Origin of the sequence: Phytopseudomonas dryadis, assembly GCF_004327355.1 — a bacterium.
Lineage (GTDB): Bacteria > Pseudomonadota > Gammaproteobacteria > Pseudomonadales > Pseudomonadaceae > Aquipseudomonas > Aquipseudomonas dryadis.
In genome coordinates this window covers 1-57,671 of record NZ_QJUM01000027.1, presented here as the reverse complement: position 1 = coordinate 57,671, position 57,671 = coordinate 1, and the positions used below count along the sequence as shown (strand labels likewise).

Below are 57,671 nucleotides of genomic sequence, written 5' to 3'. Positions count from 1 at the left end.
CCTGGCCCAGCTCGAGCGCGGCGGGATCAGCGACTACGTACCCGATCCGCTGAAGCTGCCACCGGGCAACATCGTCGATCTGGCAGCGGACAGCCAGTTGCGCCTGGTCTACGTGCTTGGCCGTGGCGAACTCAGGGGCCCGCGCCCGGAACAGGTGTTCAGCCTGGAGCAGGTAGAGCACTACTATGCGCCGGGCTGGATCAGCCTGGTCAAGTATGACCCGGCGAAACTCGGCGATGCCGCGCCGCGCCATGGCCTGGGCTACTACAACCTGCCCCAGGATCTGCAGCCCAGCGCCATGGCCCTGGCCGAGCAGCAACTGTACGTTACCGCCCGCGGCCACAGCTTTCCCTATATCGACACCGAGTATGAAGGCCGCAGCGTGCTGCTGGTCTACGACCGTGAAGTGCGCGACCCGGATCGCCTCGACGAACAACCGGCGGGCAAGGACAGGGGCGTGCGCTTCAGCCTGCCGCTGCCGTTCGCCGGTATCGCCGAAAAGGTCATCGCCCACCAGGGCCTGCTGCTGATCGCGGCCGGTAGCGAAGGTGTGGCGGTGGTCAGCATCGCCGACCCGCTACGCCCCAGCGTGATCCGCCGGCTGACCCAGGCCACCCTGGGCGGTCGCGCCCAGGCGCTGAACAGCGTGCAGGACATCAGCGTGATCGGTGACACGCTGCACGTGGTCAACGGTAGCAACCGGGTGCTGTTCGACCTGAGCAAGCCGTCCCTGCCGCAGTTGGGCGAGTCGCGCATCGCCGGCCTCAGCGGCCTGACCAGCGATGGCCAGCGCTTCCTCGACAGCAGTGGCCCGACCTTGTACGACGCCAGCCGCCCGGCCTTCCTGCGCGAGCTTGGCCGCTACCAGTCCGGCGGCTTCAGCGTGCCGGGCAGCAGCAAGGGCATCCAAGCCTTCAGCACCACCGGGATCAGCCTGAACCTGGGCGGGTCGACCAGCAGCACCTGCGAGAAAGGCATGCAGGGCTACCTCGGCTTCTACGATTTCAGCCGCATCGACAACATCGGCCTGCTCGACGCCTTGAGCCTGCCTTACCCCTGTCTGGTGGCTCCGGGCAGCGGCGAGCTGGCCAAACCCTGGCGCAGCAACCCGCTGGTGCTCACCGAACAGGGCATCGCCGCCTTCTCGGTGAACGCCAAAAGCGACGGCGACACCATCTCCCACCTGGGCCTGGTGGATCTGCTGACCCTGGAACTGGTGGGCAGTTCGCCCCGCGACCAGGCCGACGGTGTGCCCCTGGATAGCCCGCTGACCCTGAACTTCAGTCGCGGCCTGGCTGCGCTCGACGATGGGCAGTTGCGCCAGCATCTGAGCCTGCAGCTCGATGCCCGCGACGACCAGCCGGCCAGCGCGGTGGCCTTCGACATCAGCCGCAGCGCCGATCAGCGCACTCTGCTGCTGCAGCCGCGTCAGCCACTGATCGCCAACGCCGCCTACCGCATCCTGCTCAAGGGCGATCTGGCCAGCCGCCGCAGCCGTGGCCTGATGGAGCATCAGGTGCAGTTCCGCAGCGGCAGCGGCGGCGGCGCCCAGGTAGCCATTCTTGGCAGCGCACCGGCCATGCTCGATGTCGCCGGTGGCGAACTCGAGGTACTGTTGGCCGGCGTCAGCGGGCAGCCGCAGTTCGCTCTTTCCGGGCAGAGTGCCAGCGGCGAACTGATCGAGACTCTGGCCGACGGGCGGTCGCGCTTCCGCGTGCAGGCGCCGGCCAGCCTGGCCGGCCCGGCCACGTTGACGGTGACCAGTGGCAACGGCAGCAAGGCCTCGCGGGTCGGCGCGGTGCAGTTCGTCGAACCGTTGCTGCTGCGTTCGCTGACTCCGGCCCAGGGCTCGCTCAACGGCGGTTCGCTGGTGCAGATCAAGGGCCAGGGCTTCCGCAGCGAAGCGGGCGCCATGAGCATCCGCTTCGGCGACGTGCAGGCCGAGAGCTACAAGGTGCTGGACGCCGAGACCCTGGAAGTCACGGTACCGGCGGGCCCGATCGGTACCGTGGATGTGCAGGTCAGTCTGGTCAACGGTCAGCAGGGTGTACTGAGCAAGGCCTTTACCTACCAGCAGCCGCCACAGGCGCAGGTACGCGACAAGGGCCGTATCTACGACATGGCCCTGGACCCATCCGGCAGCTACCTGTTCGCCGCCCAGGGCGAGAACGGCGTGCTGGTCTACGATCTGAACGCCGGCAACTACACCGGCGATCCGCAGAAGCCGCTGAATCCCGATGCGCTGCTGCAACTGATCGACCGCAACGGCGACCGCAGTGACGACCGTATCCTCTCGCGTATCGCCCTGCCGACCGGCTTTATCGCGGTCGGCGTGGAACCCTATTTCGAGGGCGGCAGCGACCGCGTCTACATCACCGCCGTGCGCCTCAACGGTGCCGGACAGCCGGAAGCGGCGCGCCTGTTCACCGTTGCCTTCGACGAATTGGATCCGAGCAGAACCACCCTGATCGGCGCCCTGGAACTACCCGGCAACCAGGTACGCGGTCTGCGCGTACGCAATGCCCGGGTGCTGCTGGCGATGGGCGAGCAGGGGGTCGGCCTGGTCGATGCCTTCCTGCCGGCCAAGACCTATCTGGTGCAACGCATGGCCGCCGATCCGACGACGCCGATCCTCGATGTCGCCAGCCAGCCCGCCAGTGCCGGTGAGGCCGGCCTGATCGTCTCCGTGGGCGGCAGCTTCGATTACCGCAACAACCGTCTGACCAGTGTCGAGCAGAATGGCAGCGGCGGCTTCCAGGTATTCGCCCAGAGTGCCAGCCAGGGCCTGCAGCGCCTCGGCGGCCTGGATCTGCCGGGCACCCGGGTGACCCTGCAGGGCCGCTACGCCTACGTGGCCGCCGGCGCCAGCGGCATCGCCGTGGTCGACCTGCAGAACCCGCAGGCGCCGGTGATCGTGGCGCGGCTCAACGACATCGGCCATGTATTCGATCTCGACCTGAACGCCAACACCCTCTACGTGGCGCGGGGTGACAAGGGTGTGCTGATGGTCGACGTAACGGATCCGCTGCGGCCCAAGGCGGGCGACAGCCTGTCCGCCGGCGGCGTGGTGGAGAGCGTGGTGGCCGGCGACTACTCGGCCCATGCCGGCGGCGTGGATGCCCAGGGCAGCCTGTTGCAGGTGGTACCCGACGTGCTGCTCAAGCTGATCGCCGTCGACCCGCAGAACCGCATCCTCGACCGCCAGCCCGATGGCAGCCTGCAACTGGTGGCGCGTTTCAACAAGGCCATCGACCTGTATCCGGCCAACCTGGCCCGCTTCGCCCTGCTCGATGCCCAGGGCGGCAGGCTGGCCGCCAGTGTGCAGATCGTCAACAACGATGCCCGCCTGCTGCTTGACGCCGGTGCGGCCGAGCGCCTGCAGAGCGGCGATTCGCTGACTCTGCTGGTGGAGGCCGGGGTGGCCTCGGTCAAGCCGCTCGGCAACAGTGACCAGGTGATGGTGTTGCAGCGTCTGGCCAGTGCTCAGCGGGTGGCCCTGACTTACCGCGGCGGGCGCGACGATGCGCTGTCGATCCAGGCTGTGGTGCCGCGCCGGATCGCTCGCGACAGTGCCAGTCTGGTCAGTGTCAGCGTCCTGGGACTGCCGGCCAACCTGGCGCATGTGCGTCTGTATGCCGGCGACCGCGCCCTGCAGATCGAAGGTGTCACCCGTGACGGCGACAATACCCCGGCGGTGCTCAAGGTCAGTGTGCCGGCCCTGGCCCATGCCGGGTACTACGACCTGACCCTGGCGGTGCTGCGCGATGGCATCTGGCAGCAGGCGGTGCTCGAAGGTGCGCTGCTGGTCGACGCACCCATCCGTTTCGACGCCCTGGCACCGCTCTGGGGGCCGGTATCCGGCGACAGCTCGGTCACCATTACCGGTGAAGGCTTCGAGCCCGGTAACAGCGTGCAGGATGGCCTCAAGGTGCGTATCGGCGGCTTGCCCGCGAGCCGGATCGAGGTGTTGGCCAGCGACCGCATGCGCGTTCTCACCCCGCGTGGCGCGCCGGGCCGGGCCGAGGTGCTGGGCGAAGACCGCTACGGCAACCAGGCTCGTCTGAGTGGCGAAAAGGGCTTCGGCTACGGCCTGCGCAAGCTCTCCGAACTGCATCCTTCGCTGATCTTCCCCAGTGATGTATGGATCGATCAGGATACCGGCGTGGCGCTCAGCAACGGCGGCTACATGGTCAATGGCTACACCCGCCAGGCCCTGGTGGCCGGCGGCTGGCTGCCGGAAACCTACCGTGCGGCGAGCTTCTCCGTGCAGGATCCGGCCAAGCCGCAGTTGGTCGGTGGCGCGATGTCACTGCCCAGCGATGTCCAGCGGCTGACGCTCAAGTCCCAGGCGATGGCCATCGAAGCACGCCTGGCAGGCGCCGCCCTGTTCGCTGGTTCGGTCGAGCCGAGCGAGGAAGAGCAGCAGATCCTCGACCGCCAGGCCGGCCAGGATTTCCCGGTCGGTATCGATTCGCTGCGCGTCACCCCGACCCTGGAGTGGGAAGAAAACACCTGGCGCAAGCGCCTTTACGTGGCCAGCGGCCTGGGCGGTGTGGCCCGCCTGAACCTGGACGAGCAGAACGGCCTGCAACTGATCCACGAAGAAGACCTGCGGGCGCCCATCAGTCGCCTGATCAAGCACGGCGCCGGGCTTTACGCCGCCTCGGTGTCGGTGGAGGCCGAGCCACCGGACAGCCAGACCTGTGCTTTCGCCACGGGTCCATCGAGTGGTCGCCCGCTGCTGGCGCTGAACTACCAGGACGGCGACGATCCGGTACGCCTGGCCGGCCCCGAGGCCCTCCAGGGCGGCGCCCTGCTGCAGTTCGAGGACGGCTGGCTGTTCAGCGGCGGCAACCTGCGCAGCGCCGCCTGGGCCAACTGCCCGGGCTGGACGGAGTCCCTGGCGGTGCCGATCGACGGCAAGGATGGCGAGATTCGCGCCCTGAACCTGTTCGACCCGAGCCAGACGCGTAGCTTCAGCTTCGCCGGCAACCCACAGGATGCCCTGGCCTACGGCCGCTACCTGCTGGTTGCGGTGGGCAGTCGCGGGTTGGAGATCATCGATCGCGAGCAGCCGCAGCAGCGCGTGCAGGTGGATCTGGGCAGTGCCTTGCAGGCCAGCCCCGGCCGCGGTGTGCGTTTGCGCCTGGCCGGTAACCTGCTGTTCGTCGCCGCCGACAGCGGCGTGGTGGTGCTCGACCTCAGCGAGCCGCTGCAACCGCGGGTGGTGTCGGCCGGCAACCAGGAGCGCATCGAGGCCCTGGATCTGTTCAACAACCGTCTGGTGGCCGGTTCCGGCACCGACGGCCTGACCCTGCTGGAGCTGCCCGGCGCCCTGGTGCTGGACGCCAGCGTGCGGCAGGACGGCGTGGTCCCGGCCAGCGAGCAGGCCATCGAGCTGACCTTCAACGAGCCGGTGACCCTGGCTTCGCTGGACGCCGCCGGCAGCCTGCAACTGCTCGACCTGGGCAACGAGGCGCGGCCGCTGACGCCACCGAGCCTGCAGGCGCTCAACGGTGACGGTCAGTCCGCCACGCGCTTCGCCCTGCGTTTCACCGCTACCCCTGAAGCGCACCTGCGCCTGCGCGTCGAGCAGGCCCGCAACCTGCGTGGTGCCGGGCTATGGGCACCCTATCAGGTGGACTTTCAGGTGGCGCCCGCTGGTGCTATCCAGCCGCGCATCCGCTCCCTGGACAACGCCCGGGTGCACCGCGGCACCCAGGATGAAATCCGTATCCACGGCAGCGGCTTCTCCAGCAGCGTCAAGGGCTTCATCAACCAGTACCCGGTACAATTGCAGTGGCTCGGTGCCGAGCAACTGGCGATCCCCGCCCATGCCCTGGACATGCTGCCGCTGACCCCGGGCCAGTGGCACCTGCGCCTGGATGACGGCGGTCTGCGCGACGATTACCTCGGCGCCATCATGATCGGTGCCGAGCAGGCCCTGGACAAGGTCGTTTACCGTATCAGCCCGGATGCCGCCAGCAAGACCGGTGGTACCCGCGTGCAGATCGACGCCGACCAGGACGTGCTGCTGCCCGGCACCCGGGTGGTGCTGCGCGCACGCCATGGCGACACCGAGCTGTACACCGGGCGCAGCCCGCTGGTGGAAGAGCCGGGGCAGATCAGCATCGACCTGCACGACGACGTCGAGACCCAGCGTCGCTTCAGCTTTATCGTGCCTGGGGTGATAGACCCGGACATCTACGACCTGTACCTGCGCATCCCCAGTGGCGCCCAGACCCGCGAGGTCAAGGTCGGCTCGATCTCCTACACGCTGCCGCAGGGCCTGGGCGTCATCCTGCCCAACTATCCGCCGATGCAGATCGGCGCCGCCCAGGTGGTCGAGGATCGTCTGTTCGTCGGGGTCAAGGCCGGCGCCGCGGCCACCACCGGCAACCGCTTCCTGATGACTGCCGGCCTGGAAATCTACGACATCGGCCTGTGGGAGCGACCGATTCGCTTGTCTCAACTGCGTCTGGCGCAGCCAGTGCTGGGGCTGGAGGTGCTCGACAGCCTGGTCTACCTGGCCAACGACCGCGATGGCGTGCAGGTGGTCGACATCAACGACCTGGCCCGGCCGCTGCTGGTGGCCGGCCTGAGCCTGCCCAACCACCGTGCCCTGGATCTGGCCGTGGAGCGCGAGCGTGGCGCCCTGGCGGTGGCCGCGGCCAACGACCTGGGTACCGGTTACGTGCGCTTCCTGCCGTTGGCGCGCAACGAGCTGGGCATGCAGGCGCCGTTGCCGACCATTCCCTTCGACGGCAGCCTGAAGGCCGATCTGCTCGGTGCCCCGGTGGATGTGCAGTGGCTCAATGGCCAGTTGTACGTGCTCTATCTGCGCGACAAGCAGTTGTATCTGGCGACCTTCCGCGGCTTCGGCGAGCAGCTCGACTACCGCGTGCAGGCCATCGAGCGTGGCCAGGTCGATGCCGAGTCGATCAGTACCGCCCTCAGCCAACTGAGCCTGCAGGTGCAGCAGGGGCTGATCAGTGTCGGCAGTGGCAACACGTATCTACTGCTCGAAGCCGACGCCGACGGCGTCTACCAGACCATCTACTGGCAGCAGTACACGCAGGGCGGTGAGCTGCTCGGCGTTGGCGGCCAGGTCATGCAGGGCAATGGCAAGGGCGTGCAGATCAATACCCAGCCGTATCTCGCAGTTGCCTCCAGCACGCCGGGCAACGGCGGTATCCTGGGCAACGGCGAAAGCATCGGCATTGCCTTCAACAACCTGATCAACAGCGACCCGGCGCATGTGAGCCAGGCCGTACGCATTCTCGGCGAGGGTGGTGCGGCGCTGGCCGCGGACGCCTTCGAGATGAGCGGCAGCAACACCCTGCGTGGCGGGCGCATCGACATCCGCATCAAGGGCGATTACCAGGGCCCGTTGCGCATCGAAGTCGGCACTGCCCTGACCGACCTGCAGGGTCATGCCCTGCGCCAGCCCTTCGTCCTGCTGCTGGAGCGGCGCAGCGGTATCCGGCCGCTGATCAGCAAGGTACAGCGCGAAGTCGATGGCGTCGCCGGCCTGCACTACTTCCACGCCACTGGCGGCGAAACCGCGCTGATCAAGGGCAGCGGCTTCGGCCTGGCCAAGGAGCAACTGGCGGTCTGGCTCGGCGAGACCCGCCTGGGCGCCGAACAACTGCTGACACTGGCTGACGACGAGCTGCGGGTGGCGGTGCCGGATCTGCAACTTGGCGGCGTCAGCGCCAGCCTGGCGGTGAAGGTTGAGCGTCTCGATCAGAACCTCGCCTACCTGCGCCAGGGTGCCATGACCGTATTGCCGCAGATCGAGATCGACGACCTGCAGCCCAAGACCGGACCGCCCCAGGGCGGTAACCTGGTGACTCTGTACGGCCGTGGCTTCAATCACTTCATGCAGGTACGTTTCGCCGGCGCCCTGGCTGGCGACCTGAAGATCCTCAGCAGCAACCACGCCCAGGTACGAGTGCCGGCCGGCAGCTTCGGCAAGGCCCAGGTGCTGGTCGAGAGCGAGCTGTTCCCAGGCGAGCAGAGTGTCGCCCCGACTGACTACTTCTACACCGGTGTGCCCACTGGCTCAGTCGAGCTGCCGGCGGAAATGGCCAGCCCGATTTCCGCCATCGTCCGCCTCGACGACGGCGCCAGCCAGTTGCTCTACGCGGTGACCGGTGGCAGCTTCGACAAACTCGACAGCCAGGGTCGTCTGGCGCGTCTGACCAGTACCGCGGCGCGCCTGTTGGTGGCCGATATCAGCGATCCGGTCAACCCGCAGATTCTCTCCAAGGCGTTCGCTGGCGGCGCCAAGCTCTACCACTATGAAGCGCCCAATGGTCTGGCGCCGAACGGCTTCGTCGACCTGGCCATCAACGACCGACAATTGTTCGTTGCGGGTGGTCGCAAACTGCTGCACTTCGACCTGACCCTGCCGGCGGAACCGGCGCTGATCGCCGAGCTCGACCTGGCTGGCGAGATCAGCGCTCTGGCCAGCCGTGACGACCTGCTCTACGTCGCCTCTCGCGAAGGGGTACGCCAGTACCGCATCGGCAGCGACCTCGAGCTGGTCGACCTGGGCCTGATCGGCACCGCTCAGCTTGGCGGCGTGCCGGGCCGCCTACGTCTGTTCGGTTCCAGCCTGTGGCTGACCCTGCCGCAGCAGCAACAGTTGCTGGAGCTGGAACTGGCCAGCGGCGAGTTCCGCTCAGTGCGCCGTGTAGCCACCCGCGACCAGGCCGGCAACCCCTTCACCCCGCAGGACCTGCTGGTATCCGCCGAGCGTCTGCTGGTATCCAGCGGCAGCAGCGCCACGGTGCAACTGTTCGCCCTCGACAGCGAGCAGGGGGCGACTCCGGTCGCCGACCTCAAGCTGGCCTATCTGGTCAGCCTCGGCGACCTCTTCGCCGGCCAACTGCAGCTGGCCGGGCAGACCCTCTACGTGGCCGGCGGCCAGGGCGATGTACAACTGTTCGACATTTCCGCCTGGCTCAACGGCAACACCCAGACCAGCATCGGCCTGCTCGACTACTTCAGCGTGCTCGGCAACGCCAACAGCCTGTCCCTGGGCAGCCAGGCGCTGTACGCCGGCAGCGCCTTCGTCTACCTCGACGGGGTGGCGGCGGAAAACCCGCTGCCGAGCCTCGAGGCAGCCACCCATTTGGGTGGCAGTCTGAATACCCTGGCCTACCAGAATCTGACCGTTCTCTCGCAGCAGCCGCAGCCCGGGGATCGCCTGTCGCGCGACGGCGCCATCGAGGTGCAGTTCAACCGCCTGCTCGACAACAGTCAGTTGCGCGACCAGGGCAGCGAGCTGGTACAACTGCTGCTCGACGGCGCGCCGGTGGCCAGCCAGGTCGCCCAGGTGGGTGTCGGCCGCCTGGTGCTGCGCCCCAGCAGCGCTCTGCAGGATGGCAAGCAGTACCAAGTGCTGCTCGGTGCCGCCCTGCGTGACCAGCAGGGCCGCAGTCTGAACGGCGACTACCGCTTTGCCTTCGTCGCCGACAGTGCCGGCCAGCCACTGCTGGACGCCATCTCGCCACGCCAGGCCAGTTGGCGGGGCGGCGCCGAGATCAGCGTGCAGGGCTACAATTTCGGCACAGACATGCGCCTGGAAGTCGGCGGCCAGCCGGTGGCGGCCAACGATATCCTCTACCGCGACGAGAACAGCATCCGCTTCCGCATGCCGGGGCTGGCCAACTCGCCGGCGCGCAACCTGCCGGTGGGGCTGAAGCTGGTGCAGGGCGGCTTCAGCGACTTCCGCGCGGCGGCCATCACCTACGTGGCCGATCCGCAGATCGATCAGGCCGGCCTCTACGACCGCCTCAGCGGCACCCTGGCGGCGCAGAGCAAGCGCTTCATCTACAACGCCGGCGAGACCATCGGCCTGCAAGGCCGTGGCTTCGGCGAAGGCAGCCTGGTACGCATCAATGGCCGCCAACTGAGCGACGTGCGCCTGGAGCGTGCCGACCTGCTGAGCTTCGGCGTGCCGACCGACACCTTGGGCGGTCTGCTGATCGAGGTCAGCAATCAGGGCTTCAGCGGCGACACCGCCCGTGACAGCAGCCTGCGTATCGAGTTGCCGGCGCGCCGCCAGCTCGATGGCGTCAGCCACTACCGCCGCCATGGCGACCTGCTGCTGACCGCCAATGGCCGTGACCTGCAGTTGTCCAGCCTGCTCGACGGCAGTACCCCGCAACTGCTGGCTCGCTGGCAGGCCGCTGCGGTGGTGCGCGACATCGCCCTGAGCGATGGCCATGCCGCAGTGCTCGACCAGAACGCCCAGGTGCAGGTCTTCGACCTGAGCAACCTGTACGCGCCCAAGGCCTTGGCGCCCCTGGCCAACAGCCGTCGGGTCGACTACCAGCAGTTGCGCCTGGCCGGTGACCTGTTGCTGCTGCGCGCCGGCGAGCGGCTGTTCCGCGGCCAGGTGCAGGGGCCCGAGCTCGAGGAGCTACCGGTCGACGGCGGCAGTGCGCTGATCGACCTGGCCCAGGACGCCCGCGCCCTCTACCTGTTGTTCGCCGACCGCCTGGAAGTGCGAAGCGTCCGCGATGCCAGCCAACTGCTGGCCAGCCATGCCCACGGTCTGCAGGATGCTCGTCGCCTGTGGGTCGACGGTTCCCGCCTGTACCTGCAGGGCGCCAGCAGCCTGCAACTGCTGCATCGCGCAGCGCTGCTGCGTGGTCGTGGCGAGCCGCTGCTGGGTGAACTGAGCCTGCCGGCGCGTGTCGAGCAACTGACCAGCCAGGGCGAACTGCTGGCCTGGCTGGACGCTGGCCGGCTGCAGCTCTTCGACCTGGAGCTGGACGCGCAGCGTGCGCTGAGTGCCCGTGAAGTCGCGGCCATCGCCGTGGGCAGCAGCGAGGTCGGCTCGCTGGCTCAACTGGAGCTGCATGGCGAACTGCTGGCCTGGCGCAATGGCAACCAGTATTTCAACGCGCAGATTCCGCTGAACAACAGCTGGGCGTTGACCCCGGACAGCCTGGCAGCGCCTGCCGATCCGCTCGGCTTGCGTTTCAGCGGCGCCGACTATGCCTGGCGGGACGCCCAACTGAAGCTGTCCGACATCGCCGGCGAGCCCATCGATGGCCGTACCCAGGTGCAGGGCCGGGAAATACGTACGGCCGTCGCCGACGGCAGCTTCCAGCCAGCCTCGCTGTACCGCCTGGAACTCGAGCGGGCGCCGCTGAGCTGGCTGGACGGCGCCGAGGTGCGCTTCGACCTGCCATGGCTGGTGGACAGCGTGGACTTCTTCGGTGCCGTTCAAGTGCGTCTGGATGCCCTGGCCCCCAACCGTAGTATCACCGGTGTAGCGCGCAGCTACGCCTTGCACGGCCAGCAGTTGCAGTACGTCGACGAAGTGCAGATTGGCGAGCGGGTGCTGGGCCGCGAGCAGTTCCAGGTGAATGCCGAGGGCGACCGCCTGAGCTTCAACCTGAGCCTGGAGCAGCCCGGCCTGTACAGCCTGCAGGTGCGCAGCGGCCAGCAGCGGCAGATCCTGCCCACCGCCCTGGCGGTGGTCGAACCCCTGAGCATCATTGCCGTGACGTCTGGCCATGGCGGCGGTCAGGTGGTCAGCGACAGCGGCGGCACGCCGGTGCGGGTCAGCGCCCAGGGCCTGTCCGAAGGCCTCAGTCTGCACTGGTTCCCGGCCGGCCAGGGCATAGTGCCGAGCGCCAGCAATCGGGTCGCCTTCAGCCTCGACGACGGCGGCCTGAGCTTCGTCGCACCGCGCAGCCAGGCGGGCTGGCAGTACCAGGTCAGCCTGCTGCGCGAGACCAGCGGTGAGCGCGTCGACAGCACCGCCGAGCAGTGGCTGCGAACGATTGACGACAGCCCGCCGGACGTGCGCCTGGTCAGCGCCCTGGGCGCCCGCGAAACCCTGCTGCTGGAGGCCGACGAACCGCTGATGGCCCAGGGCTTCCAGGTGATCAAGCAGTTCCGTGACTACCAGGAGCGCGTCGAGCCGAGCGAAGACGTCAGCCAACGCTTCATCACGCCGCTGAGCCAGGGCAACCGCCTGGAACTGCGTCTGCGCAGCGATGCACAGTTGGAAGCCAATGCCCTCTATCAGGTGACCCTGAGCGGCCTGGGTGACGTGGCCGGCAACCTGGCGCGCGACAACCAACTGATCCGCGGCGGCGTCTACAGCGGCGTCTACCAGGCCGAAGACCGGCTCGCGCCACGTCAGGATTCGCTGCAGGTGCTGCTGGGCAACGGCCAACCGTTGAACGCCGCCACCCAGCTCAAGCTGGGTAGCCGTTATCAGTTCCAGGTCAGCGCCCAGGACAACATGCAGCCGGCCGACAAGCTGAGCTTCGCCTACCGTCTGTCCAGCGACGGCGGCCAGACCTACAGAACCGACTGGGTCACTATCGACAAGGGTGTGTTCAGCCTCGACCTGCAGGGTGAGTACCAGGGTTTCAGCCTGCTGCTGCGGGCCAGCGACGGTCGCAACAGCGTGGAGCGCCGCTTCGACGCCCAGGTCAGCGCCCCCGACCTCAGCCTCGGTCATTTCGAGACCCTGCCGACCCCGGTGGAAGAAAGCACTCCGGCCGAACTGCGCTTCCGCATCGATGGCGACCTGGAACTGGTGCGTTCCACGGAAATTCGCCTGCTCGATGGCCGCTATGCGCCGGCCATCTTCGACCGCGCCAGCGGCGTGGCCAGTCTCAGCGTGCAGCACCCGCGCCTGCGCGACCTGCCGGGCAGCCCTCTGGCGTCGGCGCCGCTGACCGCCGAGCTGCGTGTGGGCTTCGGCCTGGACGCAGTACCAGGCTACCGATATTTCCAGGTCGGCTACGACCTGCTGGCCGACCAGACGCCGCCGCAGTTGGCGATCATCGCGCCGCTGGACGGCGAGTTCGTGGCCCGGGGCGAGACCACCGAGGTGATCCTGCGCAGCTACGACCGCTACGGTGTCGAGCGGGTCGAGGCCTGCGTCGACAGCACCAGCAGCGATCCCTTCGCCGACGCGGCTGCCTGCCAGCGTCTGAGCGATCCGAACCGCCTGTCGCTGGCGGTACCGGCCGATGCCAGCCAGCCGATCCGCATCGCCGCCCGGGCCATCGACCTCAATGGCCTGGTCAGCGATACCGCGAGCATCGCCCTGCAGCCTTACGATGGCCTGAAAGGCGCGCCCGAACTGGACTTCATCGCACCGGCCGATGGCCACACCGTGCAGGCCGGCGAGCCGCTGAATGTGCGTGTGCGCCTGCGTCAGCTGGAGCAGGCCAGCCTGTACCTGGACGTGGCCGGCGATCCGCAGCACCCGGCCAATCCGGCGCCGCGCCTGCTGAGCCGCAGCGCCGACGGCGAAGAAATCCTCGAACTCGACCTGAACATGCCGGCCGTGGAGGCCGACGGCGTGCTGGTGCTGCGCCTGGAGGCGCCATGGAACCAGCGTATCTTGCGCAGCCAGCGGATCCTCAATATCCGCGTCGACCAGGGCATCGACGAGGCCATCGAACTCGATCTGCAACCGGCGAGCACCCTGCTGGCCGGTTCCCAGCTGTGGCTGCAGGCGCCGCCGCCGGCGAGCATGAGCGATTTCGCCAGCAGTTCGCAGCTGCAACTGTTCGACCCCAGCGATGCCGACAGCCCGGTCACGCTGCCGTTCAGCGCCCAGCGCCAGGTGTGGAACAGTGCCACCCAGGGCAGCGCCCTGCGTATCGAGGCGTTGCTGCGCGACCGCTCCGGCCACGAGAAGCGGGCCAGCCGGCAACTGGACAAACTGGCCTACCTGCAGGCCGAGAGCCGCCGCGAGGGTATCGATACAGGTTTCAGCGCCAGCCAGCTGATCGCCCTGCCGGGGCATCAGGCGGGTGCCGCCTGGGTCGAGAACCGCCAGCGCGACGGTTACCGCATCCGCACCCTCGACGGTGAACTGGAGAGCCGCGACGCCGGCCGTGTGCAGCAACTGGCCTTCACCGGCAGCGGCCTGGTCGCCCAGGTACGCCGTGACGGCCAGGATTACCTGCGCTTCTGGCGCTGGCAGGACGGCGCCTGGAGCAGCGCCCAGGAGCAGGCCATCGGCGGCACCCTGGTCGGCGGTAACGGCGATCTGCTGTTCGTCCGTCACGGCCAGCAGTTCGGCGGCTACGCCGTACACGCCAGTGGTTTCAGCGAGCTGGTCGGGATCAGTATTGACGAGCCGATACGTCAGGTGCAGGTGGATGCCCAGCGCCTGGCGGTGCTGACCGACGCCGGCCTGCAACTGCTGCAACTGGACGATACCCGCCTGCCGCAACTGGCGCGCGTCGCCAACCTGGCGTTGGCGGATCGTCAGGGCTTCGCCCTGGATGGCGACCAGTTGCTCAGTTGGAGCGCTACCACGGCGCAGCGCCAGCGCCTGGTGCATGACACCCAGGGCTGGAGCCTGGGCGAAAGTGTCGAGTTGACGGTGCAAGGGCGGATCGCCGAGGCTGTCTTCGATGGCGAACTGAGCTGGCTGCGGGTCGCCGACGACCTGTACGGCGACAGCTGGCAGGCCTGGCGCGGCGGCGAACGGCTCGGCGCCCTGGGCGGCGAGCGCGAGGCCCTGGTCTTCAGCGCTGGCCGGCTGGTGTCGCTGCAGCGCCAGGAGTCCATGCAGCAACTGGTGGTCGAGCCCCTGGCGGTAAGCGCGCCGGCCCGCGAAGCGCTGGACGCCGAAGTTACCCGCCTGCCGTTCGGCGTGCTGGTCAGTGGCCTGCCGCTTGCCGCCGAGGCCGCCCTGGGCCGTGCCGACGTCAGCCTGCGCGACGAGCAGGGCCGTGTGCTGGCGGCGCAGCCGCTGTGGTATCAGGGCGAGCTGGACGGCTACCTCGGCCGGCCGCTGAGCCAGGGGCGGGCCTGGCTGATCGCCAATTCGCCGGCCAGTCCGAGCCTGCTGTTGCAGGATCACGCCGGCGAACAATCCGTACAACTGACGGTGCCCGCAGGCAATGTCCAGGCCGCCAGCTTGAGCCTAAGCGATGGCGTGGTGCTCAGTGCCGGCGCGCGCCTGCCGCTGGCTGCGGGCTTCGCCGCTGGCAGCCAGGGGCAGGGCGCCGGCCTGAGCCGTGACGGCCAGCCCCAGGCGCTGATCAGCGGCCTGCGCCAGGGCTTCGCCTGGTTGGCCATGCCGGCCAGCGGCGGCGCCAGCTATCAATGGCAGGATCCCGCCGGCGTGCAGCCGCTGACCCTCAACGGCAAGCCGAACCAGCCGAGCAGCAGCCTGACCCTGAGCGGCGCAGGCAACAACCAGGTATTTGCCGAGGGCAGCATCCTCGAACTGAGCTATCAGGTTGGCGAGCAGCCGGCCTGGGTCGAGATCGAGCTGCTGAGCTTCAATGGCCAGTTGCTGCAGCGCCTGCTGGTAGCCGACCAGCAGGGCCGCTTCAGCCTGCGCCTGCCCCAGGTCAGCGTACAAGAGAGCTTCGGCCTGCGCGCCCGGGCCTTCTTCGGCGAGGATTTCCACTACAGCGAGCAGCAGCTCAACCTGCGCGTGGCGCCGGCCCAGCAACTGCCGCAGCCGCAACTGGTCGGACTACCGAGCATCCTCTATGCCGGCAGCCAGGTCGAGCTGCAACTGACCGGCGTGGACGCCGTGGCCTACCGTTTGAGCCTGGAAGTCCTGGACGGCAACGACCGCCTGCTGGCCAGCGGCAGCGATCGGCTGAGCCTGCTATTGCCGGCCGGCATCGACGCCCTGCGGGTACGCGCACAGATCGACGACGAGCTGGGCAATCGCCAGGAACGCAGCTGGAGCGCCCGAGTGGTGGATGCCTGGACGCTGCAGGTCGAGGATACTCGGGTGCCGTTCGAGCAGATGCTGCCAGGCGTCGGAGGCCACTGGCTGGCCCGAGGCGCCGAGCTGCATGATGCCCAGGGGCTGCGTCAGCGGCTGGCCGGCGAGATCGGCGCCATGGATTACCTGCATCACTACCTGCTGGTCAGCGTCAAGGGCTTCGGACTGAGCCTGCTCGATCCGCAGCGGGGGCTGGAGGTCGCCGGCCAGTTGAGCCTGAGCGCGCCCCTCAGCCACCTGGCGGTACAGGGTGAGCGTATCCTCGCCGCCAGCGGCCGTGAGCTATACTGGATCGACGCCCTCGGCGCGCAATTGAGCAGTAGTGGCAGCCAGACCCTGAGCGCCGGGGTGCGCCAACTGATGCCGTATGCCGATGGCTTCCTGGTCATGACCGCCAGCCAGGTGCTGCGTCTTTCGGCCAGTGGCGAGCGTCTGGCATCGTTCGACGGCGAGGGCCTGTTGAGCCTGGTGCGCAGCGGCGACCACCTGCAGTTGCTGGACCGTGCCGGACGCCTGTGGCGCCTGGATGCCCAGCTCAAGGGCAGCGTCAGCCACGACGGCCTGCGCGCCGAGCGTCTGTTCTCTCTGCCGGGCCAGCTGCTGGCCGTGGGCCGCGAGCGGCTGCAACTGATCGACGCCGCCACCGCGCAGCGGGTCGGCGACTGGCCGCTGCGCGCCGCCTCGGTGAGCGCCGCCCAGTGGGCCGGCGGCAAGCTGTGGCTGGGCGGCAGCGAGGGGCAGGTGCTGGCGCCGGTGCGCGGCAGCGCCGGCCCTGTATCGCTGTACGACAGCCGCGAGGCGCAGGTCGCCACCCGCGGCAGCGTCACCGGCCTGGCGCTGCGCGATGGCCAATTGCTGGTGGCTGCCGACAACTACGGTGCGCAACTGCTGAGCCAGGATGCCGACGGTGCCTGGCAATCGACCCTGTATCCCGAACAGGCCTTCACCCAGGCGGCCAGCGACGTGCTGGGCAGTGCCACGCACTGGTTCGTGCTGCAGCCCCAGGCGCAGCGTGTGCAGGCCCTGTCGCGGCAGGCAGGTTTGTCTGCCCGAACCCTGTTCAACGGCCTGGAAACCAAGGCCCTGGCACTGTCCAGACAGTACCTGCTGGTAGCCAGCGGTGGCAGCCTGCAGCTCGCCGCCCTGGACGACCTGAGCCAGACCCGCAGCCTGACGGTGACCGCCCAGGAGAACCTGCGCCAGTTGTCGGCCTGGGGTTCCCTGGTGGTGGCGCTGAGCGAAAGCGGGCGGGTGTTCCTGGTCGACCTGGGTGCCGAAGTCGCACAGCCGGTCAGCGAACTCAGTGCGCAGCTGGGCGGCGACGTTCAGCAACTGGCCTTCGACGGCGACCAACTGTTCTACCGCTCCGGCGAGCGCGCCTGGCGCTACGACCTGCATGATCGTCAGCGTAGCGAGCTACTCGGCGGCGCCGCTGTCAGCCAGTTGTACCTGGCCGGCAATCTGCTCTGGGTCGAGCGCGCCGAGGCCCAGGGCTACAGTCTGGTCGCTTTGGATCTGGCCAGCGCTCAGCCGATCGCCGGCAGCCGGCTGGCTTTGACCCAGCGCAGCAGTGCCCTGGCCATGGAGCACAACCGCCTCGCCCTGGGTTTCGCCAGCCAGGGTGTGCAGCTGTTCGAACTGCCTTATGGTCTGGGCGCGGCTTCCACCGCGCTGTTCGAACCCCTGGCCGGGGCCCGGGTTCAGGCGGCGCAGCCACTGCCCCTCGGCCTGCCCGACGGGGCCACGCGCAGCCTTGCCCTGAGCGTCAACGGCCAGCCGGCCAGCCTGCTCGGGCAGGCCCTGAGCGACACCCGCCTGCGCCTGCCGGCCGGGCTGCCCGGCGGGCAGAACTTCAGGCTCGACCTGCAGGTGGAAGACATCTACGGCGTGGTGCGCCAGTCCAGGGCACGGGAGCTGTTCCTGGAGCCGGGTGAGGGCGTCGCCAACCCATTCACGGTGACTTTGGAACTGTCCGAGCATTCCTGGCTGCCGTTGCCCATGGCCGTCGGCGCCCGCATCGAGGGCAGCCAGCAGCCCCTGGCGCAGGTGGAGTTCCTCCTCGCGGCCGAGCCGCAAGGGCCGTGGCAGCGTGTCGCGTTGCGCAAGGCCGAGCCCTTCGCCGTCAACCTGGCACTGGACGGTGCCGCCAGCGGCCAGTACCTCAAGGTGCGCGCGGTGGACGTGTTTGGCAACAGCGCCGAATCGTCGGCCCGACGTTTCTACCGGCATCAGGACAACCAGGCGCCGAGCGTCACCCTCGACTACCAGGGCGAAGCGGTGATCCGCGAGGGAAACAAGGCCGTGCGCGGTTATCCGCTGCGTATCACCGCGCAGATGAGCGACGCCGACGGCGCGCTGGACAAGGCTACGCTGACGCGCAACGGCCAGGTGGTCGCCGTGTCCTTCGGCAAGAACCAGTTGATCTACCAGGATGCCGCCAGCAGCCTGGGCGAGCAGGTCTATCACCTGAGCGTCAGCGACCTGGCCGGCAACCTGGCCAGCAGCGAACTGCGGGTCACGGTGATCGACGATGCCTTCCCGGAAGTCGCCGACCTGAGCCTGCCTGGCGAAATCATCGAGCGCAGTACCTTCAACGTGCGCTTGAGCGCTCGCGACGATGTGGCGATCAAGGCCGTCGAACTGCTGTGGAACGGCTTCACCGACCGCCACGAGGTCGATCTGCCCGCCTTCAGCGAGCGCAGCTTCGAGGTGCTGGATCGCCGTACCGAGCGTGTCGACGGCAGCCTGACGCAGCCATTCAAGGTGCGCCTGACCGACAGTCGCGGCCAGGTCAGCGAGTCGTCCGCGCAGAACCTGCGGGTGGTGCGCGACCGCGTCCCGGATGCGCAGTCGCTGCAAGTCGGCGTGCCGGCGCGTGGCGTCTATGGCGGCCTGGTCAATCTGCAACTCGGCAACCTGCGCGCCCTGGACGATACCGCCGGCCTCGGCCTGCGCGTGTTCCAACTGCTCGGCAGCACACGCCAGGAGCTGTTCAGCTGCCTGCACGGGAGCAACGATTACTTCCGCTGTGCCAACGGCAACTACTGGAACAGCTACAGCCGTGACCTGCGCATGCCGGACAGCGCACTGGCCGGCGATGTCTTCCGCATCCAGGTGGAACTGACCGACCGCATCGGCCAGACGTCCCTGAGCCGCGAATACGGCATCGCCCTGACCCAGTCGCCGAACCTGCTGCGTTTCCAGGCCGTACAGGGCAATGACAACCCGGCCCGGACGCGCGTGCAGGATCGTCCCCTGTACCGTGTGCAGGTGCTCGACGCAGCGGCTCGCCCGGTACCCGAACAGCCCGTGCAGTGGCGCCTGCGCCGGCTTGCCGATGGCTATGTGGAGGCGGTCGGCAGCAGCACCAGTGACAGCAATGGCTACGCCAGCCTGACCTTCAACGCCGACCGGGTAGCGGGCGACTACCAGCTCTGGGCCGACTTGCCGCAGTTCAGCCAGATCGCCCGTGCCGAACTGAACCTGAACATTGCGCCGGGGCCGACCCGCAACCTGCAGCTCAGCCATCTGCCGGCCATGGTCGCCGGTGACAGCGTGGTGCTCCAGGTGCAGGCCCAGGATCTGCTGCACAACGACGTGACCGGCGACGACAGCGCCGTGCTGACCCTGACCCTGCCGGCCGGTTTCCATGTGGCGCCGGGAGCCGGCGTGCAGATCGGCAGCACGACCCTCAACGGCCAGACCGTCGAACAGGTACGCGTCACCCTGAATGACGGCCAGGCTGCCCTGACCCTGCAGGCCGGCCAGTCCGCCGGCCAGTTCAGCCTGCCGGTCGCCGCCAGCGGCCTCAACATCCGCTACGTTTACGACAGCCGCGGCTATGTCAATTGCTGCTACAGCGAATTGCCGCTGAGCGTGCTGGCAGCGCCGGCCAGTCACCTGCGCCTGCTCAACGAACAGGGGCGGGTGCAGGCCGATGGCGACGTATTGGCCCGTGGCGTCAAGCAGGACGTACGCCTGCAGATCATGCTGCAGGACCGCTTCGGCAACGCCATCAGCCGGCTCGACGGCAAACCCGCCAACCTCGCCGTCGAGGTCAGCGTCAGCGGCTCGGCTGCGGTCAACGGCGAAGCCGGCGGTGCACTGGTCGAACTGACCGATGGCCAGGCCTGGCTGTCGGTGACCGACGAGATCTACGAAGAGGTCAGCCTCAGTCTCAGCCGTCCGGCCGACGCACAGCCGGCGCTGAACCTGGACAGTCGCTTCCGTATCAGTTTCACCGTGCAGCCGCCGGAGATCGTGCGCAGCCTGATCGAAGCCGCCGATGGCAGCGACCAGTTGCGCGCCTGGTTCGAGTTCGACGAGCCGGTGCAGTTGGTCGACGGCAGCGCCCTGCAGTTCTTCGAGGGCAACAGCCCGCGCAGCGCCAGCATGAGTCTGAGCGCCGACGGTCGGCGCCTGACCCTGGACGCCCAGCCGCCGCTGGCCCTGGGCCGTTGCTATCGCTATGACAGCAGCGATTCCGGGCTGCGCGGCATTGCCCGTGGCGACGAAGTGCGCGAACAGGCCGGCGAGCTTTGTGCGCCCCATGCCCTGTTCGCCGTCAGCGGCCCGGTGAAGCTGCTCGCCGGCCAGCAGTACCAGGTGCCCCTGACCCTGGCCAGCAGTCTCGCCTGGTACAGCGTCAGCAATGGCAGCGCCAGCCTCGGCGGCCACAGCCAGCCGTTCAACTGGTATTACAGCCCGACCCGTACCCTCACGGTGCCGCAATTGTTCGCTGAAGACGTTCTGGACGACGGCGCCATCCTGCCGCTGAGCCTGAGCGGCACCCTGCCGGGCAGCCCGGCCAAGGCCGTGGCCATGGGCAACACGCTGCAGGTGCAGGTGTTCGACCCGCTGGGCGACTTCGACGGCGACGGCCTGAGCAATCGCCTGGAGCTGGAAACAGCAGGTCTCGATCCGACTCTGCGTGACAGCGACGGCAACGGTATCGAAGACGCTGCCGAAGACATGGACGGTGACGGTCTGAGCAACCTGCAGGAGCAGGCGGCCGGCACCAGGCTGCTGGTGGCCGATAGCGATGGCGATGGCCTCTCCGATGGCAGCGAAGTGCTGACCCACAAGACCGATCCGCTCAACCGCGATACCGACGGCGACGGCCTCAGCGATGGCCAGGAAGTGAGCAACATTCCCGCCTCCTCGCCGCTCAAGGCCGACACCGACGATGACGGTATCCCGGACGCCCTGGAACTGCAGATGGGCCTGAACCCCAGCGATGCCGCCGACGGCAGCCAGGACAAGGACAACGACGGCCTGAGCAATGCTCGCGAGGCGTTGCTGGGTACCCGCATCGACAATCCCGATACCGACAGCGATGGTCTCTCCGACGGCGTCGAGGTCGATCAGCTCGGTACCGACCCGCTGAATCCCGATACCGATGGTGACGGTCTACGCGATGATGAAGACAGCGAACCGCTGATCAAGGATACCCAGGCGCCGAGCGTGACCCTGGTCAACCCGGAACCGGGCAAGGCGCTGATCAAGGGCCTGCGCCTGACCATCACCCCGGCGCTGCAGGACAACGGCCGCGTGACCCGTGTGGCGGTGCGCCTCAACGGCACCCAGGTGGCGCTGCTGAATGCGGCCCCCTTCACCTACGACATGACCTTGCCGAGCGAGGCCGACAGCCTGCGTCTGGAACTGATCGCCACCGACACCAACAACAACCAGGGCAGTAGCGGTGAACATGGTTTCAGCCTGATCGAAGACCCGCTGACCACCGTGATCGGACGCGTGCTGGACAGCAGCGGTGCGCCGGTGACCGACGCACAGCTGGAGGTCGACGGCCTGACCGCGCGCAGCCAGGACGACGGCAGCTTTGTCATCACCGAAGTGCCGGTGGCGCCGGGCCGCGTCATGGTCATCGCCAACGGCCTGCTCGGCAGTGAGGCGGTCACCAGCGCCTCGGCGGAAGTCGAGCCGGTATGGGGCGGCACCACCGACGTGGGGGTGATCACCCTGCAGCAGCCGAAGGTGCGCGTGGGTTACTTCAATGCGCGCTTCAACACCGGCCAGCTCTCGCAGCGGCTGATCATCGAGCGTGCTGGCTACGAACCGGTGCAGGTAAACAACCTGGCCACCTTCGACCTGTCGCAAGTCGACATGCTGATGGTGGATAGCTCGCGGAACTTCTATGGCAACAGCAACTATTCGAACAACCGTACCAAGGTCTTCGCCTTCGTGGAGAACGGTGGCACGCTGCTGTTCAGCGAGGACTACAACACCAGTTCCAATACCGTGCTCGCTGATGTACCCGGCCAGCCCGCCGAGTTGGTGTGGACGGGCAACAGTACTCGCCTGACGCCGGTGCTGCGCTGGTCGGAGGCGAGCGAAAGCCGTGTTGGCTCCTGGTGGCCGTACCGCAACACCTACTACTCCGGCCGTGCATATATGCCGATGGACAAACTGGCGCCCGGTAGCGTGCCGCTGATGTTCACCGATGTTCGTGCGGACAAACGCGTAACCGCCATCCGCTACGCTTACGGTGCCGGGCAGGTCTATTTCGGCTTCACGCCGACCGAGTTGGGCCGTCCGGCTGACACTGACCCGCTGTTCACCATCTACCACCCGGGCATCCTGGTGATGATGCGCGAGCTGACCCTCAAGGACAGCGACCAGGATGGCCTCAAGGATGTCTACGAGTACGCCCACGGCACCAGCGCCTTCAACGCCGACCGTGACGGCGATGGCCTGCTCGATGGTTTCGAGGTCAAGTACGGTTTTGACCCACTGGTACCTGGCGAACAGCATCTGGACAGCGATGGCGATGGCCTGAGCAACCTGCGCGAGCAGGAACTGGGCACCAACCCGCGGCAAGTCGACAGCGATGAGGACGGCTTGTCCGACGGTGCCGAAGTGAACCAGCATAATAGCGATCCACTGAGCGAGGATGGCGACTACGATCGCGTGCTGGACGCCCAGGAAGTCCAGTACAAGGCCAACCCGCTCAAGGTCGACAGCGACGACGACGGTATCTCCGACTACGAGGAAATCTACAACTATTCCACTCGACCGGATCTGCTGGATACCGATGGCGACGGCCTGTCCGACTTCATCGAAACCAAAGGCCCCTACGCCGATATCCTCGACCCGAACAACTCCGCCGATGCCGAGCGGGACTACGACGGCGACGGCCTGAGCAACAAGCAGGAACTGCTCGAGACGCTGACCAATCCGAAAGTCGCTGATACCGACGGCGATGGTCTCAGCGATGGTGTCGAAGTGGCCCTTGGCCTGGATCCGCTGGACGCCGACATGGACAAGGACGGCCTGCTCGACGGCGAGGATTCGGAGCCGACCGAGAAAGACCTGGTGTTGCCATCGGTCAGCCTGGTCGAGCCCGCGGCCGGCAGCAGTCTCGTGCATGGCCAGCAACTGCGCCTGCGCGCCGATGCCAGCGACAATGGCCGTGTCGCCTCAGTGACCTTCCATGCCAACGGCGCCGTACTGGCGACCTATACCGAATCACCTTATACCCACGTGATGCTGGTGCCGGCACAAGGCAGCGAGCTCGCCCTGGAGGTCAGTGCCCGTGATACCAACGGCAATGAGCGCCGCACGCCCGTGCAGCGCTTCGGCATCGTCGAGGATGCCGGTACGCAGGTTGTCGGGCGCGTGCTCAACAGTTCCGGGCAGCCGGTGGAAGGGGCTGTGGTTTCATTGGTCAACGCCTACGCACCAACCGCTGTGATGCCGGCAAGCTACAGCTTCGATCAGTCGACTAGCTGCGGCTCTTATTGCTACTCCGACGACACTGCACACCAACTGATCGATGGGCAGATAGGTGTTGCCGGTATCACTGCCAACTTCGGCCAGGGTATTGCCTACGAGTGGCTGGGTTGGACCGCCAGGACGGTCAACATTGACTTTGATTTTGGTCGCGTTGAAACCATCACCGGGATTTCGGTCGGCTCTACCCAGGACAGGTTGACCAACATCGTTCTGCCATCTTTCGAGGTTGCGCAGAAAGTAGGCGATCAGTGGGTCGCGGTGGGGGCGCTGAACATTGCGGCGAATGCCGAGAATAATCTCGACTCTGCCTCTCACGCACCTCATCCGATGCTGGAACTCAATGGCTTGAACATTTCCAGTCGCTATGTGCGTCTTACACTCCAAGCCAATGGGCCTTGGACATTCGTTGATGAGGTCAAATTTGTTCGAGGCGATTTTCCCTCAGGTGATGATGAGTCTGCTGTGACCGTCCCTACTGGGAGCGACGGCCGGTTTGCCTTGAATTCTGCGACAGTGCTGTTGCAGCCACAGGTCAAGGCTGTCACCCACTTTGGTGCCCAGCAAGTCAGCGCACTCAGTGAGGTCTTCGTACCGATCCGCGCCGGTATTTCCGATGTCGGCGACCTTGTCCTTGCCGCCCAGGGCCGTCGTGCCGTGAATCCGATCCAGGCCCGGCATCTGGCCTACGAGGCCAGGGAGCAGAACGCCTATAGGGTATTGAGCAATCAGGTTACCTGGTACTTCTACAACTATTATGGGGCTGTCCAGAGCAACTACAGTTCGGGATTCAATGGGGGCCAGTACCTCTCGGTCAATGGCTCGACCTACACCAATGCTTCTCCTTACTCGCTGCTGGTACGCCTGAATGGGCGCGAGCTGACACTGCCCGAGAAACGCATGGGCTCGCTGTTGGTGAGTCGCAAGATTCATGTGCCGGCCAATAGCAGTCATGCCCGTTATCTGGATCTGTTCGAAAACACCACCGACCAGGCGGTGACCGTGCCGGTGCGCCTGTATGGCAATTTCTACAATGACGGCACCCGTGTCGTGGTGGCGACCTCATCGGGCGATACGCTATTCAGTGCGGCAGACCGCTATCTGCTGACCGATGACGCGACCGACAGGGGGGGGCGTCTCGCCTCGGGGATTCTGTTCGGCGGCCCTGACGCCTCGCTCAGACCCAGCGCTGTCAGTGGCAATCAGAACAGCTATTCCGTCACCTATTCGCTGACCGTCCCGGCGCGCAGCCGCAAGGCCCTGCTGCATTTCGCGGTGCAGAACAGCAGCCGTGCTGAAGTCGAGCGCGTGCTCCAGGCCCTGGCCGCGCCGAACTATGCGGAGCCCGAACTGACCGTCGAAGAGCACCGCGATATCGCCAACTGGGTCACTCAGGTCGATTCCGATCTGGACGGTATTGCCGACGGCGACGAAGTACCCCTTACCCTCGATCCGGACAATGTCGACAGCGATGGCGATGGCCTGAACGACGGTTTCGAGCGCCGCTATGGCTTCGATCCGCTGGTCGACGAGAACCAGGCCCAAGCCGATCCGGACAGGGATGGTCTGAACAACCTGCAAGAGCAGGAAGCCGGTACTCACCCGCGCATGGCGGATACCGATGGCGATGGCTTGAGCGATGGCGACGAGGTGCTGTTGCACCTGTCCAGTCCGTTGACCCGCGATACCGACCTGGATCGCCTCTTCGATTTCGATGAAGTCTCCCGTGGTACTCGACCTGACCGTGCCGACAGCGACGACGATGGCCTCGACGATTATGCCGAGATCCATAGCCATGGCACCGATCCGCTGAAAGCGGACAGTGACGATGACGGCATGCCGGACAAGTTCGAGGTCGACCACAACCTGCTCAACGTGGCGGCCCAGGACGATACCGACAACGACGGCCTGAGCAACCTGGAAGAGTTCCTTGCTGGCACTTTGCCGCGCAATGCCGACACCGATGGCGACGAATTGCTGGATGGTTGGGAGGTTAAAGGTGTGCCGGCCAGCGATCCGCTCAAGGCGGACAGCGATACGGGTGGCCGTCGCGATATCAACGAACGATTCGTCGATGGCAGCGATCCGAAGGATGCCAGCGATGACCGGCCCAATGTCGGCGGCTACGTCACGCTCAGTGACGAGAACAATCGCGCCTGGAACTTCTACTACGGCGCTGACCTGCATTCCACTGCGGGCACGGCCGTGGATCCGAACTACTGGGCTTTCCGCCTCTCCATTGGCGGTAGCACCTACGGTTACAACTACAACCACGCCACCACCAGCGCCAACGGTCGCGAGTACCACTACGAAGCCCGGCGCTATAACAACCTGGTGGTCAGCCGTCGTGTGCTGGTGCCGAGCGTAGGCGGCGCCTATGTGCGCTACCTGGAAATCCTCGATAACCCGACCAACCAGGAACAGGTGGTCGACCTGCGCCTGCAGTCCTACTACGGCGCCAGTGACAGCCAGACGGCGATCATCACCAGCAGCGGCGATGCCAGCTTGGCGCTGGACGATGACTATATCGCCCTGCGCGATACGGCGGTCGCCACGCGGCCGGTGCTGCTGCACGTGTTTGCCGGCAACCATCAGCGTCGTCAGGGCGTGAGCGCCGTCAGCCAGAACGGTCGCGCGTGGCGTACCGACTACCAGATGCGTATCCCGGCGGGCGAGCGTCGTGTGCTGATGCACTTCGCCACCCTGGAGGGCTCCGTCGACTCGGCGCTGGCCACGGCCGACAATCTGCGCCGCCTCAGGGACATGGGCCTGGACAATCTCGATAACGACCTGGCCGGCAAGGTGGTGAACTTCTTCGCCTTCTACGATCGCGACGAGGACGGCCTCAGCGATGCGGATGAAGTCCGCCTGGGCACGGATATCGACAATCCGGATAGCGATGGCGATGGGGTTCTCGATGGGCAGGATGCCGAGCCGCTCGTGCCTGATACCAGCGCGCCGACCGTCAGTCTTGCCCCGATCGAGGTCAAGCGCCGTTATCCCGGACAGAGCTTCGACCTCACGGCGAATATCTCGGACAACGGCCTGATCAGCCGCGTCGAATTGTTCCAGGACGGTGAGCTGCTTGAAACACGCGGGCAGGGCGGCCAACAGACATTCACCGTCCTGCTGCCGGATGCCGAGCGCAGCCAACTGGTACTGCGGGTCGTCGATAGCAATGGCAACGTCGCGGAGGCCGAGGCCACGGTGGCCATCCACGAGGTGCCGGAATTACGCCTGCACGGTCGGGTGGTGGACGCGCTGGATCAGCCTGTGGCCAATGTGCAGGTCGAGCTACTGGGCGTGAAGGTCGACAGCGATGCCCAGGGCCGCTTCAGTGCGTCGCTGTTCAGCATCGAGCGCGAGTTCGATGTCACGGCCAGTACGCTGTTCGGCGCGCAGGCGATGAAGGCCAGCAAACGCATTGTCCTGACCTCGATGGACGACCTGGTCGATCTGGGCGACATCGGCGACTTGCAACTGATCGCTGAGGGCCGTCGTGCGGTGAGCCCGATTCCAGAGAGCGAACTGACCTATGAGAGTGAGGAGTGGGGCTACTACAAGACGCTCGACAACCTCTACAAGTGGGATTTCTATAACTATTACGGGAACGTAGAGACTGGAACCGATAATGCGTTCAGTGACGCTCAACGCCTCAGGGTGGCAGGTACCTACTTTACCAACAACGAGTCGGCGCGTTACTGGTTGCGTCTTGGCGGGCGTGAGATGACCTACCCGGTACGGCAGATGAGCGGGATGCGCGTGCAGCGCAAGGTCTACGTGCCGGCTGAGCGTAGCTATGCGCGGTTCATGGAGGTATTCGAGAACCCGGGCAGCCAGCCCTTGACGGTACAGGTCAGGATCAGCGGGAATTTCTACAACACGGGTAATCGCAGCATCATCGCCACTTCGTCGGGCGACCAACAGTTCGACACGAATGACCGCTACCTGCTGACCGATGACGCCAACGACCATGAGGGCCGGCCGGCGGCCGGCATCCTGTTCGGTGGTTTCGGTGCACCGAGCCGGCCAAGCGCGGTTTCGGGCAATCAGAATAACTATGACGTGACCTATGACCTGACCGTGCCAGCGGGTGGACGTCAGATCCTGATGCACTTCGCTGTGCAGAACCATAGCCGCACCGAGGCCAAGCGCGTCCTCGACGAGTTGAGTGATCCGAATTTCGCGGAAGTCGGCCTGACCGTCGAGGAACTGCGTGACCTCGTCAACTGGCAGACCCTGGTCGACTCCGACAGTGACGGCCTACCGGATGCCGACGAGATTCCGCTGGGCCTCGACCCGCAGAACCCGGACTACGACAACGACGGCATCCCCGATGGCCAGGACGCCGAGCCGAGCGTGGCCGATACCCAGGCGCCGCTTATCGAGTCGAACCTGCCGGCAGGGCCGTTCTATGTCGGCGACGACCTGATGCTGGAGGTCCGGGTCAGCGACAATGGCCTGCTCGACGTCACCGAACTGTGGCGCGGCGAAACGCTGCTCGACAGTGTACGGTCGCTGGGGGCGTTAAGCTTTGCCGTGCCGATGAGCGAGGCCGGCGGCCTGCAGCTGCGTCTGGTGGCTGTCGACGTCAGCGGCAACCGTAGCGAGGTGCCCGTCGAGGTCATTGTCGAGGAACCGCCACCCACCATTCTCAGCGGGCGCGTGGTCAATGTCCTCGGCCGTCCGTTGCCAGGGGTCGCCGTGTCGCTGCTGACTGGCGAAGGCGAGAGTGAGCAAGAGCCCGTCCCTGCGTTCGATGCCATGTCGGCCAATGGCGCTCCTGCGCTCGAGCAGATCACCGATGCCGACGGCCGCTTCCGTTTCGACGGGCTGGCGCGTCGTGAGCGGGCCAAGTGGCTGATCGACCTGCGCCACCGCGTGCTGGACGTGGATCTGCACGAGCAGGCGTACGTCGAACTCGCACGCGATGGCGAGAACGACGCCGGCGACCTGACCCTGGAAATGGACGACAGCTATATCCTGCCGCCCAGGGACAGCGAACTGGGCCATCGGATTGACGACTACTCGACGCACGAGCTGATGCTGCCGGACGGTTTCGCTTTCCCCGGTGTCCGGATGGTGGTGTATCCCTACGAGCAGCGGCTGCACATCGGTTCTCTGGATATCGTGCCGCTGGGCCGTTACTTCAACAGCGGCGAGTTGTACCTGAACGAGCAACTGGATTTTGTTGCGCTCACCTGGCGCGGATGGACGACGCCCTACGGGGAAACGAACGCAGGCAGCATGACCGTCCAGGTGATCCTGCATCGGGACGGGCGTATAGAACAGCGCTTCTATGACGTGCTGGAGGGTGACTGGTATTCGCGTGAGACTCGCTTCAGCACGAGCGACAGCGGAGCGACCTTCGATATGGACATTTCCCGTCTGCACGGTTACCGGGTGCACAAAGGCAGCGGCCTGCAGGAGTGGTTCTACAGTGGCAACGATCTGCAGGGCCTTGTGGTCACCTATGCGCCTGACGACAACGATGCCTATCGGGTCGAAGTGGGCTACCTGCCGGGCCGCTCCGACCGCGATCAGGACGGACTTTCCGATGCCCATGAGCTATTGCTCGGTACCGACCCGGATAATCGCGATACCGATGGCGATCAGTTGTGGGACGCGTTCGAGCTGTACAGCGGCTTCGATCCGCTGACCGCCGAGCCGGGCATCGCCGCGGCCGATCCGGATGGGGACGGCCTGAGCAACTTCGAGGAACAGCAGGCCGGTTCCGATCCACATAGCGCCGACAGCGATGGCGATGGTTTGAGCGACTATGACGAAGTGCGCGTTCACCACACCGACCCTATGTCTGCCTACAGCGACGGTGATCGCATACCCGATGCCGGCGAGATCGCTCTCGGCACCGACCCGAACAAAGCCGATACCGATGAGGATGGCCTGCCTGACCACACGGAGCTCAGCGGCGGCAGTGATCCGTTGCAGGCAGACTCTGACGGCGACCAGTTGCCGGATCTGTTCGAGTACCAGTACGGCAACCTCACCCCTGAGAGTGATGACGACGGCGATGGCCTGAGCAATCTGGAAGAGTTCCGCGCCGGCAGTAACCCCCATAGCCGGGACACCGACGGCGATACCCTGCCCGATGCCTACGAAGTCAGGATCTCCAGGACGTCGCCCTACAAGGCCGACAGCGATGGTTCCGGGCGCAACGACGGCGATGAGCTGTTCGTCGATGGCAGCGATCCGCTGAGTCCGGGGGACGATCTGCGTGACGTGGTGACGGGCGAGCAGTTCCTCTTCAGCGAGTCCGGGGTCGGCTACCGGTTGAACAACTATGGCGGCGTGTCGGTGGTCGACAAGGATGGTCTGTCACTGCTGAACGAGCGGTTGCTAGAACTGCAGAGCCATAATCCCGGTTACTCCGACTTTGCCAGAACCGCGGATGGCGCCTTGCGCACGTCGCTGTACGAAACCTCGTCCGGCCTGCTGCTCAGCCGTGAGTTCCAGGTGCCGGAGGATGGACGTGGCTATCTGCGGATTCTGGATCGCTTCATCAATATCAGCGACCAGCCGATGGTGGTCGAGCCCGGTTACTACACCTACCACAACTACGCTTACAGCAACGCGTTAGAGGTGCGAACCTCCTCGGGCGATGAGCACCTGACCAGCGACGACAGTTCCCTGACCTGGACAATAAAGCAGGATGGCCTGGACGCGCGCTTGGTCAGCGTGTTCGCCGACGCTGCAGGGCGTGCCACGTTGAAGGCGGCTGAAATAAGCGAAGGGAACGCCCGGATCGGCTACCGCCTGGTGATTCCGCCAGGCGAGAAGCGCAACGTCCTGAACTTCGCCGGCCTGGAGCATGGCGAAAGCCGATTCCAGGATACCGAAGCGGTGCTCAGCGGTCTTGCCGAGGGTGCCCTCACGGGTCTCTCCAGGGCGGATCGTGCAGCCCTGGCCAACTTCACCGCCTGTGATGACAGCGACCTGGATCTGCTGTGTGACAGCCTGGAGGTGGCGCTGGGAACCTCCACCAGCGGCGCCGACAGCGATGGCGATGGCTTCGGCGACGAGCTGGAAGTACGCCTGGGCAGCAACCCGTTGTCGAGCGATGACTTGCCGGATTTCGAGCTGTACAGCCTGCGCAACGTCGATGGACGAAGCACGCTGTACAAGCAGCAGGGGTTGACCGGTGCAGCGGAGCGTCTCTCGACCCTGGCGATCGAAGCGACTGACCTGGACTTCGATGGCCATGGCCGCATCTGGCTCGGCACCCAGGCCTACGATGAGGATTACGGCACCACCCGCGCGCAGGTGAGGCGCATCGATTCGACCAGCGGAGAGGTTCTGGAAACCCTAGGCAACGAATACTCTGGCGAGACCGTACAGGGCCTCGCCATTCAGGGCGACAAGCACTGGATGCTGGTGAGCACTACTGACAATGGCTACTACGAGACCCCCTATGACCTGGTCATTGTCGGGGGCGATTACAGCTATTACTCGCCGAATGTGGGCTTCCAGTCCAGTCGCGCCTGCGGCTCCGGCATCGGTGTGCGCAATAGCCTGCCGGTATTCGTTCACGACTGTCGTCTGATGCGGATGAACAGCGATTCCGGGATTCAGACGCTTGCCGTTCTGCGTTTCGCCGATGGGTTTGGCGAAGCACCCCGTATCCTGTCATTGGAAAACCAGCCCTGGGGCCTGGGCTTGCTGGCGGTGGTCGAGGATCTGCACGACGGCGCGAAACGCTCCAGCCTGGCCTATGTGGATAGCGCCACCGGTCTGGTCAGCCGCTTGTATGACTTGCCTGAGGGCACCACCGCCATTGCCAGCAAATGGCCGGGACAACAGGAACACCCGCTGATCGTCAATCCGCGCGGCGGCCCACAGAGTTGAGAAACTGTGAGCCATTACCCGCGCGCGATGGCTAAATGCTATATATACGCGCCAGAGTCGCTCTACCCTACGAAAAGGACAGGATTAATCAGGATGAAAATGCCGTACAGACTGGGTGTGATTGCACTGCTGATAGCCGCCATCGCTGGCTGCGATTCGGCTACCGATTCCATTGCCGAAGTGAACGGCGAGGCTGTCAGCCAGGCCCAGTTCGAGGCCTACCTCAAGTTCAAGCGGGTGCCCACGCAGAATGCCGAGTGGGTCAACCGCGAACTGGATGAATACCTGGAGCGCGCAGGGCTCGCAGGGCAGATCGAAGAACAGGGCCTGCTGCCCGCCGAGCAGATCGAGACCGAAGTCGCCGAGTTTCGCAAGCAGATGCTCATCAGCCGCTACTTCGAGGCGTTTCTTCGCGAGCGCGTGACGGACGAAGCCGTGCGCAATTTCTACGCCACCCACCCGGATCAGTTCCAGGCGAAGAAGGTACATGTGGCGCATATCCTTCTGCGCACCAACCCCGGCATGAGCGAGAACGAACGGCAGGCGCTGCTGAGCCGATCCCAGGAAATCCATGCTCGCGCCAATGCCGGCGAGGATTTCGTCGCGCTGGCCGCCACCTTCTCGGAAGATCAGTTGTCGGCCAAGCAGGGCGGCGATCTCGGCTGGCTTCAGGAGGGTGCCATCGACCCCGCGTTCAGCGGCAGGATCTTTTCGCTGAAAGCGGGTGACCTGTCCGAGCCGCTGGCGACCCCCTTCGGCTTTCACGTGATCAAGGTCATCGAAGGGCCGCAGGTGGTCAAGCAACCCTTCGAAGCGGTCAGTGGCGATATCCGCTATCGCCTGCGTCAGGAAGCCAAGCAGGCGGAACTGGAGCGGCTCAAGCAGGCGGCCAGGATCGAGCGTAAGGCTCAGCCTGACGTGGCCGAGGATGCTGACCGTGCGGCGAGCTAACAAGTTCGGCTACCTGCTTGCGGCCTCGCTGCTGGTGGGCTGTGACAATGACCGCCCGAGTGCGCAGGTCGAAGTGGAACCCTCTGCGACCTTGGCCACAGTGGATGGCGGCTCGGTGACGCGCGCCCAGTTGGAGCTGGCGATTGAACGTACGCTTGGCGAGTCGGCCCCGCTGTTCGCCAGTGAAGAAGTCGAGCGCAAGATACTCGACAGCCTGGTGGCCAGCCGGGCCATGGCGCTGCTCGCCGAGCGCGAACTGTCCGCCAGTGAGAAGGTTCAGCTGGAACTCAAGGTTCAGGCTTACCGGGAGGAAATGCTGGTTCGGCATTACCTGGAGCGCAATGCCACGCCGGAACCCGTCAGTAACGAGAGGGTGGCCGATTACTACGCGCGTCATGCCGAGGAGTTCGGTGGCGGGGTAGAGAAAAGTTTCGAGATCATCGCCAGCGACCGTCCGTTGGATGATGCGCGGCGCGTGGAGCTGATCGGCTTGCTCAGCGCAGAGGTTCAGGCAAGCAGTGACTGGCAGGCTCGGGTCACCCGCTGGAGGGCAGAGGGCAAGCCACTGGAGTATCGCAGCAACCGGCTGAAACCCGAGTTGCTCGAACAGCCGCTGCGCGGCCTGGTCGAGAGTACGGCGGCGGGAAGCGTGGCGCCCCTCTATGTCAAGGAACGACTGCTGCTGGTGCGGGTGCTGGAAGAGCGGCGCCTGCCCGCTCAGCCGCTGTCCCAGGTCAGTGGACAGATACGCGAAAAGCTTGCGCCACAGGCACTCAAGCAAGCAGTGAAGAGCCTCAGTGGTAAAGCGATCGAAGCGGTAGAGGTGCAATACAGCTCGCGCTAGACGAGCGTGTTGGAGCAAGCCGGCATGTGCCGGTATGAAAGGGAAACGGCAGGGCAGCCTGTACAACGCTAAAGGATCGATCATGGGGATGTGGGGAGGGCGGGGCAAGTGTTGCCAACTGCTGACGGGGCTGGTGTGCCTCTTCGTGGCAGTTTGCAGCGGTGCGCAGGCTGCTGAAACCTGCCGCGCCATATTCGGTAGCGGCCTGCAGACTCATGGCGGTGGCAGCGTCACCTTCCAATGGGGAGGGAAGCTGCTGGGCAACCCCACTCCCGAGATCGACACGGCCAGGGTATGGAGTGTCCAGGGTTCACCCGCTTGCGACGGCCTCGACTGCACGGCCAGTGGCCAGGAGGGCCGAGGGCTTGCCGGGCTGGTGCTGCCTGGTGTCAGCGCCGAACACGACCTGCGTGTAGGTTACCTGTCCACGGCAGAGGCCGGCGGTAGCGAACTCAACCGCTATCGCGATATCGATGTCGATGCCGGTGCTGCACTGTCGTTCAACGCCCGCCACCAGGCATACCATATCCAGCGTCTTAGCATTGGCCACGGCGCCCGGGTGACCTTGGCCCCGGGACGTTATTGGATCGGCCAACTGGAGATGGCCTCTGACAGCCAGTTGCTCGTGTCCGATGGCACGGCGCGGGTCATGCTGGGAAGCTCTCTTGTGCTGCCATTCCAGGCGAGCCTGAATGCTGCGCCTGATCGCGTGAGCCGCCCCGAAGCCCTGCAGTTGTTCGTTCGCGGCGATCTGTCCCAGGACACCAATACCTCGGTGGAGGCCCTGGTTTATGTGGAGGGCGATTACCGTGCCGCGTTCTCGGCCCGCCTGAGCGGTGGACTGAATGCACGCAATGCTGTCATCGACAATGCAGCCATCATCCGCACCCGGATGGACGCCATCGGTACCCTTGGCTGGAATTACCAGTGCCTGGAGGCGATGGATCTCGACGGCGACGGTATCCTTGATCCGTTCGACGACGACACCGACGGCGATGGTTACGACGATGAACGCGAGCGTGTCGCCGGCAGTGACTGGCTCGATCCGCAGAGCGTGCCCCAGGCACCGCCACCTGCCGCCCAGGTCAACCTGTGCACGGCCAGTTTCGCCAAGGGCCTGCAGAGCCACTCGCCTTCGGGGCTGATCAGCTTCGGCTTCGACGCCGGGCTGCACGACGGGATATCCCCGTACCTTCCGGCCAGCCGAGTGGATAACAGTTTCGCCTCATCTACCCTGAGCTGTGGCAGTCAGCACTGCCAGCCGAGTCATTCGCCGGCACCGGTTGCAGCGCTGCCGCCGTTCCTCGAAAGCAGCAGCGACTTCAATCAGGATTTGCCTTACGCGGGGAGTGTGGTGCTCGACGGCAGCCGCAGCCAATGGCACCGCTTGAACGTCTCGAGCATGGCTACTGTCCGCTTCAGCGAGCCTGGCGAGTATCGCTTGCGCGAGCTGGCCGTCGGCTATGGGGGTGTGGTCGAGCTGGCGCCCGGTGACTACTGGATCGAGAAATTGAGTCTCGCCAGCGAAGCACGCCTGCAACCCTTGGGTGGTGGCACCGTGCGGCTGCACGTGCGGAACGATCTGGAGTTGCCCTGGCAGTCCCGGATCAATGCCAGCGCGGCGGGGCAGATGCAGGACGCCGCGCAGCTCCTCCTGCTTGCCGAAGGCAATGTGGTAATCGGCTCGAACGCCAGCCTCTCCGGCTTCGTCCATGCGCGTGGCGACCTGACCCAGCAGTATGCCGCGCAGCTTTCTGGTGGCGCGGTCGCCCGCAACATCAGTTTGGAGACCCAGGCCTGGGCGCGGCAGGATCAGGCCGCCTTGTACAAGGTGGACTTCGGCCTGCTCTGCGACCTGGATGGCGACGGTATCGGCGACAACCAGGATAGCGACCGCGATGGCGACGGCATCTCCAACGACTACGAGATCGAGCTGGGCTACGATCCGGATGATCCCAAGAGCACACCGCCCGACCTCGACAGGGACGGCATCCCCGACGCCCTGGACGATGATCGTGACGGCGATGGCGTACGCAACGAAGACGACGCCTTTCCGGATGATGCCAACGAAAGCCGCGACCTGGATGGCGATGGCATTGGTGACAATGCCGACCCGGATCGAGATGGCGACGGCATCTCCAATGACTACGAGCTCCAGCTCGGTACCGACCCGGACGATGCGTCCAGTGTGCCGGCCGATCAGGATGGTGATGGCATTCCCGACGCCCTGGACGACGACCGTGATGGCGATGGCGTGCCTAACGATCAGGACGCTTTTCCGGATGATCCAGCGGAAAGCCGCGACCTGGACGGTGACGGCATCGGCGACAACGCCGACCCGGATCGTGATGGCGACGGTATCAGCAACGACTACGAGATCCAACTCGGCACCGATCCGGACGATGCCGCCAGCGTGCCGGCCGACCTGGATCGGGATGGTATCCCCGATGTGCTGGATGACGATCGCGACGGCGATGGCGTGCCCAACGATCAGGATGCCTTCCCGGATGACCCGACGGAAAGCCGCGATCTGGATGGCGACGGCATCGGCGATAACGCCGACCCGGATCGCGATGGCGACGGTATCGCCAATGACGACGAGATCCAGCTCGGCACCGACCCGGATGATGCGTCCAGCGTGCCGGCCGATCAGGACGGTGATGGCATTCCCGATGCACTGGATGACGACCGCGACGGCGATGGCGTGGCCAACGACCAGGACGCCTTCCCGGATGATCCGAGCGAAAGCCACGACCTGGATGGCGACGGTATCGGTGATAACGCCGACCCGGATCGCGATGGCGACGGCATCGCCAATGACTACGAAACCCAGCTCGGCACCGACCCGGACGATGCGTCCAGTGTGCCGGCCGATCAGGATGGTGATGGCATTCCCGACGCCCTGGATGACGACCGCGACGGCGATGGCGTGCCCAACGATCAGGATGCCTTCCCGGATGATCCGAGCGAAAGCCGCGACCTGGACGGCGACGGCATCGGCGATAACGCCGACCCGGATCGTGATGGCGATGGTATCGCCAATGACTACGAGCTCCAGCTCGGTACCGACCCGGACGATGCGTCCAGCGTGCCGGCCGATCAGGATGGTGATGGCATTCCCGACGCCCTGGATGACGATCGCGACGGCGATGGCGTGCTCAATGAGCAGGACGCCTTCCCCGATGACCCGGCGGAAAGTCGTGACCTGGATGGCGACGGTATCGGCGATAACGCCGACCCGGATCGCGATGGCGACGGCATCGCCAATGACGACGAGATCCAGCTCGGCACCGACCCGGATGATGCGTCCAGCGTGCCGGCCGATCAGGACGGTGATGGCATTCCCGACGCGTTGGACGACGACCGCGACGGCGATGGCGTGGCCAACGACCAGGACGCCTTCCCCGATGATCCGGCGGAAAGCCACGACCTGGATGGCGACGGCATCGGCGACAACGCCGACCCGGATCGCGATGGCGACGGCATCGCCAACGACTACGAAACCCAGCTTGGTACCGACCCGGACGACGCGGCCAGCGTGCCGGCCGATCAGGATGGAGATGGCATTCCCGATGCGTTGGACGATGATCGCGATGGCGATGGCGTGCACAACGAGGACGACGCCTTCCCGGATGATCCAACGGAAAGTCGCGACCTGGACGGTGACGGAATAGGCGATAACGCCGACCCGGATCGCGATGGCGATGGTGTGCCCAACGCTCAGGATGCCTTCCCCGATGATCCGATGGAAAGTCGCGACCTGGACGGCGATGGCATCGGCGATAACGCCGATCCGGATCGCGATGGCGATGGCATCAGCAACGACTACGAGATCCAACTCGGCACCGACCCGGACGATGCGTCCAGCGTGCCGGCCGATCAGGATGGAGATGGCATTCCCGATGCGTTGGACGATGATCGCGATGGCGATGGCGTGCACAACGAGGACGACGCCTTCCCGGATGACCCAACGGAAATCCGCGACCTGGACGGCGACGGCATCGGCGATAACGCCGACCCGGATCGCGATGGCGACGGTATCGCCAATGACTACGAAACCCAGCTCGGCACCGACCCGGACGATGCGTCCAGTGTGCCGGCCGACCTGGATCGGGATGGTATCCCCGATGCGCTGGACGACGACCGTGATGGCGATGGCGTGGCCAACGATCAGGACGCCTTCCCCGACGATCCGAGCGAAAGCCGCGACCTGGATGGCGATGGTGTCGGCGACAACGCCGACCCGGATCGCGATGGCGACGGCATCGCCAATGACTACGAGATCCAGCTCGGCACCGACCCGGACGATGCGTCCAGCGTACCGGCCGATCAGGATGGCGATGGTATTCCCGACGCACTGGATGATGACCGCGACGGTGATGGCGTGGCCAACGAGCAGGACGCCTTCCCCGATGATCCGAGCGAAAGCCGAGACCTGGATGGCGATGGCATCGGCGACAACGCCGACCCGGATCGCGATGGCGATGGCATTTCCAACGAGCTGGAAATCCAGCTCGGCACCGATCCGGACGATGCCGCCAGCGTGCCCGCCGACCAGGACAAGGACGGCATCCCCGACGCGCTGGACGACGACCGCGACGGCGATGGCGTACTCAACGACGAAGATGCCTTCCCGGATGACCCGACGGAAAGCCGCGACCTGGATGGCGACGGCATCGGTGACAACACCGACCCGGATCGCGACGGCGATGGGGTGAGCAATGACGATGAGCTCGCCGCCGGTACCGACCCCGATGACGCCAGCGACTTCCCCGATCGTCAGCCGCCGCAGTTGCAGGTCGAGGGCCCGGAAGTCATCAGCGTCGCCGAGGACAGCGTGACCCTGCGCGGCACGGCTCGTGACGATGAGTCGGGCATGGCGCGTTTGGAAATCACCTCGGATCGATTCCCTGGCACCCGCTTCGCCGTGACCCTGGAGGGCGACCTCTGGATCGCCAGTGTGCCGGTGCTGGAAGGCAGCAATCGGCTGACCATCAGTGCCATCGACAAGGCCGGTAACCAGAGCCAGGTCAACCGCAGCGTGGAGCGCCAGGCACTGGCCAGCGATATCGAACTGCTCATCGACTATCCCCTGGCCGGTGCCACCCTAACCGACGCCGGTCTGGTGGTGCGTGGCAAGCTACGCAGCGACAGCCCGGCGCAGCGCCTGGAAGTGCTGGTCAATGGCCAGGCGGCACCTGTTTCGGCCACCGAGCAGGTCACTTTGTTCGCTTTCCAGGCGCCAGCCCTGACCCTGCAGCCGGGCAGTAACAGCCTGGTGATCCAGGCCTGGGTCGACCAGCGCAGCATCCAGCGCAGCCTGGTGGTGACCTACCAGCCGCCGCAGACCCGCTTCGAGCCGCCGCGCTTCGACAACCTGTCGCCGGCCGATGGCAGCCAGTTGCCCGGCAGCGGTTTCGTGCTCACCGGCCAGGTCTATGCCGAAGCCGGTCTGGAACAGCTCAGCCTCGATGGTCGTACTTTGGTGCTACGTGAAACCGGGGTGCAGTTGCATGACCTGCGCGAGGCGCTCAGTGTGGTAGCCGACCAGCAGCAGCTCAGCGTCGAGTTGCTGGCCCGCGACCGCAGCGGCCAGCAGAGCCGGCAAACCCTGAGCTGGAGCCTCGACCGGGAAGCGCCGCAGATCTTGCTGGATCGGCCACTGGTCGAGCTGCCGGCGGTCAACCGGGTCAGCGAGCAACCCTATCCGCTCAGCGGCACCCTGCGTGAGGCAAACCCCGCCAGCTTCCAGATCGACGGCCAGGACGTGGCCCTGCAACCGGGCGCCCAGCCTGGCGAATTCCGCTTCTCCAGCCGCCTGGCCATGCCCGTCGGGCAGACGGTCAATGTCAGCCTGCAAGCGCGGGATCAGGCCGGCAACCAGACGCGAGGGGAATACAGCCTGGCGCTCAGCGCCCAGGCGGCAGTCAGTTGGGTTATCCCCACCGAGGGCACCGAACTGCTCAACCTGGGCGAGCCCATCGCCCTGCAGGTGGCGGCACGGATCGATGACCTCAGCGGGCAACTGCTGCCGCGCGCCATGCTCCTGTCGAGCAACGGCGAACTGCTTGCCGATGCCGTCCTCGGCGGCGACACCAGCCTCAAGAGCGCGACCCTGCAGATTCCGCCGCAGAGCGGCCAGTACAACCTGCTGGCGGTGCTGCAGGATGCCACCGGCAAGGTGGTGGTACAGAGTTCGCGAGGGATCAGCCTGGTCACGCCGGAGCAGGTGCCGGTGGCACTGGAGCGCATCGACCCGGCCGCTGGCGAGCGCGCCGCCGAGCCCAACCAGTTCATCAGCCTGTACTTCAATCAGGCTATCGACCTGAGCAAGCTGGAGCTGAAGGTCTTCGAGACGGCACACGGCAAGTCCTATGTCGACCTTGACGCTCTGGGGGCCAGTGAACTCACCGCCCAGGGTTATCAGCTGGTTCAAGTCAACCGCGACTATCAACCGGTGCAGGGCAACCTGTCGGAGCTGCCGGGCGGGCAGGTGGTGGCCTTCTACCCGCAGGCCGACCTGGCCTACGACGCGGAAATATCCGTCGAGGTGCGCTACGACGGCCAGGAACTGGAACGCATCCGCTACCGCACCCGCAGCCTGCCGACCTTCGTCTCCGGGGTGGTACTCGATCAGTTGCAGCAGCCTGTGGCCAACCTCGAAGTGCGCCTCGATGGACTCAACCGCAGCGTACGCACCAACCAGGATGGCGCCTTCAACTTCGGTTTCGGCGACAGTGCCGAGCAGAACATCCCTGGCGGCAATTACCAACTGCAGCTCAATCCCGGACAGGGCAACCGCAGCTATGGCAGCGACAGCCGCAGCATCACCGTGCAAGGCGGCGAGCGTAACGATCTGGGGCAACTGCAACTGGCCCAGCTCAACGGTTCGCTGCCCTTCGTGCCGCTCGCCGGCGGCAGCCGCGCAAACCTGCTGCAGGGCGAGCTGCTGCTCGACCTGAGCAGTGCCAGGCTGCTGTTCCCGGATGGCCGGGATGCCGGTGACGCCCATGTGCAGATGCTGCAGTTCAACGAACTGCCCTATCCGGTCGAGCCGTTGGCGATGCCTTACTGGATGTACGCGCTGCAGCCTTCCGGTATCGGGGTGCAAGGCAATTTCTCGGTCGACCTGGCCGCGCTGAGGATTGGCGACAGCCTCGATTACCTGCCGCCCGAGGGCACCTATGTGGTCATGGTCGGCCTGGATCGCCAGGCGGCGCGCATCGTGCCGGTCGGTGTCGGGCGTATCGAAAATTTCCGTATTCGCAGCCAGGGCGTGCTGGCCCAGGACAGCCTGGATCTGCTCGGCTTCGCCCTCAGCGGCCCGGAAACCCAGGCTGCGCTACAGGCCTACGCCAACGGCGAAACCAACTTGCGCCAACTGCAGGCAGAACTCCATCGCTTGAACAAGAGCCGCTAAGGCAACTCAGGAATCCCAGACAAATGGACATGTGTGTGAAACCTCTCTCCTCGATCCCCCAACACCACCCAGGCGGCGTCCCGGGGCGGGCTGTGGGAGGGGCTTCAGCCGCGACGCCTGCGGCTCGCCGCCGTCATCTCGCGTGCCGCGCATGGCCGTGGGCGCTGCTGCTCATGGTGTTGCTCGGTGGCTGGAGCATGGCAGCCCAGGCGTTCTACGGGTTGATTCCGGGCTATTACGTGCCACAGAGCTACTACAAGCATGGCGCAGCCTATACGCGCGCCATCGTGCCCGGGCCCAATGGCCGCCCGGTGTACGTGGAGTACGACGGCAGCGGCAAGGAAAGCCGCGAGATCGGCGAGGCCGTCGGCCCGTACGAACGGGCGCAACTGATGTCGGCCGGTGTCTACCGGGCCTGGCTGCAGCGTCTCGCGGATGCGCGCGAGCGCTACCCGGACAGCGCCGTGATGACGGCGGCGGCCTATCGCGGCAAGACCTTCAAGACCGTCGACGGTCAGCCGATCAGCAAGCCGGCCGTGGGGCCGGGCATCCTCGGCGTACTGGTGCGCGGCGACGCGCAACTGTTCAGCACCGATGGCAAGGAATTGCTGCTGCTCGAACTGCCCATCGACCCGCAGGTGACGCCGGCCGCGCAGAGCCAGGCGCTGCTGCTGTCCGAGAGCGGGCAGATCCTGCACCAGAGCGCCAACGCCATCGGCTTCCGGGTGGGCTTTTTCGGCCAGGACGGGCAGGTCGCCGAGGGCTATTCGAACCGCGACCGCGAGGCGCAGATCTATGGCCCGCTGCCGGGCGTGGGCGTGACCCTGGGCGGTTTCATCACCGGTGGCTATGCGTTGACCGACGAGCAGGGCCGCTACAGCATGAACTATTTCCTGCCGGCATGCCCTGGATTCACCTTCGAGTACAGCACGCCGGCCTACCTGGAACTGAGCTACAAGCGCTTCAACCCACGCGGCAGCTCCTTCATGCCCTACTACCTGGTGCGCCAGGACTACGACTTCTGCAACGGCCTGGGGGTCTACAGCATGGCGGCGGCCGCAGTGATCGCGAGCTCGGCCACGCCGATCAAGCGGCCGATGGATTTTCCGGTGGACCTGATGGTCATCGACGGCGCCGCCAGCTTCGGCTCGGCCCGGCTCGGCCAGAGCACCGCCTACAGCGACGCGGTGGGCGAGCGTGGCCAGCATCTGCAGCAGCACTACGACTTCGACGGCGACGAACAGCCGGACTACGTGGTCCCCGGCAAGAAGGTCACCCGGGAAGTCGAAGGCGAGCAGCGCGAAGTCTTCGTCAGCACCAGCCTGGAAGAAGCCGAGCTGCAGGGCATCTACCTGTCCAGCCGGCATGACGGCGTGCCCGGGAACACGGAGGAGACGGCCCCGGACTTCACTCGCCTGATCGACACCGCCCCGGACTTCCAGCACCGCGGCCTGCTCGACACCATCAGCGCCGAGGATCTGCGCGACACCGACATCTACGTGTTCCGCGAGTCCAACGGGCAACTGGTGGCCGAACGCCGCGGGCTGCACGAAGACGAGCTGTACCAGAGCTATTCGGGTGTGGACGAGCAGTCCGGCAGCTTCCGCTTCACCATCCAGCTGCGCGGCTCGGCGGAAAACACCTTCGCCACGGCCGGGCGCAGCGGCGAGGCCAACTTCGGTAAATGGCAAAGCGCGGGAGGTTTCCAGGAGGCCTTCCAGAAGCGCACGGCCAACCACCTGAAGGCGGGCGAGACGGTACGCCTGATCGCCATCAACCGGGCGACGGGCTACATGGGCAGCACCCGCATCCAGCTGCAGGCGGCGGTGGCCACGGGCAACCTGCTGAACTTCGCCGAACAGCGCATCGAGCTGGCGCCGCCGAACCTGAAAGTCTGGGCCGAGCGGCGCAACCAGGTGGAATACGGCAGCACCCGCGGCGAACAGAAACGCCAGACCATCGGCAACGAAGGCGCGGGGCTGAGCAGCGACATCAGCATCGCCATCTACAGCGACTGGCGCGACGCCGACGGCAGCCCGCTGCCCGAGGAACTGGCCGACTACGGCTACACCGGGCGCCTGGCCAAGGTGGTGGCGGCCAACCAGCTGGCCCCGGCGGGGGCCAACCAGCTGTCGCAGTTCGCGATCAAGCCGGGGCAGCAGGTGCAAGTGATCCACCTGCCGGAAAAGGTACTGGCCAGGCAGCACCTGTACCTGCAAGTGGCCGGTCAGCCACAGAACCGCAACCCGGACTTCGCCACCGGCCAGGGCACGGGCATTCTCAAATACCGGCCAAGCCGCTACGTGCCGGTACAAGTGCCGCTGCACGACGAAGAAGCCAGCGAAATCGCCCGCCAGGCCTACCGCAAGGCCGACCGCGAAAACCCCGGCCTGAACCTCAAGGCCCCCGAACCGCAGTACGCCTGGCAGTACCGGCCGGAGCTGCAGTTCAGTCTGTATGAGTTGAATGTGGAGGCGATTCGCAAGACCGATGCCGAGGAGCGGATCAGCGACATCCTCAACGACACGCGGCCGGTACTGACCAGTTCGGACAACCTGCTGGCCTTCTACTACGACCTGCTCAAGTCCGAATTCACGGGGCTGGAGGCCTACAGCCACAACGGCGAGAAAGAGCTGGTGCTGGCCATTGGCGAGCAGGAGATCAAGGCCACCCTGGGAGCGGATCAGACCATTCGCTTCGATAACTTCGAGCACCTCGGTGCGCTGGATGTCGATGATTTTCTCACCATGCGTCTGTATGCCAACAACGATGTGGGCAATACGTTGATGGAGTGGGCGTTCGAATACCTCAGTGTTTTCGCCAACGAAGATGTGGAAATGAACGACATTGGTACTTACCACTACCTGAGCGCTGACGATCCACGTATAGAAATGAAGGCTGTGCTTGCCGGTTACTACACGCGTCGTGAAGCTATCAAGAAACCGGAAACGGTACGTTGGCAGCTGGAGGGCAACGGTAATGTGTCCCCGGTTATCGACACTAACGCCGAGAGCGGTATTTTCACTACCCAGGTCAATTTACCTGCCACCACCGGTAGCCGGGCACGTGTATATGCCACATTGCAAGGCGGTGACGCACGGGCCTACTACAAGGATTTCATTGTCGTGCCCGGTGAGCCGGCGAATATCACGGCGAACTTCAGTGGCCAGCTTTATGCCGGCGGCATGGGAGAGTTGAAGGTCAATTTGATTGTCACTGATCGCCAGGGCAACCGAGTCATTTCCGGTACCGGAGCCGATTTCTCTATTGAAGGGCAGGGGCGTTTGCTCAACGACAGTGAAACTCTGGTGGACGGTGGGGCCACTCTTACTATTCGCGATGCCCTCCAGGCCGGAGGGGCTAATGCACTGGTGGTACAGGTGGATGGGGTGGAAAAAAGATTTCCTTTCAGCGTCCAGACCCTGGGAGTGACGCCACCGCAAATTCGTAGTGTTCAGGAAAATCAGGTCGTTGACCTGGTCTTCGGCTTGGGCGGGGCCGATGCTGCGCAGATCCGTCCCGAAACGCTTGGGGTTCAGGTAGATAAAGGAATCCTCCTGGATCGCGAAGGGCGGATAGACGCCAGTGGCCAATTGGTCTACCGCTGGCACACCGGCTTTGTTCCTGGGGCCGCCAAAGTCGTTTTCAATGCGGGTAATGGAGCCCTGAGTACGCAAGCATGGGAAGTTTTGCCCGATCCGCAGAGTCGAATCGAGCAGAAGAAGCCCATCACGCTGGTAATGGGGGCTAGTGACAATCAGCTGAGTTATCGACGCCGCTCCGCTGAGCAGGTGTCGATACCGGTTCTGGCGCAAGACAGCATTTCTCTCAAGGGTACTCCCGGTGAGGTGCTTGATATTCGCCTGGGCGATAGCCGTAACCCCAATCGGGCGCTACTGACAATGCTTCGCCCGGGCGATCTGGAGCGAAGCCGGTTTCTGGTCGCTGGAGTGACGGCTGCCAAGGCACCTGGTTTTCGCTATCAGCAGAGCGCCCAGGATGGTTTACCGGTTGCATACAACTACAAGGGCTATGGCCTTGTCCTTTCCGACGGTGCTTTGCTGGAGCAAACCGCTACGGGCGTAGGGATCGAGTTGTTTCTTGAATACGACGGCAACGGCAATGGACAACTGCTTGCCTGGAAGGATCTTTTGCTCATCGAGCAACGCGAGGACAAGCTGCTGGTTACCCGCAAGTTGCCAGGGGAGCAGAGCGACACCCAGGAGTTCGATTTGTCGACATCCGTCGGGCCCAACCAACTGCGGGTGAGCATCAAGGGGCGGCACATCGCCTATCGTCTTGCAGAAGTGAGCGGTGAGTTCGATCTGGATGAGGCAGTGCAACCTGCTCTTGGCACTGGCATACGGCTGCTGGCGGGCCAGGATATGGCCTTACGTCAGTTCTATGCGCACGCTAGCGACGCGCCAGCGCTACTCAGTGTCAATGGCCAGTATCAGGATTTCAGTCTTGACCTGGGCACACAGGGCAGGGCCAGCTTGCAGATCAAGCCCGTGGCTGAGAGCCTGCCGCAAGCCTACCGCAGCGTCCCTCTAAGCATTGCTGGCGAACGTGTCGATATTGCTCTGCACAGTCCAGAGCATGCACTTGCAGTGCTGTCTGGACTGCTTGAACTGCAAACGCCGGACGCTGATACGTTGAGCCAGGTTTTGGCGCTTGATGATCGTGATACCAGCAGCTACTTGGCTCAGGCCAATCTCGCAACCCGTATTGGCAGTACTGACGCTCAAGATGGCGATAAAGTTGCCGCGTTGCTCAAGGTGTTTGCCAGCCTGCCTGAAGGAAGCCATCTGAGCGGTCATCTGGATAGCTTGACCTCCTTCATCTCTGCTCAGGCCAATCCGGCCTTTCAGCGCTTGCTCAAGGACGAGCTGTCCGAGTTGGTACTACGTCGCCGCTATGCGGATGTTGGCCTTGGCTACAAAAGGATGCTTGGGCTGCTGGTCATGGCGGAAATGACGGTCAGTCATCCCGATACCGCGGCCTATATTCAAGGGAGCGTACTCAATCGTCAGGATCTCTCGCTCTGGCTGGACTGGATGGCCATGCCGGCTAATGGCTGGGCATTCCTTGAGGCGTCGGTGCCTTATGTCGAGCAGAAATGCACGGTCGATGTGGCCTACGCCTTGGAAGGCACTGCCGATCAGGTGCCCTATAACCCCTGCCGCTTGAATGGCGCAGCATTTGCGAATTGGGTGGAGTCTATCAAGGCCGTTGCTCCGGAGTACGACAATGATCCCCAGTATTTGCTGACACTGTTGGACGGGATGTATCAGGGGCTGGGGGAAAGTACCTATAGCTTCCGACGCGATCTGTTCAGCCTCCAGCAAGGTTACGACCCTCTGGCGGGCTATGACCCTCTCGGTTGGTTGGTGCCCAGGGCTCACGCGGCGGCACCACTGGCTCTGGTACCGGTATTGGTGATCATGGCCCGGGTCGCGGTGCAGGTGGCCAAGCGAGCGGGGCGTAACTTTGCCAAGAACCTGACCAAATTCATGACGGGCAACAGCAATACACGTCTCCATCCATTGCTATTCGCTGTCGCTACCTCGTATGTCTACACCAGCGTTACCTGTGACGAAGAGTCGGTTATTCCTTGCAAGAGACTGCAGACATCCGGGCCAGGAAGTGAGGGTGAAGCTGAGAAGAAGTTCTGGTCATTGATGAAGCATTTTGCTGCTGGCTTGGCACTTTCATCGGGCAAGAACCTGAAGATCAAGGACTCGATCAGTGCCGACGGCCAGTATGTCTGTCGGCTGGTCAACTTTACTCATGGACATATGTACGAGATGTTCATGATCGCTTTCTATCATGCGACCAGTGACCAAGGTGTTGCGGCCTTGGATCGTGCTCGGAAAATTCCCTTGTATGGTGATCCTAATGATCTGTCACAAATGTTCGTGCGCCGTCCCGATATCGAACTGAAAGGAACTGGAGTTGATATCAACACTTGGATCGAATTGAAATCACTGCAAGCAGCTGCACATGATAGCAATGGCAGTGATAGCAAGCTGCCCAGCAAGGCGGAGTTCCTTAAACGCAAGTTGCCACAGTTGGGGCGCGAGCAAGGGCGCAGCACATATCACCGTCAGTTCACCCTGGATCGCGTGGCTGCCTATGGAATGCAAGGTGAGGTCATGAGTGAGGGCTTTCACTGGCAGCTCCAACAGTGGAAGGCTGATGCAGGCCCGCGTAATCGTCTCAGTAACGGTTACCCTACCAAGACCCGTATCAAAGGTTCGGATGCGGGGACTTACTTGGAGGCAGCCAAGGAACGCCTCGTTAAACCACCTTTATTCTTCAAGTCATCTGACTCGAAGTATCCGTTCCATATGGACTTGGATCCAGCCAAGGCCAGGGAGGTGTTTAGTCACCCTCTTTACGATGGCCTTGGTGAGAACATCGATGAGCAATTGGCGGAGAAATTCCTGGGCGACCTGGGCTATTCGGCAGTGGATGTGGCCGATATCAAGCAGCGTATGGCTGACTCTGCCAACGTCCTGAAAATGATGGAAGAGGTGATCAGGTATGTGCCAGGACTTGAGCCTGGATTTGGTTTCGACATCATCGATCTGTTGCCGGACGAGATGCTTGAGCGTGTTCAGGATTATATAGATGAGAATCTAGGAAATATGGTGGGTTGCGAAGATGACTAAAGATTGGATATCCGTTTATCCGGATGGCTGCGATCTGAAGAGCCCGGAACGCAAAGAGCTATATAAGCGTGTGTTAATGGACTTGAAAGGTTATTTTGGGGATACGCCTAAGAAGTTTGGTCAGGCTTTGAAAGTTTTATTCTTTGAGGGGAGGATTGATACTTACAGCCCAAGTGTTCCTGATAAGAAAGAGCTGATGGGGCGTCGGCCAAATAATTTGGGAGGGAGTCCTTATGTATTCATATGCCTTGCATCTCCTGTTGTGTCGTTACGTTTTTATAAAGAAGTGTTGAAGCAATATGAAGAGAAATGCTTTGAGGGGGGGGTGTTCGGTGTATTCGGTGTGAGAGGGGGGAAATATACGTGGGATGATGATTTCATCATGCGTTTTTCGCTTTTGCTTCAAGCACTGGATGAGGCGGAGTCTAAAGAGGGAGGTGTGCCCGTCGATGGACGTATTCCTTTAAGTATGTTGTATTTTTTCTTCAAGGAGATATTTTATCAGTTGAATAAGAATGGAAGCTCTCGACTGGCCTTTGGAAAGGTGCTTGTCGAACGTTTTTCTCAGAGGCTGCCTTCTATTCGGTCGGATGAGCTATGGGTTGGTAAATACCGTGACCTTACCGCAAAGGAAATATCTAACTTGCTAAGCGGGAGTTCAGGCAGGCCGGAGGCATATGAAGATGCTTGGTTTGTGGGCTTTGTAAGTCGCTATTTTTCACGAGGTTTCAACCCCGACTTACTTCAGTTTGTGGATGAGATCTACGAGAGTATCCCCGAGGCGCAACGCATCGGCTGGGATGGTCAGAAAATTACTAACTACCTAGGCAGCGCATAGGAGAGGCCTTTCTGTGGAAACGATCTTTTATGCTTTATTGACTGGACTCAATGCCGAGCAGAGGAAGCAGGTAAAACTCTTTCTGACGATTGATAAACCCGTATTCGTTGAAGAGGTCGCCGAACCTTGGCGGGACTTGTACGTAGCGCTGGAGTACATAGCATTGCCCGACTGTCTGTCGAGCCCTAGCCCGGAGACCTTGTTGGTGGGGTGGGAGACCGACTTGGATCGTGAGGAATTGCATGAGCTGGTCGCCCCCTTCCATAAAGCGAATCTGATTATCGATGCCATGCTTCTTGTGCCTGAAGGAGGGGATGCTATCTGGGTCAAGTCCTTGGACGAGCAGAGCTGGTTGAACGAGCACGCATTGGTGGCCGTGCGGGGTGATTTTTCCAGCGACAAACGTGTTGCTAGATGGATGATGCACAAGCGTCGCTGATGACCAGCGTTAAGATCAATATCAGCCAGCAAGACATGCGCGACACCGACATCTACGTGTTCTGCGAGTCCAATGGGCAACTGGTGGCCGAACGCCGTGGGCTGCACGAGGACGAGCTGTACCAGAGCTATTCGGGAGTGGACGAGCAGTCCGGCAGCTTCCGCTTCACCATCCAGCTGCGCGGCTCGGCGGAAAACACCTTCGCCACGGCCGGGCGCAGCGGCGAGGCCAACTTCGGTAAATGGCAAAGCGCGGGAGGTTTCCAGGAGGCCTTCCAGAAGCGCACGGCCAACCACCTGAAGGCGGGCGAGACGGTACGCCTGATCGCCATCAACCGGGCGACGGGCTACATGGGCAGCACCCGCATCCAGCTGCAGGCGGCGGTGGCCACGGGCAACCTGCTGAACTTCGCCGAACAGCGCATCGAGCTGGCGCCGCCGAACCTGAAAGTCTGGGCCGAGCGGCGCAACCAGGTGGAATACGGCAGCACCCGCGGCGAACAGAAACGCCAGACCATCGGCAACGAAGGCGCGGGGCTGAGCAGCGACATCAGCATCGCCATCTACAGCGACTGGCGCGACGCCGACGGCAGCCCGCTGCCCGAGGAACTGGCCGACTACGGCTACACCGGGAGCCTGGCCAAGGTGGTGGCGGCCAACCAGCTGGCCCCGGCGGGGGCCAACCAGCTGTCGCAATTCGCGATCAAGCCGGGGCAGCAGGTGCAGGTGATCCACCTGCCGGAAAAGGTGCTGGCCAGGCAGCACCTGTACCTGCAAGTGGCCGGTCAGCCACAGAACCGCAACCCGGACTTCGCCACCGGCCAGGGCACGGGCATTCTCAAATACCGGCCAAGCCGCTACGTGCCGGTACAGGTGCCGCTGCACGACGAAGAAGCCAGCGAAATCGCCCGCCAGGCCTACCGCAAGGCCGACCGCGAGAACCCCGGCCTGAACCTCAAGGCCCCCGAACCGCAGTACGCCTGGCAGTACCGGCCGGAGCTGCAGTTCAGTCTGTACGAGTTGAATGTGGAGGCGATTCGCAAGTATGACGCTGAGCTGAACCAGGCCGCCCCCATTGATATGAATGCTCCCGTTCTATCGTCTGGTACGCATTTTCTAGAGTTTTTATACGGCTTGCTCCAGTCGAATTTCGACCTGCTCGCCCCCGTCGACCTGCGAGGGGAAAGAGAAATGGTACTGGCGCTGGGGGCTGATGAAGTTCAGGTGCGGATCGGGGAGGATCAGAGCATTCGCTTCGACAACCTCGAGCATCTCGCCAGTCTGCAATCGGAAGATTTCCTCAGCATGCGTCTCTACGCCAACAACGATGTGGCCAATATCCTGTGGGAATGGGCGTTCGATCAGATGCTCGTGATTCCCGCCGCTACAACGGATGGCGAAACCGTCAAGATCAGTGCAGATGATGCTTTTTCCGGAACTGAGTTGATCGAAGGGCTGATGCTCACACATCGCGATGGGGCCACCAAGCCAGCGGTGGTCGATTGGTCAGTGTCCGGCAGCGCGACCTTGGGGCGATACACGGAAACCAATACCTCAGGTTATTTCCAGACGTTGCTCAAGCTTCCGACGACGGCAGGGGCGATGGCCACCGTGCAGGCCAAGTTCCGGGAACCCTCCGTTCTGGAGGTTGACTCGGTCACCTACGAAGTCGTACCAGGAAGGCCGCATCACATCAGCTACGAAACAGCGGGCAAGACGACTGTCTCGGAGTTAGGTGGCGTCACGCTGGATGTCTGGGTGTTCGACCGTTTCGACAACAAAGTGGCGGATGGCACTTTGGTCGATATCAATGCCGAAGACATGACCCTGGTGGGGAGTCGGGAAACCAGGGACGGGAAAGTTCAGGTCACCTTGAAAGGCAGGGACGTTCCTGGCGACAAGCAGGTGACGATCAGCGTTGGTGACGCTACGGAAAACACCCTTGTCCGGGTGCATGACGTCACGTTGCGGGTTGAGCTGGTCGACTCCCTTCCGGTGGGTGCTAGTACAACGGTCACGGTCACGGCAGCGTCCGACTTCGGTGACCTCACTGGGTTACCGATTCAGCTTTCAGCGCTTCGAGGTGTTCTGGATAAAAGCGATTTGGTGCTCACAGGTAACCATGCAACCACCACCTTGCATGCTGGTGAATTTGCTGGCGGCGGCACCATAGTCGCGCGGCTGAATGACCAACTCATCAGCCAGCCTTTCCATGTACAACTTCCGGCTGGTGCAGTACGCGTCAGTAACCCGTTGCTGGTCAGTAGCCGTGTCGGCGATCCCGATCCCTCGGTGCTGGGGGCCAGCGCGCAAACACAAATTCAGGTGCCGGGTCGTGTGGGAGAAACCGTTACCCTCGACTTGCTCAACTACCTCAAGCCCAACCTGTTACCGCTGGCCTCCTGGGGGCTGCAGAGCGATTTTCTGGATGAGGAAGCCGGTGCGCTATTGGAATCCACTGGCGCTCGAATCGAGGGCGCCGGTGTATCCCGACAGTCCAAATACGCCGAGTTCAGCCAAGGTGACCAACTCCGGCTGGCACATGAAGCCCGCTACGAAAAAAAGGGAGATATCGGTGCCACCCTGGCGTTCAATGCGGATACGAACCAAGACGCGACGCTCCTCGACCTGTCCAGCAGTGGCTTGAAGGTCGTGCTGACCGGCGATGGCAGAGTCAAGGCCCTCGCGCAATTGTCGGATGATTCGCACGTTGAGGTTTCGACGGAGTCCGTTGCGAGCGGGCAATGGCATCGTCTCGGTGTGCACACGATCAATGGCGAGTTGATCCTCCAACTGGATCAGCAAATCGTCCGTGTAGCGCTGGATGCGCCTCTAAAAACGCAGACCAGTGCTTATTCACTGATCATCGGCGGTGATTATCAGGGGCGAGTCAACGAACTGGCCGTGTTCGACTGGTCACGATCACCGGTCTTGCGTTTATCCGATGGCTCACAGAAGTCGACTGTCCAGGTCGCCAGTGATGGCTATGCAACCTTCACCGTGGCTTCTCACTTCAGCGACCTGATGGCGTTGAGGGGGGATCCGAACAAAGATCTATTGAGCAGTGTCAGCCGTATCCTGGTCGCCCATGCCGTGGCTGCGGAGGGTGATGACCCAAGCTGCATGCCTGTCACCACGGACGATCTTATCGGCACTGCCGAAGCCTTCCTGAAATTCATCGTCGACTGCAAGCTGCAGCAGAAAGTCCGCCAGGCGGAGCTGAAGATCGAGACGGCCTCGGGGTTCAAGGAAATCACGCTTGCCTATGTCGAGTACGGTGCCTACAAGGCCTTGCAAACCCAGATAAGCCGCTCCGGCCAGGGCATGATTTATCTGGCGCAGTGTCTCGAGGGTGTTGTCACCGGTAGTACCGATAGCGGTGCCGGCATGCTGTGCGATTTCGTGGCCAGCTTGCTGTTGGTCGGCGACGTCAGAGATTTCGCCATACACGGCTTCTACCTGTTTACCGGCGACATGGAGAATTTCGATCAGGCCACCTATGTATTCGCCACGCTGGGTATCGTCTCGACCCTGGCCGAGTTCACCGGGATTGGCGTCACCGTAGATGCGGCCATTGCTGGCGGTAAAACGGCTGCCAAGGTCATGAAGGGCAGCAAGATAATCAACAATATGGTCGGTTACCTGGATAAGCGCGTTATCCACGGCGAACCAGGGAAGCGTGTTGAAGCCCTGACCACGGTTCTGCCCTTGCTGGAGGTCGTTGCCCTGGTCGCCTACGAAGGCGGAAATATCAAGGACTTCCTGGTTGCGGCAGTTGATAGCGCTGATGATTTTGACGACTGGGTCAAATACAGCTATCGAGTCATAAAAGATAAGCTCGCCTACCTTGACGAGGACGTAACGAGTAGCGCGGACGCTCGCCTCAATCGATTCGTGGGATTGTGGGTCGGTATCGCCCATGCTGCCGGAATCGATTTGATCAGCAAGTCGGTTCGTGAGTTTGCGGAAATACTGGAGAGGGTTCAGGAAAGCGCCAAGCGAGGGGGCGTTAAACAAGGCGATATTGCCAAGTTCTATACGCGAGTCATTGCGCAATTGAACAAGGCTGCTGATGAAGCAGGAGATGCCGCCTATCCGCTCTCCAAATACCTGAGCGAAATCGAGCATAAGAATGTTCCCATCGCCGGCCTGATAAGGATTGCCGAGCACCTGGGGCCTGACGGGCTGCAGACCTTGAGGGATGGTCTGAAGTAGCCCTGTATTTCCGGTCGACTTCAGCCACCGCCGATTTTGAAAGCAGCAAACCGATCAAAAACGATCAGATCGCCCGCTCATTTCAGTGTTTCTGGCCGCCGCGATAACCTCGCCGCAGCCATTTCCCACATTACAGGCGCACCTCTCCTGCATTCGTCAGTAAATGTCTGCGCCCCATCCACAGGTTCGACAGGGCGAACAGCGTCACCAGTTGTGCGGTGTTCTTCACTAGTCCACGGAAGCGCACCTGGGTATAGCCAAACTGCCGCTTGATCACACGGAACGGGTGCTCGACCTTGGCGCGCACCTGAGCCTTGGCCTTCTCGATCTTGCGCTTGGCTTTGTACAGCGCGCTGCGCTTACTCAACTTTTTGTACGTACTGCGGCGGGCTGCGATCTGCCAGATCACCTCCCGACCTTCATGTTCCGGGCGTTTCTCGACGCCGGTGTAACCCGCGTCGGCACCCACCATGTTTTCTTCGCCGTGCAGCAACTTGTCGACCTGGGTAACGTCTGCAACATTGGCTGCCGTGCCGACCACGCTGTGTACTAAGCCCGATTCGTCATCGATGCCGATGTGGGCCTTCATGCCGAAGTAATACTGGTTTCCCTTCTTGGTCTGATGCATTTCCGGGTCGCGCTGGCCGTCCCTGTTCTTGGTCGAACTCGGCGCATTGATCAGCGTCGCATCGACGATGGTGCCTTGCCGCAAGGACAGGCCGCGGTCGCCCAGGTAGCCATTGATGACGGCCAGGATGCCGGTAGCCAGTTCGTGTTTCTCCAGCAGCCGACGGAAGTTGAGGATGGTGGTTTCGTCCGGAATACGCTCCAGGCTCAACCCGGCAAACTGGCGCAGGATGGTCGTCTCGTACAGCGCTTCTTCCATCGCCGGGTCGCTGTAGCCGAACCAGTTTTGCATCAGGTGAACTCGCAGCATCGCCATCAGTGGATAGGCTGGCCGGCCTCCTTCACCCTTGGGGTAATGCGGATCGATCAAGGCAATCAAACCCTTCCACGGCACAACCTGATCCATCTCGATCAGGAACAACTCCTTGCGGGTCTGCTTGCGCTTACCAGCGTACTCGGCGTCGGCGAAGGTCATTTGCTTCATCGGAAAACTCGTCGGGTGGAATCCGGGTATTTTGCCAAATCAGGAAGTCTTTTTCAGACCTTCCTGAGGAGAAGCCCCTGCGTACCTTCGACCTGCCGCGCTATGGGAGCCAACATCGAAGAGTTCATGGGAAAAGTCCATGCGATGGGGAAATACTTTCCTGAGAACAAGGATCAGTTGAGGAATTTCGATAAGTTGATCGAACAATTCAGCGCTTATACCAAAAAAGATCCCGCGAAGCCGAACATGCGTTTGGCGCGCTCCTCGGCGGCGACCGTCGACATCGCTGCCAAGAAGGCGGATGAATTAACCGCTGCAGGCAAGAAGGTGGAAATTACCGGGTTCGAGGTAGATCATGGTTTGGGCGACAGGGCCTATGATGTGGTCATAAGGGTAGATGGTATTGATAACTTCGTTGAAACGAAGTCATGGGAACTGTTCGATGAGGCGAAAGGGTACTTGTCCAGGCAGGTTACTACGGCCAGGGAGAGCAGTCGGAAGCTGGAGGGCTTTACCGAACCGGGACAGATTGTGGATGACATTATTAATGTAATTAGGGAACCGGACTCCAAAGTGTATTGGGCGTTTTCTGATCCGGCGATGCATGCTCGGCGGATGGAGTTTGTTGATCACGTTATGGATGAGATTGGAAAAAACAAAGTGGCGCAGGAAATTATCATGAGTCGTACAATGCCTGGTCAGAACTATAATGATAACCTAGGTATAGTTGGCGACGCCCTGCGTAGTGTTTTGGGAGGTATTTAAGGTGATTTATCCAGTTAATTGTGGTGGCGGGGTCTTTTTTTTGAATGAACATGCACTTGCGTCTCGCGGTAATATGCTTGTCAGTCTTAGGGGGGGGCTTTCAATCTCTCCTTTAGACGCTTTTGAACAAGCAGTAATAACTCTCTTGGATGGTGCTGTTCTCCGCTATGAAATTGGTGCTGGGAAATATCGAGATAGTATTGAAAGAAATTGCTGGGTAAATTTTTGTGAAGTGAAAAGATTCTTCGAAAATATTTCTGTTGGCGGCTTTGGTGATGGTTATTTGTATGGGCGTTGTGGCAAGGATTCGATAAGTTTTGTTTATCGATATAATGGTTCTGGTTATTTAGAGTTTTCGGCGGAATTTGTTGTTATTTTAGCTGTTGAGGATGTAATCGTTCTTGGCAAGGGGGGGCTGTCAAAAGAGATCAGCTTAATCGGTTTAAGTGGCGAGGTTTTGGCGGCTTTTGAGTTTCGGTTGGATGGGGTTATTCGTGCGGGGCAGAAAGCATTCAGAATAGAGGATAAGATTTTTATAAATTGCTCTGGGTTTACAAGTGGTGGACTGCTCCACTGTTTTTCCTTGAGTGAGAAAAAATTGCTGCCTCCCATAAGCCTGGATAACTATATGGGGGCAGTGTGTAATGCAGGAAATGATTTTTTTTATATCGATGGAGCATCCCTGCGACGTTTCAACGCCGAGTCACCACGCGATAGCGAGATTTTGGCAGAACTTCCACCGTTATTAGTTCCTCAAGCAAAATTAAATAGGGGGCAAGAATGGCTTTGGTGGGATGGTACTTGTTTGTATGTCGCTTCCCAGTTAGGTAAGGCTATCTGGAGCTACGACCTCAACGGTAATTTACTGTACGAGCAGAGGGTGCCAGACGGGTGGCGGATTTGGGATGCCGAGAAAGGACACGCCGAGACCGGTCAGAATATCGTTCATCTTTCGACAACAGCCCATGAATGGGGCTTCGCCGCTTTTCTTTCCTGGCTACCCGGAGAGTTCTGCAATGAAAACCTGATGCAGATCGAGGCCATTGAGGCCGTCGAAGTCGAGCAGATCCCAGGCAAGAAAGGCAAGCACGGTTACCGTATGACCGCTCGAGATGCGAATGGTGAACATCTGGCGCGCCATGCCATGCATCACTTCGCTCGATTGGCGAACAAGGTAGCGCCGAGCACGATGAACGGCGGCAAGGTCAACGACAAGGATTTCGACGGTGTCCTCGAACTCATTCTGGAAATACCGCAGAGGCAGGCGCTTGAAAAAATTTATATCGATTACGTGATCGAAGGCTGTGAGCAGATGCGTTATCCGCTGCAGAGCCACCGGGCCGGCAATAAACGCGACCCCGTGAAAATCAAGCTCTTCTGGCAAGCGATTGCGGGCGGTGACACGGAACTGCTGTATGACAGCGAGGCCAGTTCCGAATGAGTACCATCACAGGGGAGGGAGAAATGAAATCTGCCGAGCAATTTATTAAATCCGTAGAGCACCTGGCCGGCCAATACGGCCTGACCTTCAACAAGGAGTCGTTGCAGGAACCAGCGGCAAAGCGCTTGTCATATTTTCCTCTTTTGCTGGAAAAACTGCTGCCGGGTGCTGCATATGGTCACTTGCTGGAGCAGGGGAAAAGCCCGTCCAGTTACTACCCCGATTTATTCGATGGATATCTGGATACAACGGCAGGTGAGCTCGACCCGCAGGAGCTTGATTTCGACTCCGATGACGACTGGGAAAGCATGCTGATCCGTTTTGCATGGGCGGGTATCGAGCATGAGCTTAGGGTTGATGACGTCAACGACTCGGACTGGTTTTCGGCCGACTTCGTGGAGGCTCTGAATCGCTTTGCGGAGAAACACCTTACTGGGCGTTGGGTCGCTTTTTACGACCAGTGTGACTGGTGTACCAGCGTTTATGTACCTGCCGCCGCTTATGAAGCGTTCAAACGCCTGAGCAATGATCTGGAGAGCCGTCTGGAGCCCCAGTGACCGCCCTGTTGGCAAATCTGGAGCTTCTTTCGGACTTCCCAAGCCTGGAAGAAGCCGAGCTGCAGGGCATCTACCTGTCCAGCCGGCATGACGGCGTGCCCGGGAACACGGAAGAGACGGCTCCGGACTTTACCCGGCTGATCGACACCGCCCCGGACTTCCAGCACCGCGGCCTGCTCGACACCATCAGCGTGGAGGATCTGCGCGACACCGATATCTACGTGTTCCGCGAGTCCAACGGGCAACTGGTGGCCGAACGCCGCGGGCTGCACGAAGACGAGCTGTACCAGAGCTATTCGGGTGTGGACGAGCAGTCCGGCAGCTTCCGCTTCACCATCCAGCTGCGCGGCTCGGCGGAAAACACCTTCGCCACGGCCGGGCGCGGCGGCGAGGCCAACTTCGGCAAATGGCAAAGCGCGGGAGGTTTCCAGGAGGCCTTCCAGAAGCGCACGGCCAACCACCTGAAGGCGGGCGAGACGGTACGCCTGATCGCCATCAACCGGGCGACGGGCTACATGGGCAGCACCCGCATCCAACTGCAGGCGGCGGTGGCCACGGGCAACCAGCTGAACTTCGCCGAACAGCGCATCGAGCTGGCGCCGCCGAACCTGAAAGTCTGGGCCGAGCGGCGCAACCAGGTGGAATACGGCAGCACCCGCGGCGAGCAGAAACGCAGTCGAAAACGGGTCGTGCGAACAGGTATTTTCGACTCGCTGCGCGTCATGCGTATTCTTCAGATGCAGTTAAAGCCGTGCCGCCGTGATAGGGCGATAATCCTGCCCAGCGGGGGCATGGAGCATGGGATTGAGTGGTAACTTGGCTCGATGAAAGTGTGATCGGTCGCAAGTTTTCCAGAATAATAGGAGCATTATTTTTCTCAATATTACAAGCGCGGGTATTTTTCCGGTGGCTCTGCTATTGAGTTCTCTAGGTTCTGTACGAAAAGTCGATATGAGTAGAATAGCCGCCATGATTGGCTGGAGGCCCACATGGCAAGGCGCTACGAACTCCCAGACGCAGCATGGGATTTGATCAAAGATCTGCTTTCCCCGGA

13 protein-coding genes (1 of these 13 running past the window's edge) are annotated in these 57,671 nt (G+C 63.2%); 12 read left to right on the top strand and 1 reads right to left on the bottom strand.

What is annotated here, in order from left to right; translation table 11 throughout:
• The 8 genes from DNK34_RS20100 to DNK34_RS20065 form a co-directional block, all read left to right on the top strand.
• Positions 1–31,363, top strand: partial view of an Ig-like domain-containing protein gene (locus DNK34_RS20100; protein ID WP_131177301.1) — the 3' portion only. The gene continues 11,483 nt to the left of window position 1, outside the view; the window shows 31,363 of its 42,846 coding nt (coding positions 11,484–42,846); its start codon lies off the left edge, out of view; the stop codon is at positions 31,361–31,363.
• Positions 31,364–31,462: 99 nt separating this feature from the next.
• On the top strand, positions 31,463–32,314 hold the full coding sequence (locus DNK34_RS20095; RefSeq protein WP_131177302.1) for a peptidylprolyl isomerase: 852 nt from the start codon (positions 31,463–31,465) through the stop codon (positions 32,312–32,314).
• Positions 32,301–33,158, top strand: a complete 858-nt coding sequence (locus DNK34_RS20090) for a hypothetical protein (RefSeq protein ID WP_131199532.1) — start codon at positions 32,301–32,303, stop codon at positions 33,156–33,158. Before DNK34_RS20095 ends, DNK34_RS20090 begins: the two co-directional genes overlap by 14 nt.
• 145 nt (positions 33,159–33,303) lie before the next feature.
• Positions 33,304–40,578 (top strand): thrombospondin type 3 repeat-containing protein, encoded by a 7,275-nt coding sequence (locus DNK34_RS25585; RefSeq protein WP_207401637.1) that lies wholly within the window; start codon positions 33,304–33,306, stop codon positions 40,576–40,578.
• 173 nt (positions 40,579–40,751) lie between these two features.
• On the top strand, positions 40,752–47,252 hold the full coding sequence (locus DNK34_RS20080) for a hypothetical protein (protein ID WP_131177863.1): 6,501 nt from the start codon (positions 40,752–40,754) through the stop codon (positions 47,250–47,252).
• Positions 47,245–48,090, top strand: a complete 846-nt coding sequence (locus DNK34_RS20075; protein ID WP_131177864.1) for a hypothetical protein — start codon at positions 47,245–47,247, stop codon at positions 48,088–48,090. Before DNK34_RS20080 ends, DNK34_RS20075 begins: the two co-directional genes overlap by 8 nt.
• A gap of 13 nt (positions 48,091–48,103) precedes the next feature.
• On the top strand, positions 48,104–48,529 hold the full coding sequence (locus DNK34_RS20070) for a hypothetical protein (RefSeq protein ID WP_131177865.1): 426 nt from the start codon (positions 48,104–48,106) through the stop codon (positions 48,527–48,529).
• Entirely contained in the window at positions 48,505–52,743 is a 4,239-nt protein-coding gene (locus tag DNK34_RS20065) for a LamG domain-containing protein (RefSeq protein ID WP_131177866.1), read from the top strand. The genes DNK34_RS20070 and DNK34_RS20065 overlap by 25 nt, the downstream gene beginning before the upstream one ends.
• A 130-nt stretch (positions 52,744–52,873) precedes the next feature.
• On the opposite strand, the gene DNK34_RS20060 is transcribed toward DNK34_RS20065, so the two are convergent.
• A complete protein-coding gene (locus tag DNK34_RS20060; RefSeq protein WP_131177867.1) occupies positions 52,874–53,854 on the bottom strand; it encodes an IS5 family transposase in 981 nt (326 codons plus the stop codon).
• A gap of 126 nt (positions 53,855–53,980) precedes the next feature.
• Between DNK34_RS20060 and DNK34_RS20055 the strand changes: the two genes are divergently transcribed.
• The 4 genes from DNK34_RS20055 to DNK34_RS20040 are packed head-to-tail and all read left to right on the top strand — an operon-like array spanning position 53,981 to position 57,432.
• Positions 53,981–54,619, top strand: a complete 639-nt coding sequence (locus DNK34_RS20055; protein ID WP_131177868.1) for a hypothetical protein — start codon at positions 53,981–53,983, stop codon at positions 54,617–54,619.
• A 1-nt stretch (position 54,620) separates the two neighbouring features.
• Positions 54,621–56,060, top strand: a complete 1,440-nt coding sequence (locus DNK34_RS20050) for a hypothetical protein (RefSeq protein WP_131177869.1) — start codon at positions 54,621–54,623, stop codon at positions 56,058–56,060.
• Between the two features lie 23 nt (positions 56,061–56,083).
• Positions 56,084–56,617, top strand: coding sequence for a hypothetical protein (locus DNK34_RS20045; RefSeq protein ID WP_131177870.1), 534 nt, complete (start codon positions 56,084–56,086; stop codon positions 56,615–56,617).
• Positions 56,614–57,432, top strand: a complete 819-nt coding sequence (locus tag DNK34_RS20040; RefSeq protein WP_131177871.1) for a hypothetical protein — start codon at positions 56,614–56,616, stop codon at positions 57,430–57,432. The genes DNK34_RS20045 and DNK34_RS20040 overlap by 4 nt, the downstream gene beginning before the upstream one ends.
• The last annotated feature ends 239 nt before the right edge of the window (positions 57,433–57,671 follow it).

What these genes read in the sequence shown, in the direction of transcription:
- DNK34_RS20080 (WP_131177863.1), top strand. Translation starts at nt 40,752, where the DNA reads ATGGTGTTGCTCGGTGGCTGGAGCATGGCAGCCCAGGCGTTCTACGGG.
- DNK34_RS20055 (WP_131177868.1), top strand. Translation starts at nt 53,981, where the DNA reads ATGGGAAAAGTCCATGCGATGGGGAAATACTTTCCTGAGAACAAGGAT.
- DNK34_RS20095 (WP_131177302.1), top strand. Translation starts at nt 31,463, where the DNA reads ATGCCGTACAGACTGGGTGTGATTGCACTGCTGATAGCCGCCATCGCT.
- DNK34_RS20075 (WP_131177864.1), top strand. Translation starts at nt 47,245, where the DNA reads ATGACTAAAGATTGGATATCCGTTTATCCGGATGGCTGCGATCTGAAG.
- DNK34_RS20045 (WP_131177870.1), top strand. Translation starts at nt 56,084, where the DNA reads ATGAAATCTGCCGAGCAATTTATTAAATCCGTAGAGCACCTGGCCGGC.
- DNK34_RS20065 (WP_131177866.1), top strand. Translation starts at nt 48,505, where the DNA reads ATGGATGATGCACAAGCGTCGCTGATGACCAGCGTTAAGATCAATATC.
- DNK34_RS20060 (WP_131177867.1), bottom strand. Translation starts at nt 53,854, where the DNA reads ATGAAGCAAATGACCTTCGCCGACGCCGAGTACGCTGGTAAGCGCAAG.